The organism is Aliihoeflea aestuarii, assembly GCF_024105665.1.
Lineage (GTDB): Bacteria > Pseudomonadota > Alphaproteobacteria > Rhizobiales > Rhizobiaceae > Aliihoeflea > Aliihoeflea aestuarii.
In genome coordinates this window covers 500,445-556,879 of sequence record NZ_JAAAMK010000003.1, presented here as the reverse complement: position 1 = coordinate 556,879, position 56,435 = coordinate 500,445, and the positions used below count along the sequence as shown (strand labels likewise).

The following is a 56,435-nucleotide window of genomic DNA, read 5'->3' as shown; positions in this document are numbered from 1 at the left end:
CGAAATCGTCGAGCCGCAAAAGCGCCAGGATCGCCGGCACCACGCCGACCGTGAAGATGAAGGCGATGGCCAGGAACATCGCCCCCAGCGTGAAGCAGAACGAGATCAGGTTGAGCTTCACAAAGGAGCGTTTCTCGTTCTCCTGATTGGCGACGTTCATCGCGTCGAACATCGACTTGATGCCGTTGTTCGCGCTCCACAGCGCGATGAGGAAACCGGTGATGAAGCCGAAGCTCAGCGCTTCGGGCCGCTGCTCGGCGAGCGCCTCGAGCTGGGTATAGATGATGTCGAGCGAGGCCGAGGGCAGGAAGCCGCCCAGAAACGAGATATGGTCGGCGACGGTGACCGGATCGGCGACGAAACCGTAGATCGACACGAAGGCGGCGAGCGCGGGGAACAGTGCCAGCAGAAGATAGAAGGTCACGCCGGCCGCGATCAGCATGACGCGGTGATCGTTGATGTTTGCCCACACGCGCCAGAAGATATCCGTCCAGCCGGCGCGCGGGATCGATGAAGGCCAGTCCGCGTCGCGTCCGCGTGCCGGTGCCTTGATCGTGTCGTTCATGCATATGCCCCTTGCTCGTCCATTAGCGAAACCTTGAACGTGCAAATAGGTTGCATGTGCGGGCTGTCGGCCGGCCTATCTTCCCGCTTGCGCGACGGCCGTTTCGCGCTCGAATATCAGCTTGAGGAAGCCGTCGAGCCAGGCTTTCAGCTTCAGGTCCCAGAGCAGGCGTCCATGGAGATGGTCGCGCCCCTGCTGCGCGCCCGGCAGCACGAACCGGTGCGCGCCCTTCACCACCCATTTGTGCATCATCACGCGCGTCAGTTCCGCATGAAACTGGATGCCCCACGCATTCTCGCCATAGCGGAACGCCTGATTGGGATAGTCGCGCGCCGTCGCCAGAAGCTGCGCGCCGGACGGCAGCGAAAAGCCCTCGCGGTGGAACTGGTAGACCATGTCCGGCCAGTCGAGCGGCAGTGCGCGCGCTTCGTTCGTCGCCTCGATCGGATACCAGCCGATTTCGACCAGCCCGTCATCGCGCCCGCCGACCTTGCCGCCCAGATGGTTGACCAGCATCTGCGCGCCGAGGCAGATGCCGAGAAACGGCTTGTCCTCCCTCAGGGGAACCGCGAGCCAGTCGGTCTCGCGTTTCACATAGTCCTCGGGATCGTTGGCGCTCATCGGCCCGCCGAAAACCACGGCGCCGGCGTGATCGGCAAGCGTTTCGGGAAGCGGATCGCCGAGCGGCGGACGGCGGATGTCGAGATGGAAGCCGTTGGCGACGAGCAATTGCCCGACGCGGCCGGGGCTCGAATGCTCCTGATGCAGGACGACGAGGATCTGCCTGTTGCCGCATGTTGCGGCTCTCGGGATCGGTCGGTCGAGCATCGCGGTTCAGTCGCCCCCTTCGTTGTCCTCGTTTCTGAGACGTTCGGCGACACGCCGGCGCAGCGCCACGCGGTCTTGCGGGTCGATGCCGATCAGTTCGGAAACGCGCCACACGATATTGTCTTCCAACTCGTGGCGCTCGCCATCGGCATAGACCATCTCCCACAACAGCGAGATGAGCTCCTGCTTTGCGGGGTGGTCGAGGCGGCGGTTGATCACGCTGGTGAAGGCGTAGAAATCGACCGCGTCGCGCTCGGCCGTCTCGCCGGCGATCAGGACGTCGTCGAGTTCGCTGCCGGAAAGCGCGTAGGCTTCGGCGACCGTGCGGCGCAGCTTTTTGGCCTCGTCCGCGCCGCGAACGCCGTCCGCATCGATGATGTGATACATGAGCGCGGCGACCGCGACACGCGGGTCGTCGGAGCGATCCGCATTGCCCCCCGAGGCAGGCACGTCACGAAACAGCGATAGAAGTCGGTCGAGCATGGGCGAGCGGCGTTCCCTGAATGTGCGGCCTGAAGAATCACACGCCTGTGCACTTATTTAACGCAAGGCGATGGCGATGGCCAATATGAAGGCATGTTGCAGATCTAGAAAAGCTTGAACCGGCTTTCGGCCTGCGGCTTCTCGTTTTCGTCGACACCCGGATCGTCGGGGATCGGCGCCTTGACGGGCTCGTCCTCGATCTCGTCGACGGGTTCGGCATCCGGCACCAGTGGCTTCTGCTCGACAGGTTTCGGTCGCTTCTCGCCCGTCTCGGTGGGCGCTTTCACATCGTTGGCTGGCACGGGACGTGCGGGCTCGGCTTTCGGCGCCGGCTTGATCTCGAGCGCGGGCTTGTCCGTCAGGTCGGCAGCGGGCTCGATCTGCTTGGCTTCGACGGCTGGTTCGGGCACCACAGTATCTTTGAGCGGCTCCGCGGCCACGACCGGCTTCGCAGGCTCGGGCTTGCGTTCCGGCACCGGCTCGGACGCCTCGTCGATGTCGAGGATGTCGTCCTGCCTTTCGAATACCGGAGCCTTCGGCTTTTCCGCCTTCGGCTCGACCGGCACGGGCAGGCTCGGAACGATCGCGAGGGCCTCGTCGCCGGCCTCGATCACCTGGCCGAGACGTTCGACCGGCGCGCGCCACTCATAGGCGTCGAGGCGGCCCGTGACCGGCGACATCGGCGCCCAGTGCTCCGAGACCTGACCGTCGGCCACCCAGACCGGATCGCGCGAAGCACGCAGCGCCTTGCCCAGCCATTGCCGCACGCGGCCCTGATCGCCGGTATCGGCTTCCTCGATGTCGGCGAGAACCAGATAGGCCCCTTCGCGCGGCTCCTGCCGGATCGCGGCCTCGGCCTGTTCGCGGGCAAGCGTGTAATCCCCGGCCGCCAGCGCGGCCCGTGCGACGGTCAGCGCGGCTTCGGGATTGTTCTGCTTGAGCGCCTGCAGCTTCTTCGCCCGCGCCAGTCGGTCGATCGTGGAATCGCCCAGCCGCGCGTTCACATAGGCATCGGCGATTTCGGGATGCGCCTGACGTTTCCATGCCGCTTCGAGGATTTTCGCGCCCTTGCGCAGATCGTCGAGCCGGAACAGCGCCTTGGCCGCCGTCACGGCGGCCGGCACGAGGTCCGGCGCGAGGCGATTGGCTTCAAGCGCGGCGTTCTTGGCCTGCACGGGTTCGGCGTCCAGAAGCTCCATGGCGCGCGCCGTCAAAAGGACGGCCTTGCGGCGTTCGGCCGTCTCGCGGTCGATCTGCTGGGTCGATTTCTGCGTGTCGATCAGGCGCAGCGCGCCGTCCCAGTCGCCGGCTTCGGTCTTTTCTTCCAGCGCCGCGCCGGAGGCCCAGGCAAGCTGCGGTGCGGTCTCGGCGGCGCGCTCGGCATAGTGGCGGGCGACCTGCCGGTCGCCGACGCGCTCGGCTTCGAGATAGAGCCCGCGCAGGCCCAAAAGCTTCATGTCCGGTTTTTCCAGCATCGCCTCGAATTTGGAGCGTGCGGCGGGATGATCGCCTTCCAGAAGAGAGGCCTGCGCGTCGAGCAGCGCGACCAGCGGCTCGCGGTCGGACGACAGAAGCTTCATCGCTTCCTTCTTCTTGCGCCGCGCCAAAATGGGATCGCCCGCACCGGCTGCGATCATCCCGGCCGACAGCGCCTCATAGCCGCGTTCGCGGCGGCGCTTGCGAAAATGGCCGGAGACGGCGTGCGGGCTCGTCCAGATCGATTTCAGGAGCCACCATGCAAGCATGATCGCCGCGACGAGCGCCGTTACCAGCAGCGCGGCGACGAAGAGGCTCACCTGATACTGATAGCCGCCGAAGGTGACGGTCAGGTCGCCCGGACGCTCTGCGAGCCACGCAAAGGCGATGCCGAGCGCGAAAACGGGAACGAGGAAGAACAGGATGCGGATCATGGTGTCGTTGGTTCCTCAGCTATCCTGAAGCGCGGCGGCGAGCGCATCGTCGATCAGTTGGTCGGCCGCGTGGCGCGCGCGCACCTTTTCGATGAATTCGGCCCCGGCCGCCTGTGCATCTTCCGGCAGGCTTTCATATTCGGCAATCGCACGCGCGTAATCGTCCTGTCGCACCGAGGTCTCGAAGCGTGCGACGGTGGCCGCGACATCCTCGCCCTCTGCCATGCCGACAGGGCGCACCTGAATCAGTGAACGGGCGCTTGCCGACAGCCGGTCGAACAGCCCGGCATCGGCCGCGGCTCCCGACCCTGCGGCGATCATCGCGCGTGAGGTTGCTTCCGCCTCGGCGTTGATTTCCGCGCGCGTCGGAATGCCGCCCTCGGCATAGGCACGCAGATCGTCCACCTCGCTTCCCTCGCCGCCGAGGCCCGCATAGGCGTCTAGTTCGGCCGTGAAGGGCTGTCCCCGGTCGATTGCCGATTTCAGCGCCGAAGCTGCGATGATGCGCTCGCTCGGGTTCGTCTCCTCGACCGTCGCAAGCCGCGTTTCGATGTCCGCAAGGCTCTGTTCGACGGTTTCAAGACGAGAGGTGTTTTCGGCCGACGCATCGCCGGCGCTTGCAAGCCGCTGCTCGACCTCGGCCAAGGCGGCACTCGCATCAGGCGCATCACCGACGTCTGCAATTGCCGTTTCAAGGGCTGCAAGGCGCTCCTCGACCGCCGCGCTGTCGCCGGAAGTGGAACGAAGCTGGTTGATGTCGGAGCGAAGCGTTTCGATCTCGGTCTGCAGCGCGATGACGCGGGCTTCATTGCCATCGCTCTGCGCTGCCGGCCAGACCCCTGCCATCTGGAGTCCTGCTCCGAGCGCCAGCACGATCAGGCCGCCGACCACGCCACCCATGAGCGCTGAACTGCCGCCCTGCTGGCGTGCGGAGGACGGCGGAGCGGCGGTCCCGCCTGCCGGCTTGGTCGCGAAGGCGGACGGCGTCGCCGTCGCCGCCTTCGGCTTTTCATCGGCCTTCGCGGCGGCCGACTTTACTGGCGCGGATTTGTTGTCCGGCTTCACATCCGCCTTCGCCTTGCCGGCATCGACCGGCTTGGTCTCGGAAGATTTCTCGACCGGCGCTGACGCCTTGGCGACCTCAGGCTTCGCAGCTTCGATGCTCTCGTTCGAGGTTATGTCGCTGACGCCGTCTTCGGGCGCGGGCGTCGTGCCGTCGATGCGCTTCACATCCTTCGGATCGATGTCGATCGTCGATCCCGATTTGCTCGGCTCCGAATGTCGTGTTTTCGGCGTCCTCGCCATGCCCGAACTCCCGTTTTCAATCCTGCTGGCGGTGCCCCGCCTTCGTTCCGTCAGCCAATCCGCCCAAGCGCCGACAGCATACCAGCTTCGTCGGGCGTAGCCGCGAAGGCCAGATCGAGGCCGTGATTTTCAAGCCCGACGCCGGCTTCCATAGAAAGGCATACGAAGACCGTTGAATCAAACGAGGCTGGAGACTGCGCAACGATTCGGCTCAAGATTTCGCCCCCGCGCCGCGAGTAGACCAATGCGGACCAGAACGGCTCGCCAGCAAGTTTGGTTCCGATCTCGCCCGGTGCGAACGCGATCGGTACGGCGTCGTAGACCTCGATCTCCGTGACCTGATGACCGGCCTGTTCGAGCGCGTCCTTCAGCGCTGCCCCGCGCACGCGCCCGGCAAGGTAGAGAACGTGGGACGACGGGCCGAGATTTGCAATCATGCGCTGGGTCAGCGTCTTCGCATCCGGCGCGACGATCTCGGCCGCCCGGTTTGCCGCCTCGGCCGTCTTTTCCCCGACGACGTAAAGCGGCTTTGCGGCCAGCAGCCGCAAAAATTCCGGCGGCGGATGGCGAAACGCGTTGGCGCTGGTCGCGACGATCACGTCGACACGCTGCGGCAGGGGCGCCGGCTCGACCGGCACGATCCTCGTCAGCGGCAGGACGACCGGCGCAAATCCCTGCCCGGCGAGGCGCTGCGCCGTGGCGCTCGCGCCCGGCTCGGGCCGCGTCACGAGCACGCGCCGCTCCATTCAGGTCCAGCTTTCGAAAAATTGCGAGCCGGCCCGCGCGCGGATGTCCGCACCCGCTTGCAGACCTATGGCGCGGGCATCGTCCGCCTTGCCCTCGCGGCGGATCTCGTGAACCTGCCGCCCGTCCGGCGACAGGATCATGCCGAAGAAGGAAAGCGCGTCACCGTCGATCTGGGCATAGCCCGCAAGCGGCGTGCGGCAGGACCCGTCGAGCGTTGCAAGAAACGCCCGCTCGCAGGAAAGCGCCTGCGTCGTCCTTTCGTGCGAGATCGGCGCGATGAGGTCGAGCACGCGCCGATCGCCGATCCGGCTTTCGATGCAGATCGCGCCCTGCCCCGGTGCCGGCGGAAAGGCTTCGACCGGAAGCAGCTCGGTAATCACATGGTCGAGTGCCAGTCGCTTCAGCCCGGCATTGGCGAGCAGCGTGCCGTCCACCACGCCTTCGGCAAGCTTCCTCAACCGCGTCTGGACGTTGCCGCGATAAAGCACCATTTCGATATCGGGCCGCAGCCGGCGGACCAGCGCCTGCCGGCGCAGCGAGGACGAGCCGACGATGGCATTTTGCGGCAGGTCCGCAAGCTTCGGTGCGGCACGTCCGATATAGGCGTCGCGCACGTCCTCGCGCTCCAGAAAGGCCGAAAGCTCAAGCCCGTCCGGCGGCATCGTCGGCATGTCCTTGGATGAATGGACCGCGATGTCGATCCCGCCCGAAAGGAGTGCCTCCTCGATCTCCTTGGTGAACAGCCCCTTGCCGCCGGCCTCCGAGAGCGGCCGGTCCTGGATGCGGTCGCCGCTGGTCGAGATGACGACGATCTCGAACGCGTCGTTCGGCAGGCCGTGCGCCGCCATCAGGCGCGCGCGCGTTTCCTCAGCCTGGGCCAAAGCCAGCGCGCTGCCGCGCGTTCCGATCCGGATAAGGTCTGTTTGCATAAAGTAGCGTCCGTGATAGGTCGCCCCTACCTAGCGATGATGGCCGGCAACGGCAACAGAACCACCCGTTCTTGAGAAGGTGTAGCGACGATATGCGCGTGCTTGGCATCGAGACGAGCTGCGACGAGACGGCGGCGGCTGTGGTCGAGCGTGCGGCAGACGGAACGCCGGCCATCCTGTCGAATGTCGTTCTGAGCCAGATCGAGGATCACGCGGCCTTCGGCGGGGTCGTCCCGGAGATCGCCGCCCGCGCCCATGTCGAAGCGCTCGACGGCGTCATCGAAGCCGCATTCGCCGATGCCGGCGTCACACTCGCCGACCTCGACGCCATCGCGGTCACGGCGGGTCCGGGCCTGATCGGCGGGCTGATCGTCGGCCTGATGACGGCCAAGGCGATGTCGGCGGCATCGGGGGTGCCGCTCATCGCCGTCAATCACCTCGAAGGCCACGCGCTGACGGCGCGGCTGGTCGAAAATGTCGGTTTTCCCTATCTCCTGCTGCTGGTATCGGGCGGCCACACGCAGATCGTCGAGGTGCGGGGCGTCGGCGACTATCGCCGTCTCGGCTCGACCATCGATGACGCGCTCGGCGAAGCCTTCGACAAGACGGCGAAGCTTCTCGGCCTTCCCTATCCCGGCGGCCCCAGCGTCGAGGAATGGGCCGCGCGCGGAGACGGCAAGCGCTTTTCCTTTCCGCGCCCGCTGCGCGGCGAGGCGCGGCCTGACTTCTCCTTTTCCGGTCTGAAGACGGCCGTACGGCAGGCCGCCAATTCCATCGCACCGCTGTCCGATCGGGACGTCGCCGACATCTGCGCCTCGTTCCAGGCGGCGATCGTGGACACGCTGACGGAACGCCTCGGCAAGGCACTCGCGGCTTTTACGTCATCCTATCCCGAGCAATCGGATCGCGTGCTCGTCGTCGCAGGCGGCGTTGCGGCCAACAAGGCCATCCGCGCCGCGCTCGAAACCTCCTGCTCGGCGTCCGGCTTCCGGCTGATCGCACCGCCGTTGGCCTTGTGCACCGACAACGCCGCGATGATCGCCTGGGCCGGCGCGGAACGATTGGCGGCCGATATAGAGACGGGTGACGCGATGAGCGTCGTCCCGCGCTCGCGCTGGCCGCTGGACGAAGCGGCCGCGCCACTCATCGGGTCCGGCAAGCGGGGAGCGAAGGCATGAGCGCGCGGATCGCGGTTCTGGGCGGCGGCGCGTGGGGCACGGCGCTGGCGGTCACCATGCTGCGGGCCGGTCACGAGGTGCGCCTTTGGGCGCGCGACGGCGAAACGGTCGCCGCCATCAATGAGCGCCGCGAGAACCCGCGCTATCTGCCGGGCCTCGGGCTCGACGCCGGCATTTTCGCGACGCGTGATCTGAACGAAGCGCTGGCGAAGGCGGATACGGTTCTGAGCGTCGTCCCGACGCAAGTGACGCGCGCTGTGCTGGGCGAAGCCGCCTCGGCCATCCCGGCCGGTGCTCCGGTCGTCCTCGCCGCCAAAGGCATCGAAAGGACCACCGGCCGGCTGGTGTCCGAAATCGCCCGTGAGGTTCTGCCGCAAACGCCGATCGCGGCTTTGTCCGGCCCCAGCTTCGCCGCGGACGTGGTGCGCGGCCTGCCGACCGCCGTCACGGTCGCCGCGCGGGACGAGCGCCGCGCCTTCGCGCTGGCCGAGCTTTTGTCCGCGCCGGCCTTCCGCTGCTATTCCTCCGACGATCTGGTCGGCGTCGAGATCGGAGGCGCCTTGAAAAACGTGCTCGCCATCGCCGCCGGCGCGGTGTCGGGCGCGGGCCTAGGCGCATCGGCGCAGGCCGCCACCATCACGCGCGGTTTCGTCGAGCTGCGCCGCATCGGCGCCGCATATGGCGCGCGTCCCGAAACCTTGATGGGCCTGTCGGGGCTCGGCGACCTGATGCTTTCCTGCGCCTCCGTGCAATCGCGCAATTTCGCCTATGGCACAGCCATCGGCGAGGGCCGCGACCGCGCCGGCATGAAGCTCGCCGAAGGCGCGGCGACGGCAGGCATCGCGCTGTCCATCGCCCGCGACCGCGGCGTCGAAGTGCCGATCATCGAGGCGACGGCCGAACTGATCGAGGGCCGCATCACCATGAAGCAAGCCGCCGCCCGCCTCCTCTCACGCCCGCTGAAAAGCGAGACGGAATAGGATCAGCGCGCCATCGCGTGATACGCATCGTTCGGCCGCATATCGATCGCGGCGGCGACGCGGTTCGACATGTTGTAGAACCCGACGGTCGACGCGATGTCGAAGATGTCGCGATCCGAAAACCCGGCATCGCGCAACCCCTGCCGGTCGGCCTCCTCGATCTTGTCGGGGCTTTCGGTCAGCTTCACGGCGAAGTCCAGCATCGCCTTCTGCTTTCCCGAGAGTTCCGCCGCGCGATAGTTCATCGCCATCATCTCGCCGAATTTCGGGTCGCCCGAGAGTTGCCGCACCGCCGCGCCATGCGCCGTCAGGCAGTAATAGCAATGGTTCACCGCCGATACCGCGACCGCGATCATCTCGCGTTCGAGTTTCGACAATCCCGAATCGCCGAGCATCAGATCGTTGTACATGTCAGTGAAGGCGCGCAGCTTTTTCTCGTCGAAGGCATAGGCGCGCAGAACGTTCGGCACGAGGCCGAGCTTTTCCTCGCATTTTGCGAAATACGCTTTCGTACCGTCCGAAAGCTCGGGCTGTTCGATCTCCAGCGCCGTGATCCGTTCGCTCATCCCGTCATCTCCCTTTCAAACTTGTCTGCGACTTACGCAGCGTGACTTTCTGTCGTGAAACCGGTGCCACTTTCTCGTGCAATGTTCTAGTCTTTGCAAAAAACAGGACGGGAGACGCTTTTTCATGGCTGCGCGCAAGACTGCTTCGACGACGAAGGAGAATATGGATGCCGGAGCGTCGAAGCTCGCCGACTTCTTCAAGTCGCGGGCACCTGTCGAGGACCGCGAAGCCTATACGCCGCAAGCCTTCGCCAAGGCAGCCGAACTCGCCTACCGCGCGCTTGAAAAACACAAGCGCGGCGACAGCCTGGTCGTCTTCGACAACAAGGGCGAGATCGAACGGCAGGGCCGCACGCTGACCGCCATCACCATCGTCAACGACAACATGCCGTTCCTGTTCGATTCGGCCATGGGCGAGATTTCGGATGACGCGGGCGAGGCCCTTCTCGTGCTTCATCCCGTCGTGCTCGTGCGGCACGAGAAAAAGGGCGTGAGCGAACTTCTCGGCGAGGCCGGCAGCGCGCTCGGCGATGCGGAGACCGACCGCGTCTCGATCATCCACGTCCATGTCGCCAGGCTGACGGACGAGGAATGCGCGGCATTGAAGGGGCGGCTGGAACACGTCCTCCGCCAGGTCCGCTCGGCCGTTTCCAACTGGAAGCCGATGCTCGCGCGCCTCGATCAGGCGATCACCGAATATCGTTACAATCCGATCCCCATCGACAAGGCGCAGATGACTGAAGCCGTCGCCTTTCTCGAATGGCTGCGCGACGACAATTTCACGTTTCTGGGCATGCGCGAACTGCGCTATTCGGGCGGCGAGAGCGACGGCACGCTGGAGCGTTCGCCCAAGGGCGGGCTCGGCATCCTCGCCGACCCGGATGTGCGCGTCCTGCGCCGCGGCGGCGAGCCGGTCACGACGACGCCCGAAATCCGCGAATTCCTGCATGGCCCAGAGGCGCTCCTCGTCACCAAGGCAAACGCCAAGTCGGTCGTTCACCGGCGCATCTATCTCGATTACATCGGCGTCAAGACATTCGATCCGAAGGGACGGCTGCTCGGCGAATTGCGCATCGTCGGCCTCTTCACCTCGACGGCCTATACGCGCTCCGTCCTGAAAATTCCCTATCTGCGCTCCAAGGTTCAGGCCGTGGTCGAGAAATCCGGCTTCGATCCGGGCGATCATTCCGGCAAGGCGCTCATCAACGTTCTCGAATCTTATCCGCGCGACGAACTGTTCCAGATCTCGGTGCCGATCCTGCGCAGGCACGCCGAGGCGATCCTTGCGCTCGGCGAGCGGCCGCGCGTGCGCATCCTTCACCGGGTCGACCAGTTCGACCGCTTCGTCTCGGCCATCGTCTACGTCCCGCGCGACCGCTACGATTCGGATGTGCGCGAGCGCATCGGCCGCTACCTCGCCCGCATCTTCGACGGGCGTCTGTCGGCCTACTATCCCGCTTTCCCGGAAGGATCGCTCGCGCGCGTCCATTTCATCATCGGCCGTTCGGACGGCAAGACGCCACAGGTCGACACGGCCGATATGGAAGCAGCCCTGCGCGACATCGTACGCACCTTCGACGACGCGCTGCGCGAGGAAGTGACGGAGAACCGGGCCGATCCGAAGCTTGCCGCGCTTGCCGCCGGCTTCGGCGAGCCTTACCGAAACTCGTTCTCCGCGCGCGATGCGATGCGCGACGCGGCAATCGTCGCCGGGCTGGGCGACGACACATCCATCGCCATCGATTTTTATCGCCAGCCCGGCGCCAAGCCGTCGATGGCCGGCCTCAAAATCTATCATCAGGGCGAGGCGGTGGCGCTGTCGAAGCGCGTGCCGCTTCTGGAGAACATGGGCTTCCGCGTCATCTCGGAGCGCACCTTCGAACTCGCCCGGCCAGACGCCGCGTCCGTCTTCCTGCACGACATGGAACTGGCGAGCGCATCGGGCGCGCCGATCGATGTCGAGGCTGGCGGGGCGCTTCTGGAAGAGGTCTTCCTGTCCGTCTGGAACGGGCAAAGCGACAACGACGCCTATGCCGCGCTCGTCCAGACCGCCGGTCTGCCGGCCCGCGACATCGGCCTCCTGCGCGCCTATGGACGCTATCTCCAGCAGGCCGGCATTCCGCAAAGCCAGGATTTCGTCGCCTCGACGCTCAACCGCTATCCCGACATCGCCCGTCACCTGATCGCGCTTTTCGCCGCACGCTTCGGTCCCGCCCATGGCGACGATGACGGCAGATCGACGGACAAAGCCGCCGAAGCCATCGAGGCGGCGTTGGAAGAGGTGCCGCAGATTGACGACGACGCCGTCATCCGCCGCTATCTCAACCTCATCCAGTCCACCTTGCGCACCAATTTCTATGCCGAGGACAAGGACGGCGTCTCGCTTGCCTTCAAGCTGGATTCCCGCGCCCTTCGCGGCCTGCCGGACCCCAGGCCATGGCGCGAGATTTTCGTTTACGGGCCCCAGGTCGAGGGCGTGCATCTGCGCTTCGGGGCCGTCGCGCGCGGCGGCCTGCGCTGGTCGGACCGCGCGCAGGACTACCGCACGGAAGTGCTCGGCCTCGTCAAGGCGCAGCAGGTCAAGAACGCGGTCATCGTGCCGGTCGGCGCCAAGGGCGGTTTCTTCCCCAAGCAGTTGCCAGCGGGCAGCAGAAGCGAGATTTTCGAGGCCGGCAAATCGGCCTACGTCAATTTCATCTCCTCGCTTCTCTCCATCACCGACAATCTGGAAGACGGATCGGTCACGACGCCGCCGAACGTCCTGCGCCATGACGGCGACGATCCCTATTTCGTCGTCGCCGCCGACAAGGGCACTGCCACCTTTTCCGATACCGCGAACGCGATCAGCCAGACGCACGACTTCTGGCTCGACGATGCGTTCGCGAGCGGAGGATCGGCCGGCTACGACCACAAGAAGATGGGCATCACGGCGCGCGGCGCGTGGGAAGCGGTCAAGCGCCATTTCCGCGAGATGGACCGCGACATCCAGACCGAACCCTTCACCGTGGTCGGCGTCGGCGACATGTCGGGCGACGTGTTCGGCAACGGCATGCTCCTGTCGAAGGCGACGCGCCTGATCGCGGCCTTCGACCACCGCGACATCTTCATCGATCCGGCCCCCGACGCGGCGATTTCGTTCGACGAGCGCCAGCGCCTCTTCGACAAGGGCCAGTCGAGCTGGCAGGATTACGACCGTTCGAAACTGTCGGAGGGCGGCGCGATCGTCTCGCGCAGCCAGAAGTCGATCGAACTCAGCCAGGCGGCCGCCGACGCGATCGGCCTCGGCAATACGCGCGCCTCTCCCGTCGAGATCATGCGCGCGATCCTGATGGCGAAGGTCGATCTCCTTTGGTTCGGCGGCATTGGCACCTATGCGCGCGGATCGAACGAATCGAATAGCGACGTGGGCGACAAGACCAACGACGCGCTGCGCATCACCGCCGCCGAGATCGGCGCGAAGGTGATCGGCGAAGGCGCCAATCTGGGTGTCACCCAGCGCGCGCGCATCGAATACGGCATGCTGGGCGGGCGCTGCAATTCGGACGCGATCGACAATTCGGCCGGCGTCAATTCGTCCGACGTCGAGGTCAACATCAAGATCGCGCTGGCGTCCGCCATGCGGTCGAACACCCTCACGCGCCCCAACCGCGACAGGCTGCTCGCCGACATGACCGACGAGGTCGCGCATCTCGTCCTCGCCAACAATTATCGCCAGTCGCTCGCCATCTCGCTTGCCGCACGGCGCGGCGTTGCCGACCTCGGCTATCAGGAACGCTTCATGGAGGCGCTGGAGGCGCGTGCGCTGCTCGACCGCGCCGTCGAGGTGCTGCCGTCCAGCCAGATGATGGTGGAGCGCGAAAGTCGCGGCCAGCCGCTGACACGGGCGGAGATCGGCGTCCTGCTCGCCTATGCCAAGCTCGTTCTGTTCGACGATCTCGTCGCCAGCGCGTTTCCCGACGATCCGCATCTGGAAACCGATCTCGTCGCCTATTTCCCCGCGAAGATGGCGAAGAAATTCCCCGCCGACATCAAGACCCACCGATTGCGCCGCGAGATCATCGCCACGCAACTCGCCAACGAGGCGATCAATCGCGGCGGTCCGTCTTTCATCAGCCGCTTGCAGGACCTGACCGGCAGGTCGCCGGCCGATATCGTTTCGGCCTACACGGTCGTCCGCGACGGTTTCGACCTGCCCGCGCTTTACGCCGACATCGACGCGCTCGACACACAGATCGAGGGCGCGACCCAGCTCGACCTTTACCAGCAGGTCGGCCGCATCGTGCATTCGGCCAGCGCATGGTTCCTGAAAAATGACCTCACGGGAGATACGATCGGCTCCGAGATCGAGCGTCTGCGCGCCGCGCGCAAGGCGCTGGAGCCGAAGCTCGGCAAGATGCTGCCGCCCTTTACGGCCGAGCGTCAGGATGAGCGCATCGCCGCGATGCTGAAGGCGGGCGTCTCCCACAAGCTCGCCGAGCGCGTCGCCCAGCTCCACGTTTCGGAGATGATCCCCGACATCGCGCTGGTGGCCGAAACAGCTTCCTCGCAACTCGAAACCGCCGCGCGCGCCTTCTTCGCCGTGACCGACGCCTTCCGCATCGGCCGCATAGCGGACGCGGCGCGCTCGATCTCGACGGCCGACTATTATGACGGCCTGGCCGTCGCCCGCGCGACCGACCAGATCAACGCCGCCCGGCGGGGCATCGCCGCGACCGCTCTTGGAGCCTTCCCGCAGGAAGCGGCTCCCGTGGACGCGTGGATCGAGGCAGGCGGCGCCCGCATCTCTCGCACCCGCGAGCGCCTGCAAAGCCTGACGGAAGGCGGCGACATCACCGTATCGCGCCTGACGGTCGCGGCCGGACTGATGGCCGATCTGGCGGATGTGACGGTGAACTGACGTTTGGATGACTGCGCCCCTCCGTCCCTTCGGGCCACCTCCGCCGTAAACGGGGGAGGATCAAGATTGCGGCCGGCCGCAACGCCGGATCCTCCCTTGCGGAGCGGGGAGGGGGCCCGAAGGGACGGAGAGGGCGCAGTCATGGGGCAAAAGGGGGGACAACGACGATGGTGAGCACTGACACGAGCGACGGCGCTTTACAGCGCGACAACCAGGAACGCGCCTCGCGGCGCGGCATCTGGGGATGGATGCTGTTCGACTGGGCACAGCAGCCCTTCCACACGCTCATCATCACCTTCGTCTTCGCGCCCTATTTCGCCGCCGCCGTCGCGCCGGATGCGGCCCGCGGACAGGAATTATGGGGCTATGCCACCGGCATCGGCGGGCTGCTGATCGCCTTTTCCTCGCCGGTCCTCGGCGCCATCGCCGATGTCAGCGGTCCGCGTAAGCCGTGGATCACGGTTTTCTCCGTCGTCGGCATCTTCGCCTGCTGGATGCTCTGGTTCGCGACGCCCGGCATGAGCGACCTGACGTGGATACTCGTCATCGTCGCGCTCGCCGTCTTCGGCATGGAATACGCCGCCGTCTTCAACAACGCCATGATGCCGACGCTGGTGCCCCGCGCCGAACTCGGCCGCCTGTCGGGGTCGGCCTGGGGTCTCGGCTATGTCGGCGGTCTGATCTCGCTGATCCTCGTCCTCGGCTTCATGTCCGCCTCGCCGGAAACCGGCCGCACGCTGCTCGGCTTCGAGCCGATCTTCGGCCTCGATCCGGCCGCCCGCGAGGGCGACCGCGCCGCCGGGCCGCTGACGGCGCTCTGGTATCTGGTTTTCCTTCTGCCGATGATGCTCTTCACGCCCGACATCAAGCGCAAGCCAGCGATCAAGGGCGCGATCCGCGACGGCCTGACGAAGCTCGGCCAGACGCTGAAGCGCCTGCCGTCCGAGCGCAGCTATTTCTCGTTCCTGATCTCGTCCATGTTCTATCGCGACGGGCTCAACGCGCTTTACGCGTTCGGCGGCATCTACGCGGCCGGCGTGCTCGGCCTCTCGATCATCCAGATCGGCATTTTCGGCATATTGTCCAACATCACCGGCGCGATCGGCGCCTATGTCGGCGGACGCATGGACCAGCGCTACGGCCCCAAGCTCGTCGTCGGCTGGTCGGCGGTCACCCTCGCTCTGTCCTGCGCGCTTATCATTTCGACCACGCAGACGCAGATGCTCTTCATGCCCGTCGCCGATGGCAGCGGTCTGCCGGTGATCGTCTTCTACGTCGCCGGCTGCCTGATCGGGGCCGCGGGCGGGTCGATCCAGGCGTCCTCTCGCACGCTTCTCGTTGATCAGGTCGACAAGGACCGCGTCACGGAAGCCTTCGGCCTTTACGCATTGTCGGGCAAGGCGACCTCCTTTATCGGCCCGCTCTCCATCGCCGTCGTGACGGGCATCGTGGCGTCGGAAGGGTTCGGCCTGTCGCCGGTCGACGCGCAGCGCGTCGGGGTCACGCCGATCATCGTCCTGTTCATCATCGGGCTGGCTCTGTTGCCTTTCGTGAAGAGCCGCCACGGCGAGACACGCTGACGGGGGTTGCCAGCACCGTTCGAAGCGCCCACATTGGGGCCGTGTTCAACGAACTGAAAGGAGGTGATCCGATGTCGAGTGATTCCATGTTCCGTAGCGTGGTCCCGGCGGATCGTCCTTTCGGGAAGCAATCTTCCTGACAGGCGCGTGACGCGAACGACGGCAGTCTTCTGCCGCACGGGTCGCGCCACGGACGGAAACACGAAAGGGCCGCCTCGAAGGGCGGCCCTTTTTCTATTTGCTCATATAAAGCCCGCTGATCGTACCGGCGATGTCGCGAAACGCGACTTTCAATTCGTCACCCGTCGCAACATCGAAAAAATAGCGCCACGACTGCGTTCCGGCTGACGCGCACTCGCGCATTGTTCGGTGCGCATGCGAGTTTTCACCTGCCAAAGCGAATCCGATGGTGAATATCTCGATCCCCTGCGCCTTCATCTCGCGACACAGACGCACCGCCTCGTCGCGGGTCTGCCGCTTGCCGTTGTCATTATAGACCTGGCCGTAGTTCGATGCGTCGAAATAGGACAGGTTGAACTCGCCGTCCGTCATCAGGATCGCGTATTTTTTGACGTTGTCGGTAATCCGCGCCGGGCGCGACGCGCTCGGCAGAACTCCTGCCCACCGCTCAGAAAGCATGTACCACGTCCACTGGACGCCGATATGGCCTCCTGTGCCGCCGACCGCCTTGAAGCTGTCGATCGCCCGGTTCAAGCTTCCGCTGTCGCTGGTAAGCGGGACGATCGCGGTAGTCGGGCATGTTCGGCTTTTGTCGTTCCCGTCGCGATAGCGAATGAAATCGTCGATCAGATAGTCACGGTTGACCATCGAATACTCAGGACCGGCGTCGCTGTAGCGATAGCGCGCGTCCTTGCGCTCGGTCGCGCAATTGTCGGGCCGCGTGGCAACCGGCCTTGCGGCAGTATTGGCAGGGGCCGCCTTGCGGTCCGCCACACTGCGCTCGACGAACACACTGCTTTCGGCAAGCGATCCGGCATTGACGGAATTGGCATATGGCACGATCGAAACGCGCACTCGCTCGTATCCCGCACGCTGATTGCCCAAAAACGCCTCAACGGCGATACGGGCCGCCGCCCTGAGATCACGAATCTTCTGCCCGCTCATCGACCCCGTCACGTCGAGCATCATCGCGACCTCGACCTTCTGGTCCGAATAGACCGCCGCCGTGCGCGCGCTGACCGGCCGGACCGGGTCTGCGCCGAACAGCGGAAACGCAAGCGCGACATTGGCGGTCGCCGTGGCATCGACGGTCTTGGCGTTGCGGTCGACGATCACCTCGTCGAGCGTCACGACCCCTTCCCCTTCGCGCGCGAACGGACCGCTGCCATTCGCGGTTAGGAACGCTTCGATCGACCCGCGCGCGTCCCCTTCCGCGATCACGCCGGTCGTCAGATCGCGCGCCGTCGACGTCACCGCCGCGTCGAGCGCGGTCTGGAGTGCGGATTTGGCGTTGAAGAGCTGCGCCGTGTTGACGCTGAAACCGGCACCGGTCGCAAGGACCGACAGGGCGACACCCATCAGGATCGCGAAATTGCCGCGCCTGTCCGCCGCAAAGCCTCGTGCCGATTTCAAAACCCGTGCCATCTCGTCTCTCCTCGCCGGCCGCTGCGGCCGCATGTCGAGGCAAAAGCACGCACGACGCCAGATCGGGCATCGGACACGAGATAAGAGCCTATCCTATTGAATAATATAATTTTTACCGAGCATTAAGGTTACTATTGAGTTGATGCGGCGCGATAAATTCGATCCTTCCCGGTAACGCATTTCGAAGGTTTCGAATCGAAACACCCGCACTGTCTCAATTCGGATCATCGCACCAGGATGCGCGCCTGCCGCCGGCATAGGGACGCGCCAGATCGGCCGCCAGCAGCAAAGGTGCGACGTCCTCGCCCGCATCCGTCTCCAGGTCGGCGACGACACGGCCGAAGAATTTGTCCCGCGCGACGTTGCGAACTCTGACCGAGCCGGACTGAAGCAGAGCCGAAAGATGCGCGCGCGCCTTTTGCGCCAGCACCCGCTCCGCCTCGCATCTTGAGCGAAGTTCCGGCGCATCGATGCCGCGCAGCCGCACCGAGACGCGCACAGTATGTCCCGGCCACACATGCGCGTCGGCCTCGACCGTATCGCCGTCGATCACCCGCACGACACTTGCCGGAACGGGTCCCGGCATGTCCGCTGCAAATGACGGAGCACTCAACAGGATGAGCATAAGAATAGGAATAAATACCATTACGGCATTTATTCCTATTTCATCGAGTTTGGCAAGCGGTCAGGCCGAAAGGCTGTATGTGCTGTCGGCCGTGCGCGGCGCGCGCCGGAGGTCGGCGACCATCGGTTCGGCCATCTGCTCGTAGGTCCAGACCTCGAATTTTTCCAGTTTGTGCGGTCCGAACGTATGAAGGATCGGCACGTCGGTCGCATCGCGTCCGCGCGCAACCACGACGCGGCCGGTTCGCGGAATGTTGTGACGGGCGTCGAACGTATACCACCCGCCTTCCAGATAGACCTCGAACCAGGCCGAAAAATCCATCGGCGCGGGATCGGCGGGCACGTTGATATCGCCGAGATAGCCGGTCGCGTAGCGCGCTGGGATGTTGAGCGCGCGGCAAAGCGTGACCGCCAGATGCGCGAAATCGCGGCAGACGCCGACGCGCTCCTCGAAAGCCTGGCTGGCGGAGCGGCTTGACCGCGCATAGCCGTAGCCGAACGAGATGCGGTCATGGACGAAGTCGCAGATCGCCTGCACGCGCGACCAGCCCGGTTTCATCTCGCCGAACAGTTTCCATGCAACGGCGCTCAGATGATCCGTCTCGCAATAGCGGCTGCCGAGCAGGTAGATGAGCGTTTCGGGCGGCAACTGGTCGATCGGCACTTCGCCCGCGCCTTCGGCGACGATATCCGGCTCGCCGCCATCCTCCACCACCGCATCGTAGCGCACGATCAGTTCGCCCTCGGGCGCGACCAGTCTGCGGCAGCGATTGCCGAACTGATCCATATAGGTGCGCATCGGCAGCATCGGGCGGGAGGTGACGCCGCTTTGCCAGCGAATGTCGGCACGGCGATCGGGATGCAGATCGAGCGAGACGACCATCGGCGTGGACTGAGGGCAGGAAATCCCGATTTCGTAGCCAAGGCGTATGAGCATGGCGCAACCCTTCCCGGAAAGCGTTTCCGGTCTAACTCGGGCGCGGCTGATGCGTTCCTTTACATTGGTTCACATTTCGACAGAACCACTGACGCTGCGTCAGAAATCGCTCGCACGGCCCTTCACTTCCCAGTCGCCGTAACGGGCGGGGTCGCGTCCGCCGCGCCCGCCCTTTTCGGTCGGCCTCTCGGCCTCGACATCTTCGTAGGAACGGCGCCGCGCCTCGGCTTCGGCAAGCGCACGGCGGGCCGCCTCGGTCAATATGCGGGGCGGTTCTGCCGGAATCGGATCGTCGTGGTCGTCGGACATTGTCTGCGCGCAGTGGAATATTGAAAGGACAGTTCGATATTCCCATCATATAGACGGCGACGACGCGCTTTGCGACCGGCCAAGGACGAAAGGAAGACGGGACGATGAACATCATGCGCACCGGCATGCTTCTGGCATTCATGACGGCGCTTTTCATGGGCGTGGGCTACCTGATCGGTGGCTCCGGCGGCATGATGATCGCTTTCTTCGTCGCGGCCGCGATGAACCTGTTCAGCTACTGGAATTCCGACAAGATGGTGCTGCGCATGCACAACGCCGTCGAGGTCGACGAGCGCACCGCGCCCGAATATTACGGAATGGTGCGCGATCTGGCCGCGCGGGCCGAACTGCCCATGCCCAAGGTCTACCTGATCCGCGAAGACCAGCCGAACGCCTTCGCCACCGGCCGCAACCCGCAAAACGCGGCGGTCGCGGCCACCACCGGCCTGCTCGACCGCCTGACCTATGAAGAGGTCGCGGGCGTGATGGCGCATGAGCTTGCCCATGTGCAGAACCGCGACACGCTGACCATGACGATCACCGCGACCATCGCCGGCGCGATCTCGATGCTCGCCAATTTCGCGTTCTTCTTTCGCGGCAACAACAACAATCCGCTCGGCATCATCGGCGTCCTCGTTGCCATGATCGTCGCGCCGCTCGCCGCCATGATGGTGCAGATGGCGATCAGCCGCACGCGCGAATATTCGGCCGACCGGCGCGGCGCGGAGATCTGCGGCAACCCCGAATGGCTCGCCTCCGCGCTCCAGAAGATTTCGTCCGCCGCCCCGCGCATCCGCAACGACGAGGCCGAGCGCAACCCGGCGACCGCGCATATGTTCATCATCAACCCGCTCTCCGGCGAGAAGATGGACAATCTGTTCTCGACTCATCCGGCCACGCAGAACCGCGTCGCGGCGCTGATGAAGATGCAGGGCGAGTTCCCTGCGCAGGCAGCTACGCGCCGCCCGTCGTCTGGCCCCACGTCTGGCAGTGAAGGCCCCTGGTCGAACAATCCCACCGGCCCGCGGGGTCCGTGGTCGTGAGCGCCTCGAAAAGGCGGCCACACGCAAGGAACCCCGACCAATCCCCTGTAAATGACGACGCGCCGGGCCTTGCCGCCCGGCGCGCCGCCGTTCGCATCTTGAGCGCGGTGATCGATACGAAGACACCGCTCGACGGGCTGACGGACAACGAGCACGGCCACCCGCAATATCGCGCGCTCGATCCACGCGACCGTTCGCTGGTCCGCGCCATCCTGACGACGGCTTTGCGCCATCGCCAGTCCATTCAGGCGCTCATCGACGCACGACTCGACCGGCCGCTGCCCGCCAACGCCACGGCGCTGGTCCACATCCTTCATGTCGGCGCGGCGCAGATGCTGTTCCTGGATATTCCCGACAGCGCTGCAGTCGATCTCGCCGTCAGCCACGCCAAGGCGGACCCGCGCACGCGCCGCTTCGCCAATCTGGTCAATGCCATTTTGCGCGAGATCGGGCGGCGCAAGGAGCGCGCACTGCCTGCCGTGCTGGCGAATACCGTCGAAGCGCCGGACTGGTTCGCTGAGCGCCTCATTTCCGCCTATGGCGACGAGCACGCAAGCCGCATCCTCGACATGCACCGCCACGAGGCCGCCATTGACCTGACCGTCAAATCGGATGCGCAGGGCTGGGCGGACAAGCTCGGCGGAACCGTCCTGCCGACCGGTCAGGTGCGCCTCGCCTCCTTCGACGGCGCGGTATCTGCCCTTCCCGGTTACGCCGATGGCGAATGGTGGGTGCAGGACGCGGCCGCCGCACTGCCCGCCCGGCTGATGGGCGACATTTCGGGCCTGCGCGTCGCCGACATCTGCGCCGCGCCCGGCGGCAAGACGGCGCAGCTCGCATCGGCCGGCGCGCAGGTGACGGCGATCGAAAAGGTCCCGAACCGCGCCAAACGCCTCGCCGCCAATCTCGACCGCCTGAAGCTTTCGGCCAAAATCGTCATCGAGGATTTGTTCGAGCACAGCCCCGCCGAACCCTACGACGCCGTGCTTCTCGACGCGCCCTGTTCCTCGACCGGCACGATCCGGCGTCACCCCGATGTTTTATGGACCAAGACACCGCAAGACATCGAGCGCCTCGCTGCCCTTCAGCGCCGAATGCTCGACCATGCCGCGACGCTGGTGAAGCCGGGCGGCACGATCCTGTTTTGCAATTGCTCGCTCGATCCGGTGGAGGGCGAGGACATGATCGAAACCGCCCTTGCGCAGAACCCGCGTCTTGAGCGCAATCCGATCCGGCCCGGCGAATTTGCCTTCGCGGACCCGTTTCTGGATGACGATGGAGCCGTCCGCACGACACCGGCTGGCCTGCCGAATGACGAACCGATTTTGGCCGGTCTCGACGGTTTTTACGCGGTGCGCCTGAAAACGACGGCATGACCGTTTCAATTTGAAACGCATTTGATCTTCGCACAAACGATTGAATCAGCTATGATTCCGTCCGGTCGTCCTTGCGCCCGTTGCATCGCGCGGGGCACCATCTTGCAGTTGGAGGAAGCCTCGACATGGGTCTGACCGAAGCGTCGGTCGCGCGTCGATGGTTTCGGGGCGGCATCGCGAGGATGCGATGAGGAGGCCGGGGTCTTGGCAATGGCGTTGAACTACGATCCCCAATTGTGGGGCTTCGTGGCGAGCGAGGCGTGGCGCCGCGCCCGCCGACGCCTGCGTTCGGGGCCTCTCTATCGCTGGCGCTTTTCCGGCAAGACGCCCGAGCGCATCCTGATCGCGCCGCCCGATCTGCGGTTGGCCGACGGTGCGACGGCGCGGGAATTCTATCGCGGCCGTTTTCCGCTTGCCGGCAGCGTCGTGGAAACGGGCGGCACTTCGCCCTTCCGCGTCGAGCGCGCGCCCGCCGCATGGCAGGAGGCGCTTCACGGCTTCCGCTGGCTGCGCCACATGCGCGCCGCCGAAACGACGCTCGCCGCCGGCAATGCGCGCGCGCTGGTCTCGGAGTGGATTTCGATTCATGGCCGCAGGATCGCCGCGCCTGCATGGGCTCCGCATATCACCGCGCGACGGCTGATCGCCTGGCTCCAGCATTCGCCGATCGTGTTGACCGGCGCGGATATGGCGGCCTACCGCACCTTTCTCAAATCGCTCGCGGTGCAGATGCGCTATCTGCGCGCGGTCGCCGCGGAGATGCCCGACGGCGAGGAACGGGTGCGCGCGCGCATCGCGATCGTCTTCGCCACGCTCTCCCTGCCCTCCTCTCCCGCGCGGCTTCACGCGGTCTCGAAGGCGCTGGCGCTCGAACTCGACCGGCAGATATTGCCGGACGGCATCCATATCTCGCGCAATCCGGGCGCCGGCCTCGAGCTTCTGGCCGACCTCCTGCCGCTGCGCCAGACCTATTTCAACCAGGGCGAGGCGCCGCCCGACGCTCTGATCGGCGCGATCGAGCGCATGCTGCCCGCTTTGCGCTTCTTCCGCCATCAGGACGGCGTGCTCGCCCGCTTCAACGGCATGGGCGCGACCAGCCACGACCGCGTCGCGGCCATCCTCCACCACGACGACACAGGCGGCGCGCCGATCCTGCATGCCTCGCATGGCGGCTACGACCGGCTTGCGATGGGCGGCACGACGATCATCGCCGATACCGGAGCACCGCCCCCGCCCGATGTCAGCCACGAAGCGCAGGCCGGCTGTCTCTCCTTCGAGATGTCGTCCGGGCGGCACCATTTCATCGTCAATTGCGGCATCGATTCCTATGGCGCGGAAGATTTCCGGCTCCTGTCGCGCTCCACGGCCGCCCATTCCACGGCAACCGTCAACGACACGTCCTCCGCGCGCTTCACCTTGCCCGGCCGCCTGCGCGCCATGGTCGGCTCGCCGCTGATCGGGCCGATCCGCAAGGTGCGTGCCAAGCGTTTCGACAGCCCCGGAATCCATGGCGTCTCGGCCAGCCATGACGGTTATCTCTCCCGCTTCGGCGTCATCCACGAGCGCGAACTGATGCTCGCCGGCAATGGCGACATCTTCGAGGGCACCGACCGCTTCTATTCGGACCGCAACGGCATGGCGCGTCCGGGACCGGGCCTGACCGTGCAGATCCGTTTCCACCTCCACCCCGATATCGGCGTCTTCCGCAACGAGCGCGGACAACTCGTGCTCAAGGGCAACGACACCGACATCTGGACCGTCGAGGTCGAGGGCGTCGCCCCGGTGGTGGAGGAATCGATGTTCTTCGCCGCGATAAGCGGCCCCCGCCGCTCGCGCCAGCTTCTCGTCGAAATCGACCCCTCCGTGCTGCCGGAAGTCGCCTGGCGCTTCACCCGCATCGAAAAGGCGGGATGATTTTCTCTTAAGCCTCCGCTTCGTCGCGCCCCCTCTGGCCTGCCGGCCATCTCCCCCACAGGTGGGGAAACTACGCGGTGTCGATCACGAGACTGATCTCCCCCCTCGCGGGGGAGATGGCCGGCAGGCCAGAGGGGGCGCGACGGAGCGCGATGCTGCCCAGAGAGGACCGCGACAATGCGCAATGCTGCCCATCCAACGGTTGATTCACCGCCGATCTATGATAGGCGAAGCGCACCTCCCGCTTGCCTCACAAGGACATCCGCCATGGCCGTCGCGTCGAAGAACATCCCCGCCCCCGACCGCGTGCGCGCCACCCGCGCGCTTCTTTCTGTCTCCGACAAGACGGGCCTCGCAGATCTGGCGCGTGAACTGACGGCGCTCGGCATCGAACTCGTCTCGACCGGCGGCACGTCGAAGGCGATTACGGAGGCCGGCCTGAAGGTCAAGGACGTGTCCGACATCACCGGCTTCCCGGAGATCATGGACGGACGCGTCAAGACGCTGCATCCGTCCGTCCATGGCGGCCTGCTCGCCATCCGCGACGATGCGGAGCACCGCGAAGCGATGGAGGCCCACGGCATCGGCCCGATCGACATCGCGATCATCAATCTCTACCCCTTCGAGGAAGTGCGGCGCGCAGGCGGCGACTATGCCGCGACGGTCGAGAATATCGACATCGGCGGCCCGGCCATGGTCCGCGCCTCGGCCAAGAACCACGCCTACGTCTGTATCGTCACCGACCCGGCCGACTATCCGCGCCTCGTCGAGACCCTGAAAGCGAATGAAGGCGAGACGGATTATCGCTTCCGCCAGGAACTTGCCGCCAAGGCCTATGCCCGCACCGCCGCCTATGACGCGGCCATCTCCGGCTGGTTCGCCGAGACGCTTCAACTCGACGCCCCCGCCTCGCGCGCCTTCGGCGGACGCCTCGCCGCCGAGATGCGCTACGGCGAGAACCCGCACCAGAAGGCCGCCTTCTATATCGACGGCAACCCGCGACCGGGCGTCGCGACCGCGCGGCAATTGCAGGGCAAGCAACTCTCCTACAACAACATCAACGACACCGACGCCGCCTTCGAATTGGTCGGCGAATTCGACCCGCAGGCAGGCTCGGCGGTCGCCATCATCAAGCACGCCAACCCCTGCGGCGTCGGCACCGGCACCTCACTGCGGGACGCCTATCTCAAGGCGGTCGAATGCGATCCCGTCTCGGCCTTCGGCGGCATCGTGGCGCTGAACGGTCTTCTGGACGCCGAGGTCGCCGAAGAGATCGTGAAGACCTTCACCGAGGTCATCATCGCGCCGGAAGCGTCGGACGAGGCCATCGCGCTGGTCGCCGCGAAGAAGAATCTGCGCCTGCTCGTCACCGGCGGCCTGCCCGATCCGCGCGCGGGCGGCCTCGCCTTCAAGTCGGTTGCCGGCGGCATGCTCGTCCAGAGCCGCGACAACGGCATCGTCGACGATCTCGACCTGAAAGTGGTGACGAAGCGCGCGCCGACCGACGCCGAAATGGCCGATTTGCGCTTCGCCTTCCGCGTCGCCAAGCATGTGAAGTCGAACGCGATCGTCTATGCCCGCGACGGCGCGACGGTCGGCATCGGCGCGGGCCAGATGAGCCGCGTCGATTCCTCGCGCATCGCAGTCCGCAAGGCCGAGGACGCCGCGCAAGCAGCCGGCTGGCCCGAGCCGAAGACGAAAGGCTCCGTCGTCGCCTCGGACGCGTTCTTCCCCTTCGCCGACGGCCTCGTCGCGGCCATCGAGGCCGGCGCGACGGCGGTCATCCAGCCCGGCGGCTCCATGCGCGACGACGACGTCATCGCCGCCGCCGACGAGCACGGCATCGCCATGGTCTTCACCGGCATGCGCCATTTCCGGCACTGAGCAAGGCACCAACCTGACAATCGTCATCCTCGGGCTTGTCCCGAGAATCTGCTGCCTCACGAGCGCGCTACTGCCGCCTCAATCCAGATCGAACCGCGCGATCACCGGCACATGGTCGGACGGCCGTTCCCAACCGCGCGCATCCGTCAGCACGTCCATCGCGGTCAGATGCGGCGACAGGTTCTGCGACGACCAGACATGGTCCAGCCTGCGGCCACGGTTCGACGCCGCCCAGTCTTTCGAGCGGTAGCTCCACCATGTGAAGAGCTTCTCCGTAGGCGGGATCGCCTGGCGCATCAAATCCACCCAGTTGCCGGCTTTGCGCATCGCCTCGAAGCTTTCCGTCTCGATCGGCGTGTGGCTGACGACCTTGAGCAATTGCCGGTGCGACCACACATCCGTTTCGAGCGGCGCGATGTTCAAATCACCGACGAGGATCGAGGCATGATCGTCCCCGCTCGTCGCCGGTACGTGATGCATCTCGGCGACGAAGTCGAGCTTGTGGCGGAATTTCGGATTGATCTCCGGGTCCGGCTCGTCGCCGCCCGCCGGCACATAGAAATTGTGCACGAGGATGCGCTTACCGCCCGCCGACACATTGACCGCCAGATGCCGGCAATCGCCCTTGGTGCAGAAATCGCGCTTTTCCACGATTTCTAGCGGCCTTTTCGAGATCGTCGCGACCCCGTGATACCCCTTCTGGCCGCTGATCTCGATATGCTCGTAGCCGAGCTTTCTGAGCGGTTTCAGCGGAAACATGTCGTCCGGACACTTGGTTTCCTGCAGGCACAGCACGTCCGGCTGGTGAGCGGTCAGAAAATGCTCCACCAGCGGCATGCGCAGGCGAACGGAATTGATGTTCCAGGTGGCGACGGAAAAAGGCATGGGGGGTGGAAACCGGAAAGACAAAGGGATGCGGCCGGACCCTGCCAGCCGCATCCCGTCAACTCAAGTCTTTCACGACGGCTTGGGCGAAAACCGCTGCTCGTCCACAGGTCAGCGGGTGTCGCGCCGCGTACCGATCTCGTTGACCCGCTGATAATTGATCGAAAAGACCGAAGGATCGAAGGTCACGCCCGACTGGACATTGTAGATCATGACCGTCGTGTCGCGGCCCTGCGCATCCGTGATGGTCCACTGCTTCAGATCGTAGTTCTGCGGATCGAACATCATGGTGATGGTCGAATTGCCGAAGACCGAGCGATCCTGAAGCGTGATGGTCGTCGCATCCGCTTCCTGCTCGACGCTCTGCACCTTGTTGCCGGACAGGTCGATACGCTCGTCCAGAAGCAGCTTCAGCGGCGTGGACGACAGCGAGTAAAGATCAGCCGTGTTCATGCGGGTATTTTCCAGAACGACCGACTGCCCGTCCGAGGTGACGCGGAAGGTCGACGGCTGTTCGTAGTTGAAGCGCACCTTGCCGGGACGTTCGATATAGAATTTCCCGCCGGTCTGCTCGCCGCTCGGCCCGAACTGGACGAAATCGCCCATCATCGTCTTCACGCTGGCGAAATGATCGGCGATCTGCTGCGCTTCGCCGGCCTGTGCATGGGCAGGCGCCACGAACGCAGGCGACAGCGCCGTTGCGGCCGCAATCGCCGCCGCGCTCAAGGCGAAAAAGCCACGCCGCATCCTGGTCAGGCCCGAAAGGGTGGGTGTTTCCATCGTCATCGGTCTCGCAAATTCATGTGTTGCCCTCAACTGGTAAGTAACGCGTCAGTGGGGCATTAGTTTGGCTGCAGGCGCGGCAAATTTGTCGCAAGCATGCCGGGCGGCATGGCTCAATAGGTCTCTTCCTCGGTCGGCACGAGAATTTCGCGCTTGCCGGCGTGGTTGGCCGGGCCGACGATGCCCTCCTGCTCCATCTTCTCGATGATGGAGGCGGCGCGGTTGTAGCCGATGCCGAGCCGGCGCTGGATATAGGAGGTGGACGCCTTGCCGTCGCGCAGCACCACCGAAACCGCCTGATCGTAGGGATCGTCGGAATCGTCCAGATTGCTGTTGCCCGACGAACCGCCCTTGGCCGACGCGCCGCCATCTTCGTCCTCGCCGTCGTCCTCGGTGATCGAATCGAGATATTCCGGCACGCCCTGAAGCTTCAGATGCGCGACGACCTTCTCGACCTCGTCGTCGGAGACGAACGGCCCGTGAACACGCTGGATGCGCCCGCCGCCGGCCATGTAGAGCATGTCACCCATGCCGAGGAGCTGCTCCGCGCCCTGCTCGCCGAGGATCGTGCGGCTGTCGATCTTGGAAGTGACCTGGAAGGACATGCGGGTCGGGAAGTTCGCCTTGATCGTGCCGGTGATGACATCGACCGAGGGGCGCTGCGTCGCCATGATGACGTGGATGCCCGCCGCGCGCGCCATCTGCGCCAGACGCTGCACCGCACCTTCGATGTCCTTGCCGGCGACCATCATCAGGTCGGCCATCTCGTCGATGATGACGACGATATAGGGCATCCGCTCGAGTTCGAGATGCTCGGTCTCGTAGATCGCCTCGCCCGTCTCGCGATCGAAGCCGGTCTGAACCGTGCGGCTGATCTGCTCGCCCTTCTTCTCGGCGGTCGCGACGCGCTGGTTGAAACCATCGATATTGCGCACGCCTACTTTCGACATCTTGCGGTAGCGGTCCTCCATCTCGCGCACGGTCCATTTGAGCGCGACGACCGCCTTTTTCGGATCGGTGACCACGGGCGTCAGAAGGTGGGGGATGCCGTCATAGACGGACAGTTCCAGCATCTTCGGGTCGATCATAATCAGGCGGCATTCGTCCGGCGTCATCCGGTAGAGCAGCGACAGGATCATCGTGTTGATGGCGACGGACTTGCCCGAGCCGGTCGTGCCGGCGACCAGAACGTGCGGCATCTTGGCGATATCGACGATAACGGCGTCGCCATTGATCGATTTGCCGAGCGCCAGCGCCAGCTTCGCTTTCGTCGTGGCGAAGTCCTGGCTGGCTAGCATCTCGCGCAGATAAACGGTCTCGCGCCGGGCGTTCGGCAGTTCGATGCCGATCGCATTGCGGCCCGGCACGACGGCCACGCGCGCGGCAATCGCGCTCATCGAGCGGGCGATGTCGTCGGCAAGGCCGATCACGCGCGACGACTTGATGCCGGGCGCCGGCTCCAGTTCGTAAAGCGTGACGACCGGACCGGGACGCACCTGGATGATCTCGCCCTTGACGCCGAAATCCTCCAGCACGCCTTCGAGGATGCGGGCGTTCTGGTTCAACGCGTCCTGCGACAGCGAGGCGTCGCGCGCCAGCGCCCTCGGTTCGGACAGGAATTCGATATGCGGCATCTCGAAGCCGCTGTTCCCGTGACGCGCCATCGGCTGCGCGGCGCGCTGAACGGCGCGTGGCGCGGCCGCGCGAGCCGGGGCCGCCTGTGCCCGCCGTGCCGCGATTTCCTGCGGGCTCGGCACCGGCGTATCCAGGTCGAGATCGTCTTCGCTCAATCCGATATCGTCGGCATCGAAGGGCGGCTCGACGGACGGCGCGCCGCGCATTGCCTCGAAACCCGGCTCCACACGGCCTGCGGGGCGCGTCGCCAGTTCGTCGAACGCATCGAATTCGTCGTCGCGCCGGCGGCGCGACATGTTCGGCAACGCGCCGTGACGCTTCAGGAAAGCGTGGGCCGACAGCCACATATGCGCGACGGCGCCCAACGCCAGGAAGCGGCGGCCCTCGCCATCCTCTTCGTAATCGTCGTCGTAATCGTCCTCATCGGCCTCTTCCTGGACCGCGACCTTGCGCGCCGTCTTCCTGCGCTCCGCAGGCAGCGTGCCAAGGGCGTTGCAGGCGACATAGAGCAGCCCGCCGGCCGGCAGGAACAAAAGCGCGGCGGTGACGAAGCCCGCCATTCCGCTCGGATAGGCGCCGATGAACCTGCCCGGAAGCGCCAGCACGATATCGCCGAAGACGCCGCCCAGCCCTGATGGCAGCGGCCATGTCGGCGGCGCCCCGACGCAGCCGATGATACCCGCGCCGATCGCCGCTGCGCCGAACCACGCCAAAGCACGCTTGCCCGGCTGGAGGATACGCCGGCCGAGCACCAGACCGATCGCCCATACGATCGCCGGTACCAGGACGACGACCGAGCCGAGCCCGAAGAACTGCATCAAGATGTCGGAAACGACCGCGCCCGGATAGCCGGCGGCGTTGGTGACGGGATTGTCGGTCGCATGGCTGAAGGAGGGGTCCGCCACGTTCCACGTCGCCAGCGCCGCTACGATCGCGGCGACGACGATCAGGATCGCCGTGCCCGCCAGCTTGCGCACCTGCCGCCGCAGGAAGCCGGTGAACCCGTAATCGCCCTCATTCAAGCTGAGCGCATGAGACTGCGAACGCATGCCTTACCCCGTATGCCGTCGCGCCGATGATCCGGCCAGATTCGCATCACGCTAACGGGTGCGGGTTAAGACGCCATTAACTACATTTTTTTCGACGCGCCTTGTTTTCCATGACGTTGCGAATGGATAGTCTGACGGAATGGCTCTCGTTCTGATTGCGCTGATCGGCGCGCTCGCTATCGCCTCGGCACCGATATGGCCACATTCGAGACGGTGGCCATGGTGGCCATCGATCGTCATTCTCGTTCTATTGTCGATCCTGCTCGGGCTGCTGGCGATCGAGCGGATAGAGGCGATGTAGTCAACGCCCCTTCAGGCGAAGGAACACACCGAGAAACAGGAGCGCGCCTCCAATCGCTCCGATCGCGCCGCCGAATACGGTCAGTACGCGCCGGACGAATTCTTCGGAACTGCCGACCGAAACCAGATAGGCCGCGCCACCTGCCAGCGTGACGATCAGGAAGGCGGCGAGCAGGAATATGCGTGTCGAAGGTCTCATCTAATCATCCTGACCACGTTGCGGTTGTAGCGCGTGAAGTAGCAAGTAAGTCGGTCACCCTTTGCAGAGCATCATTTTTTTCGGCGTGAGCGTTTCAGTCTAAAATACCAGCGTACCAGAAACCCCGTTGCAATGATCGCCTGGACCACATTGGCGAGCATCAGACCGATAGTGGTCGCAAACATGAAATCGCCCCAACCGACAAACGGGTCTGAACATCCGAACCCGCCAAAGCCGAACGCACCACAATAGGTTCGCGAGATATGCCCGGAGACCTGTAGCGCCACGAATAATGCAACCAGTATGGCAAGGCTTATCGTCGGAAAACGGGTCATCCAGCGTTTACAGTCCGCAATCGGCCAGGCTCTTTCCGGTGGCATCGACACTCAAATCGTAGAGGATCCCGTCATGAATGCCGGCGATCATCAGCCCGATCGTTCTCATCCCGCTCCCCTTTTTGCCGTGTCGAATGGGGATGCAGACTAACTTTCGACGCAGACCGTGCCTACCCGAATTCATACCGATGGCAATTGGGATGTCCTGACCCTATCGTGGCGCCACAAAGGCGAGCCGCGAAACGATGCTGACATCCATCCAGACCTGGGAACTCCTGAGCTACGTCGTCACGGTCATCGGCCTGCCGGTCGCCATTTTCATCTTCACGATGGAGCAGCGCAAGGAACGGCAGAACGAGGAAGCGGAAATCCAGCAGACTTTGGCCGACGGCTACACCGACTTTCTCAAGCTCGCCCTCGAACATCCCGATCTGAGGCTTCTGAGTTCCAGGCGCACGCCGGACCTTTCCCCCGAGCAGGCCGAGCGCGTGCGGGCGATCTATTCGGTGCTCGTCTCGTTCTTCGAGCGTACCTATGTGCTGACGTTCAGCGGACGCATGAATGCGCGCCAGCGCCGCTACTGGAAAAGCTGGGAAGATTTGATGCGCGAATGGTGCGGACGCGACGATTTCCGTGATCTCCTGCCCGATCTGCTGATCGGCGAGGACCCCGAATTCGCCGCCCATCTGACGCGCATCGCGGCAGATGGGCGGCAAGCGGATGCTATCGCGGCAGCGCGGCGATGAATGCCTGGACGACTGCGGCCGAATTGTCGGACGCGATCTGCATGAAGGTGCCCATCTCGTTCTCGCCTTCACCGCCACCGGCAAGGTCGGAAAGCGAGCGGAAGGCGATGAAGGGCACGTCGTTGGCATAGGCCACATGCGCGACCGCCGCGCTTTCCATGTCCAGCACCTTGGCGTCGAAGGTTTCGAACACATATTCGCGGAAATCGGCATTGTCGACGAAGGCCTGCCCCGACACGCCGTTGCCGCCGACGACGATCGACGGCGCCCGTGTCAGGCAGGTTTCGCCGGCGCAATCTTCCAGCGTCAACTCGGCGGCGACGGCGCGGGCAACGTCCAGCATCTCCCCGTCGACCGGAAACCAGAGCCGCTTTTCGATGCCGTCCGCACCGCGCGCAATGCCCACTTCGCGCGGGAAGATCATGCCGTAGCCCGGTACGTCGGTCTGCATGAAGGACGGGATGACGAAACCGTCTTCCGTCTCGCGGGCGAAGATCGCTTCCAGATATTGCGACCACTGTTCGGAGACGACGACATCGCCGATGGCAAGGTCGGGATCGACACCGCCGGCGATACCGGAAAACACGATGCGGTCGACGTTGAAGCGGTCGAGCGCGATCTGCGTTGTCATGGCTGCATTGACCATGGAGACACCTGACAGGAACAGGAGGATCGGCTTGCCCTCCATCGTGCCGGTCACGAACGTCGTGCCGCTGATGAGGTGGTCCTCGCGGCCCTCGATCATCTCCTGAAGCGCGATCCACTCCGGCTCGAATGCCGAAATCACGGCGATACGGGCGGCCTCGTCGACCGGCTGGGCCGTCTGCGCGAGAGCGGGCGAATGGGCTGCGAGCGCTGCGGCGAGCGTCAGGGCGGCGAGGGTCGGCTTCATGGAATACTCCTGCAGATGGGCGAAAGGAAAAAAGAGGCCCGGCAGAACCGGGCCTCAAGGTGCAGCGCCCGACTGCCGGGCACTGCGACGGGATGTGTATATCAGCGGATCGTGGCGCCCGGGAATTCCGGATATGCCTCGACGCCGACCTCGGCCTTGTCGAGGCCGAGATATTCCGCTTCCTCGGTCGGACGCAGGCCGAACACGGCCTTGGCGATCAGCCAGGTGACGGCGCTGGCGACGATCACGAACACGCCGACGACGAAGATCGCGACGAGCTGCGGCCACAAGGCAGCATCCGGGTTGGTGAACACCACGGCGAGCGTTCCCCAGATGCCCGCGAACAGGTGAACCGGGATCGCGCCCACGACGTCGTCGATCTTGAACTTGTCGAGGAGCGGCACCGAGAACACGACGATGACGCCGCCGACGGCACCGATCAGCGAAGCTGTGCCGAGGCCCGGCGTCAGCGGCTCGGCCGTGACGGAAACGAGACCGGCCAGCGCGCCGTTGATGACGAAGGTGAGGTCGACCTTCTTGTAGAGCACCTGTGCGAGGATCGCCGCTGCAAGTGCGCCGCCGATGGCGCCGGCATTCGTGTTCGCCATCACGCGGCCGACATCGGCGATATCGGCAACGGTTCCGATCGCAAGCTGCGAGGCGCCGTTGAAGCCGTACCAGCCCATCCACAGGATGAACATGCCCAGCACCTCGAGCGGCATGTTGGAGCCCGGCAGCACGTTGACCGTGCCGTCGGCATTGTACTTGCCCTTGCGCGCGCCGAGGATGAGAGCGCCGGTGAGCGCGGCCCAGCCGCCGACCGAGTGAACGACCGTCGAGCCCGCGAAGTCGAGGAAGCCCATCTGGTCGAGGAAACCGCCACCCCATTTCCAGGAAGCCTGGATCGGGTAGATCAGCGCGGTCAGGACGAACACGAACAGCAGGAAGGGCCAAAGCTTGATGCGCTCCGCGACCGTGCCCGAGACGATCGAGGCGGCGGTGGCGCAGAACATGATCTGGAAGAAGAAGTCGGACGAGACGGTCGCATAGGTCAGGTCGACAGCGTCGGGGCCGACCGCGACGGGTTCGAGAACGGCGATGCCGATCGCGCCCAGGACGCCGTCGATCATCCAGCCGTCACCCGGATACATGATCTGGTAGCCGATGATGTAATAGGCGAAGCACGCCACCGAATACATAGTGATGTTCTTCAGGAGTTGCATCGACACGTTCTTGGTGCGCACGAAGCCGGCTTCGAGCATCGCGAAGCCCGCCGCCATCCAGAACACGAGGATGCCGCCGATCAGCATGATCAGCGAATTGAGGATGAACTGCGTGTGCTGGCTGGCTTCGCCGGCGACGGCTTCAGTGGCACCTTCGGCGGCTTCCTGCGCGCCGGCCGGCAGCGCGGCGAACGCGGTCAGCGCCAGCGCCCCCAGCGCCGGGCGGACGAATGCGGAAAAATTCATGGTCTTCATTTCCTGTCTCCTGAGAAGGGCGGCCTAGAGCGCGTCCGTGTCGGTTTCGCCGGTGCGGATGCGCAGTGCCTGATCGATGCCGTAGACGAAGATCTTTCCGTCGCCGATCTGGCCGGTCTTGGCAGCCGATGCGATCGCTTCGACCGCCTTGTCGACGAGCTCCGCACCGACCGCGATCTCGACCTTGATCTTCGGCAGGAAGGACACGGCGTATTCGGCGCCGCGATAGATTTCGGTATGCCCCTTCTGGCGTCCGTAGCCCTTCACCTCGGTGACGGTCAGTCCCTGGATGCCGACGGCGGTGAGCGCTTCGCGCACCTCGTCCAGCTTGAACGGCTTGATGATAGCCATCACGATTTTCATAGGTTTTCGCCCTTTCCCCTGCGCGGAATCCCGCTGCTGCGTGACAACCGCCGCGGCCGTTGCTCGCAGGCGATCGTCTGGGGTGAATCAAGTGGCGTGCCAGTTCGCGTTCAGGCAGCAAACGCGGCATAAAAAAGGCAATGGCGGTCAAGAGTTCGACCGTCATTGCCTAAATGTTTTGCTCTATTTTCCAAGCGAACAGTAATTGCCTATTTTTTGGGCTTCGACTTCAAGCGGATCAGACCTTCCTGAGCGACCGATGCGATCAACTGGCCATCACGGCCGTAAAGAAATCCGCGCGACAATCCGCGTGCGCCGATCGAATTGGGACTGTCCATCGTGTATAGAAGCCAGTCATCGAGCTTATGGGGTCTGTGGAACCACATCGCGTGGTCCAGGCTCGCCATCTGGATTTCCGGGTCAAACCCGTTGCGGCCATGCGCGAAGGTCGCCGTGTCGAGCAGCGTCATGTCCGACAGATAGGCGAGGATCGCCGCTTGTAGCGGGCGCTCGTCCGGCACCTCGCCGGTCGTGCGCACCCACACATGCTGCTGCGGCGCGAGCTTCTTGCGGGTCGTGTAATGCTCAAGCATCACCGGCTTGATTTCCAGCGGCCGCTCGCGCGCCCAGAACTTGCGGATCGCTTCGGGCACGTTGTCGCCCATCATCTCCAGAAGCTCGGTCTGCGACTTCAGCGTCTCCGGCTTCGGCACTTCGAGCGTATTGTCGATCTGGTGCTCGAGCCCCGCTTCCTCGACCTGAAACGACGCCTCCAGCGAGAAGATCGCATGGCCATGCTGGATCGCAACCACGCGCCGCGTGGTGAACGAGCCGCCGTCGCGGATGCGGTCGACCTCGTAGATGATCGGCACGGACGGATCGCCCGGCCGCATGAAATAGCAATGCAGTGAATGCACGAAGCGGTCGGCGACGACCGTGCGCTGCGCGGCGACCAGCGCCTGCCCGATCACCTGCCCGCCGAAAACGCGCTGCCAGCCAGCCTGCGGGCTGCGACCTCGATAAAGGTTGTGTTCGAGCTGTTCGAGGTCGAGTATGGACAAAAGCTCGTGCATTGCCGTCGTCATGTTGAAATCCCCCGGCAAATGCCGACATTCGATCAAGGTCCGGGTTCATCAGGAACGGGCCGCCAAGTCAAGAATGCGTGAAAGGCCGCCAGATGGCACAAACCACGAATGACGCCTTCGATATCGTGATCGCCGGCGCAGGCTATGTCGGGCTCGCCACCGCCGTTTCGATCAAGGCGGCGCGGACGAACCTGTCGGTGCTCGTCGTCGATGCCGCGCCCGAGGGCATCTGGCAGCGCGACACGCGCGCATCGGCCATCGCGGCGGCGGCAACGCGCATGCTCGACCAGCTCGGCTGCTGGGCCGAGATTGCGCCCGGCGCACAGGCGATGACGGAGATGGTCGTAACGGATTCGCGCACCTCCGATCCGGTGCGACCCGTCTTTCTGACCTTCGATGGCGAAGTCGGTCCCGGCGAAGCCTTCGCCCACATGGTCGCGAACAAGGATCTGAACGGCGCGCTGCGCCGCAAGGCGGATGAACTCGGCGTCGAAATCCGCGAAGGGCTGGGCGTCACCGGCTTCGAGCAATTGTCGGCCGCAACGCGCGTCACCTTCGCCGATGGCTCATCCGTCGAAGCGAAGCTTCTGGTCGCCGCCGACGGCGTTAAATCGCGCCTGCGCGACATGGCCGGCATCAAGACGGTTCACTGGGATTACGGCCAGTCCGGCATCGTCTGCACGGTCCATCACGAACGCCCGCATAATGGCCGCGCCGAGGAGCATTTCCTGCCCGCCGGCCCCTTCGCCACACTGCCGCTCGCACCCGACGCCGACGGCAACAACCGCTCCTCGATCGTCTGGACGGAGCGCACGCGCGACGCCGACCGCCTCGTCGCCTCCGACATCATCGTCTTCGAGCACGAGCTGGAGCAGCGTTTCGGACTCCAGCTCGGCGAAATCCGCGTCGAGGGCAAACCCCGCGCATGGCCGCTCGGCCTGACGCTGGCGCGCGATTTCGTCAAGCCACGCTTCGCCCTCGTCGGCGATGCGGCCCACGGCATCCATCCGATCGCCGGCCAGGGCCTCAATCTCGGCTTCAAGGACGCCGCCGCGCTGGCCGAGACCATCGTCGATGCCGACCGCCTCGGCCAGGACATCGGCACGCTCGACATCCTCGAGCGCTACGAGCGCTGGCGCCGTTTCGACACGGTGCAGATGGGCGTGACGACCGATGTGCTCAACCGGCTCTTTTCCAACGACGTGGCCCCGGTCCGTGCGGTCCGCGACATCGGCCTCGGCCTCGTCGAGCGCATGCCGCGCCTGAAGGAGTTCTTCATCCGTCAGGCATCCGGCCTTTCCCCGACTTCGCCCCGCCTTTTGCGCGGCGAAGCCATCTGATCCTCATCTCGGATGTCCCATGAGCCTTGAATCCGTGCGCGCGTTCCTTGCCGAGAACGCACCTGACATTTCCATCATCGAAACCGAACAAAGCTCCGCCACCGTCGCGCTGGCGGCCGAGGCGCATGGCGTGGAACCCGACCAGATCGCAAAGACGATCTGCCTGCGCGTCGGCGACGAGACGATGTTGATCGTGGCGTCCGGCCTCGCCCGTCTCGACAACCGCAAGTTCAAGGATCGCTTCGGCGGCAAGGCGCGCATGCTGCCGGCCGAGGACGTGGTCGAAGTCACCTCGCATCCGGTCGGCGGCGTCTGCCCGTTCGGCCTGCCGGCCTCCCTGCCGATCTATTGCGACGTATCGCTGAAGAAATTCGATGAAGTCGTTCCGGCGGCGGGCGCGACCAATGCCGCCGTGCGCCTTCCCACCGCAAGGCTCGTCGCGCTGACCGACGCCGAATGGATCGACGTTTGCCAATAGGGGTGGAAGGTCGGCCACCGCACACTACCTTCATGCTCGGACTTCAACCCAAGGAGAACGACATGAACAGACATGCAACGGCGATCTGGCAGGGCGCGCTCAAGGACGGCAACGGAACGCTGGACACGCAAAGCGGCGCTTTTGCCAAGCAGCCCTATTCCTTCAAGGGGCGTTTTGAGGATGAAAGCGGCAAGTCCGGCACCAATCCGGAAGAATTGATCGCCGCCGCGCATGCCGGCTGCTTCGCCATGCAGCTTTCGCATTTCCTTGCCGAGAACGGCACCCCGGCCGAAAAGCTGGAAGCAAAGGCGTTCGTCACCTACGGTCCGGCGGCCGGCGGCGGCTTCGAGATCACCGAGAGCGCCCTTCAATTGACCGGCAACGTGCCCGGAATCGATGAGGCGAAATTCAAGGAACTGGCCACCAAGGCGAAGGAAGGCTGTCCGGTCTCCAAGGCGCTCGGAGCGATCAAGGTCTCGCTCGACGCCAAACTGGCCTGATCCGTCCGCCGGGAAATTTCCTGACGCCGACGTGAATTTTGACGCAAGGGAATGACCCGTTTCCTTGCGTCTTCGCAACCAAAGATCGGCCCGACCATCCTATATTGTTGCAAACGCAACGGACGGGAGGAAACGCCATGTTGCACGCATTGAAGCCTGCCGCGCAGGCTCTACGCACCACGCTTGAAATCACCGACATCACCGAGGACGCCAGCCATCTTGCCGGCTTCGAAGGCCATGAGCGGGTCGTGCTCGGCCGCGACGAGACCCGTGGTCTGATCGCGATCGTCGCCATCCACGACACCCGCCTCGGCCCCGCGCTCGGCGGCACGCGCGTGTGGAAGCACGAAAGCCTCGAAGCCGCGATCACCGACGCCCTTCGCCTGTCTCGCGGCATGACCTACAAATCCGCCATCGCAGGCATGCCCTTCGGCGGCGGCAAGGCCGTCATCATGGCCAACGCGAAGACGGAGAAGACGCCGGAACTGCTCGAAGCCTATGCCGAGATGCTGAGCGTCCTCGACGGTGACTATTACACCGGCGAGGATGTGGGCCTGACGCTCGCCGATGCCGACTTCCTGCGTGCCCGCACGCCGAACGTCACCGGCACGACGCTGGGCGGCAGCGAGAACCCCTCGCCCGTCACCGCCCATGGCGTGTTCCTCGGCTTGAAGGCGTCCGTCGCCCACCGCTTCGGCCGCGCCGACCTTGCCGGCCTGCGCGTCGCCGTCCAGGGCCTCGGGTCGGTCGGCCGCCGCTTGTGCGAGGAACTGCACGAGGCCGGCGCGAAACTCGTCGTCGCCGACATCGATGCCGCGCGCGTCGAAACAGCACGCGCGGATTTCAGTGCCGAAATGATGGGCTCCGACGCCATCGCGCTGGCCGATGCCGACGTGTTCGCACCGTGCGCGCTCGGCGGCATCATCCATCAAGGCATGATCGGCACGATCAAGGCCAAAGTGATCGCGGGCGCGGCCAACAACCAGCTCGCCGAGGAAGCCGACGCCGAACGCCTGCGCGAACGCGGCATCCTTTACGCGCCGGACTACGTCATCAACTCCGGCGGCCTGATCAACGTTGCTAGCGAACTTCTACCCGGCGGCTACGACCACGCGCGGGCGATGCGGCTGGTCGAAACGATCCCCGCCACGCTCGCGGACATCTTCGCGCGCGCCGAAGCAGCAGGCTTGCCGACCGACACGGTCGCGCAGGCGCTCGCCGAAGAACGCCTCTCCGCCGCCTGACGATCGTTCCGAGGGGAGCCGGCCGGGAGATCGCAAAAACGCGGCGCCGGCCGGACTTGCCCGTCAACTGTCGTGGTCGATGCCGTAATGGGCGGCAGCGCCCCAGACCTGTAACACCCTGTCGTCACGCCCACACGCGTAACGATAGTAGCGGTAGCGCAGCGGGTTCTTCTTGTAGAAATCCTGATGATACTCCTCGGCCGGCCAGAAGCGCGGCGCGGCGACGATTTCGGTCGCCAGTCGCGCGCCGCCGAGCGTCTTCGAAGCATCCGCCTTCGCCGCCTCGGCGGCCGCCAGTTGCGCATCGTCGAGCGCATAGACGGCGGTCGTATAGGCATGGCCCCGGTCGCAGAACTGGCCCTCGCCGTCGGTCGGATCGACCGACCGGAAGAAGATCGCCAGCAACTGCTCATACGAAACCCGCGCCGGATCGAATGCGATCTCGACCGCCTCGCGATGGCCCGGATGGTTTTCGTAGGTGGGATTTTCATTCTGCCCGCCAATATAGCCGGAAATGGTCGATATCACGCCGCCGACCTTGTCGAAATCCGATTCCACGCACCAGAAGCACCCGCCGGCGAAGATCGCCGTCTGGGTCTGCTGCGCCGACGCCGGAAGGGCGGCGAAAGCGAGAAAGAGGGTCACAAGCAGCGCGCGGATCATCGATCGACCTCCGGGAAGACATGGCAGCAACGTAGCGCCGGCAGCGGGAGTTTCAAATCAAGGCTTCGGGATGACGCCGCGAGCTACGCGAGCCAATCGATCCAACGGCCATGATAATCGCAATGGGCAAGATGCCTGGTCTCACCGCCGGGCCACAGCGTGAGAGACAGCGTCGCGAAGGGATCGGCCATGTCGCGCGGTTCCATGCGCAGCCACGCCAGCGGCGCGCCCTTGTGCGTCCGTGCTCCTGCTTCAGCCAACGCGGCGACGATCGCGTCCCGCGTTCCCTGCGGCATATATTGCCACATGATCGAATGAAACAGCACCAGACAGGCACCGTGCGACCGCGCGTCGAGTTTCCGGCCGACGAACGCGGCGGCATCCGCGCGCACCAGCGAGAAATGCGTTTCGGCAGCGAGCGCGAGCGCACCGTCGAGGCGTTCCAGTCGCGCCGGCTGATCGGGCCAGACATAGGAGCGCAACACTTGACGGTCGTCAGGCGAGGCGACATCGATCGGTGCGATATCGCACCCCTCGCGGCCCGTCACCGCAAGTTCGCCGGCAAGCGGCGGCCGGTTTCCGCGAACCTCCGGTACAAGTCGCACCGGCGCGTTCGGTTCGCCCCATGCCGCATCGCCGTAACGATAGGAAAAACGGTCGAGCAGAAGGTTCAGGCCGGCGCTGGAGCCGATCTCGGCAAGCTGAAGCGCAAGTCCCGTCTCGCGCGCGACGGCAAGAAAGCCCGGCAGGAGCATCGCGGAACGCGCGATCTCGTTGGTTTGCGGCGGACGATCGAGCGCCGCACGAAGAACGCCATCATGCCGAAGGAGCGCAGCACGCAGCGCGCGCTCCAGATCGTCGTCACCGGCTGGTTCAGGCGGATAGACTGCCGCAAGCGGTTCAGCCCCCGACAAGGCGAGCCGGTGCAGCCCGCCGCACAGGCGCAGCGCGAGTGCATCGCCGCGCGGATCGTCCGGCCAGCCGATAATCCGGCGGCCGGTTTCGCTCGTGTCGTCGAGGATTGCCGCGAGCAGCCGGCAAAGGCGGGCGGTGAAGGGCGAACCGAGCCGGTCGCAGGCGTCGGCCTGCCGTTCGAAATGTTCGGCTGCCGCGCCCGTCAACGCCATGGCGATTCCGGCAGGATCAGACCCGCCGCTCCACCATCATCTTCTTGATCTCGGCGATCGCCTTGGCCGGGTTCAGGCCCTTCGGACACGCCTGCGTGCAGTTCATGATCGTATGGCAGCGATAGAGCCGGAACGGGTCTTCCAGATTGTCGAGCCGCTCGCCCGTCGCCTCGTCACGGCTGTCGATCAGCCAGCGATAAGCCTGCAAGAGAACGGCCGGGCCGAGATAGCGCTCGCCGTTCCACCAGTAGCTCGGGCACGAGGTCTGGCAGCAAAAGCACAGGATGCACTCGTAAAGCCCGTCGAGCTTGGCCCGGTCCTCGTGGCTCTGCGTCCACTCCTTCGCCGGTTCCGGCGACACGGTCTGCAGCCAGGGCTGGATCGACGACAATTGCGCATAGGGCACGGTCAAATCGGGCACGAGGTCCTTCACCACCGGCATATGCGGCAGCGGATAGACCTTCACGGCTCCCGAAATCTCGTCCGCGCCCTTGGTGCAGGCGAGCGTATTGGTGCCGTCGATGTTCATGGCGCACGAGCCGCAGATGCCCTCGCGGCAGGAGCGGCGCAGCGTCAGCGTCGGATCGACATTGTCCTTGATCCACAACAGGCCGTCGAGGATCATCGGCCCGCAATCGTCCATGTCGACATAATAGGTGTCGGTGCGTGGGTTCTCGTCGTCGTCCGGCGACCAGCGATAGATCTTGTATTCGCGCAGATTGGTCGCGCCTTCCGGCTTCGGCCAGGTCTTGCCCTCATTGATCCGCGAATTCTTGGGAAGCGTGATTTCGACCATGTCTTATCCGTTTACTGCCTGTTCGATCGCAGGACCGAGATCGTTGTTTTCCTCGATCCGCAGCATGCGCATGTCGCGCACCGAAGGTCGGAACCAGCCGAAGCGACGCGTCAAATCCTGAACAGCGAGAACGCAACTCACGGCGTTGACAGCGTCATTGCCGAAATAGACGCTTCCCTGCTGCCAATCGAATCCGTGCCCCCGCAACGCATTGCGAATGTCGGCGTACGCATTGCGCCAAGATGCGTTGCCATAGCTCTGTTCCAGTATTTGCGTGTCGAGATCAAACGTGATCGCGTACATGGATCCCCTTGAACGTCTGTTGTGCCCAATCATGTTCATGGCGATATCCTTTCGCCCCGGACATTATCATATACTCAGTAAACGCGCTTCTTCGGCGCGATCTTGGCCGGGTCGATGCCGCCCTGATCGAGCGGCAGCATCGTCTCGGTGTGAACGCCGCGATAGTCGAGCCGAACCTTGCCCGCCTCGTCCACCCACGACAGCGTGTGCTTGCGCCAGTTGGCGTCATCGCGATCGGCGAAATCCTCGCGGGCGTGCGCGCCGCGGCTTTCCTTGCGCGCCTCGGCCGAATACACCGTGGTGATGGCGTTCGCCATCAGGTTCTCCAGTTCCAGCGTCTCGACCAGATCGGAGTTCCAGATCATCGAGCGGTCGTGGACCTTGAGATCGGCCATCTCGTCCCAGATTTTCGAAATGCGCCGGCAGCCCTGTTCGAGCGATTCCTGCGTGCGGAAGACGGCGGCGTCTTCCTGCATGGCCCGCTGCATGCGGCCGCGGATCTTCGCGGTCGGCGTCGAACCGTCGGCATGACGGATACGGTCAAAGCGCTCCATGATCTTGTCGCAGGCTTCGACATTGATTGCCGGAACCTTGGAATCCCTGTCGATCACCTGACCGGCGCGGATGGCGGCCGCGCGGCCGAACACAACGAGATCGATCAGCGAGTTGGAGCCGAGACGGTTCGCCCCGTGGACCGAGGCGCAACCGGCCTCGCCGACAGCCATCAGGCCCGGCGCGACGGCGTCCGGCTTTTCGGCGGTCGGGTTCAGCACTTCGCCCCAGTAATTCGTCGGGATGCCGCCCATATTGTAGTGAACGGTCGGCAGGACCGGGATCGGCTCGCGCGTCACGTCGACGCCGGCGAAGATCTTGGCGCTTTCGGAAATCCCCGGAAGGCGCTCGTGCAGCACGGCCGGATCGAGATGGTCGAGGTGAAGGAAGATATGGTCCTTCTCCTTGCCGACGCCGCGCCCCTCGCGGATTTCCATGGTCATGCAGCGCGAGACGACGTCGCGCGAGGCCAGATCCTTCGCCGAAGGCGCATAGCGCTCCATGAAGCGCTCGCCCTCGGAATTGACCAGATACCCGCCCTCGCCGCGCGCGCCCTCGGTGATGAGGCAGCCCGCGCCATAAATGCCGGTCGGGTGGAACTGGACGAACTCCATGTCCTGCAAGGGCAGGCCGGCGCGGGCGACCATGCCGCCGCCGTCGCCGGTGCAGGTGTGGGCCGAAGTGGCCGATTGGTAGGCGCGGCCATAGCCGCCCGTCGCCAGCACCACCATCTTGGCGGCGAAGCGATGGATCGTGCCGTCGTCGAGGTTCCAGGCGACGACGCCGGTACACACACCGTCCGTCATGATCAGGTCGAGCGCGAAATATTCGATGAAGAACTGCGCGTTGTTGCGAACCGACTGGCCGTAGAGCGTGTGCAGGATCGCGTGGCCGGTGCGGTCGGCGGCCGCGCAGGTGCGCTGCACGGGCGGGCCGTCGCCGAAATTCTGCATGTGACCGCCGAAGGGACGCTGGTAGATCTTGCCCTCTTCGGTACGCGAGAACGGCACGCCGTAATGCTCGAGTTCGTAGACGGCGGCAGGTGCCTCACGCGCCAGATACTCCATCGCGTCGACGTCGCCGAGCCAGTCGGAGCCCTTGACGGTGTCGTAAAGGTGCCACTGCCACGAATCCGGACCCATGTTCTTCAGCGAGGCGGCGATGCCGCCCTGCGCCGCGACCGTGTGCGAGCGCGTCGGGAAGACCTTGGTGATGCAGGCCGTCTTCAGCCCCTGTTCGGCCATGCCGAGCGTTGCGCGAAGGCCCGCGCCGCCGGCCCCCACGACGACGACGTCATAGGAGTGATCGACATAGGTGTAGCCGTCGCGCGCGGGTCGCGAAGCATTGTTTCTGGTTTCGCTCTCAGCCACGCCTCAGCCCCCGAATGCGATTTTCAACAGCGCGAACACCGATGCGGCGCCCACGGCGAAGGTGAAGAAGATGTTGAGCGCGATGAGCAGAATTTTCGCGCCCTCGCCATGCACGTAATCCTCGATGACGACCTGCATGCCGAGCTTCATATGGGTCAGGACCGACACGAGGAAGAGGATCAGCACCAGCGCCACGAAGGGATTGGCCAGCGTCGAGCGGACGACCTCATGGGGCTGTCCGGCGAGCGAAACGATCAGGCCGAGCGCGAACAGCACCAGCGGCACATTGGCGAGCGCCGTCAGGCGCTGCTTCCAGAAATGGTCCGTGCCTTCCTTGGCCGAACCGAGGCCGCGAACGCGGCGAAGAGGTGTACGCATGCTCGCCATCGCTCAGGCTCCCCGCGAAAGAAGGGCGACGATCCAGATCAGGATCGTGATGCCGGCCGAAATGAACGGCATGGCGATTGCGGCCTTCGTTGATTGCTCTTTGCCGAGCGCGAGGTCGCTACCGGAATCCATGACGAAATGGCGCACGCCGCCGATGAGATGATGGATCAGCACCCAAGTATAGCCGAAGAGCACGAACAGCCCGAACCACGACCCGTAGATGGCCTGAACGCGCGCGAAGCTTTCCGGCGAACCGGAAGCCGCCAGAAGCCAGATCGCGACGAGGACCGTACCGAAATAGAGCCCGACGCCGGTGATGCGATGGATGATCGACATCATCATGGTCGGGATAAACGTGTAGACTTGAAGATGCGGAGACAGAGGTCTCGCACGGGTGGCTGTGGTCTTGCTCATGGCTCCCCCGTTCGACGGCGGCACTCGACTGGATGCGTCATGCCGTCGCCGGACTGCGACGTGAAGTGTTGGCGCTTTCTAATGCGGTTTTTGCATTGCGTCAAAGCCGGAAAGCGCTGATTTGGCCTGCTTTTCGCCCCTTATTTCGATCCGTCGCGCTTCAATCGATTAAGCGTTCAGGCGATTTCCAGCGTCTGGCATGACAGTGTCCGGCTGCTGCGCGTTAACCATGTTTGTTAAAACCTCGGCCGCCAAACACGGCGTTTCGGGTGACAAGCGTTAAGAAAGCGTTAACTTGCCTTAACACTACCCGGCGATCCGCGCCGGTCTTGATTCTGGGAGCCCGCGTGATGAAGCCAGCCGCCATTGCCCTATCGCTCGCCCTCGCCGCTTCGGCCATTCCATCCGCTTTCGCCGGCGGCCTCCACCGGGACCGCGTCCATGCCGACAGTTTCGGCAATCTCGTGATCTATTCGCCCGCCGGCTACAAGCGCATCGTCGTCGGCGCGGGCGAGGCGGCGTCGGGATATTATGAGAAGGACGCGCCGCGCGTCGCGTATCATGGCGGGCAGCGCCTGCACCTTACCCGCGGCCGCGACTGCGAATTCGGCGCGGTTCTGGTCCATGGGCGCAGCTACATGTACGGACTGCCGGAAGGCGTCGTCCCCACCCCGGCCGATGTGCTTTGCAGGTAAAGGCCACACATATTCGTGACCGCGCGAACGCGTGCTTCAAGAGAGCGCGTCCACTTTTCGACACCTTTGTTTTGCCTTTGCGAAGCAAGAGGTTAAGAAATGGCTAACCACACCACTGCCCGCAACATCCGCAATCACGTCGCGTCCTTGCAGACGATGACGCGTTTCGTCCTCGCCACGCTGGCGCTGGCAAGCGGCGTCTATACCTATCTCGGCGTGCGCAACCTGCTCGACGGAGACGCGACGCTCGTCTTCTTCGCAGCCATCATCTATTCGGTCGCCGTCTCGGTCGGCATCTACGGGTTCTGGACCTATCTCGCCCGTATCCTGCCGGAGATGCGCGATGCCGGCTCGCGCCTCGCATTGTTCGGCGTCATGGCCGCTGGCTCACTGATGATCATCGCCATGTCGTCCTGGCTGAACGCGGCGGCGCTCGCCGGTTCTGCGGCCGTCGAGCAGCATCTGGCGGTCACCCAGGAAGGCTACACGGCCGATCTCGATCAGGCGAATTCCAACGCCATCGCGGCACTGTCGCTCCTGCCGGACATCCAGCGCGCGGGTGAACGCTTTGCCCGCCTTGCCGATGACGAGCGCCAGTCCGGCGCGCTCACCGGCACCTCCGGCTCGGGCACCGTCGTCCAGCTTCTGACCCAGATGTCGGCGCAGATGCGCGAGCTGGAAGCCACCATCACCGCTTCGCGCGGCACGGTGCAGCAGCTTTTCGAGGAAGGCCAGCAGCATCTGGCGACTATGCGCGGCCTCGTCTCGGGCGCCGGTCCCATCCAGCCACGCTCCGATTCCTTCGCCGAAGAAAGCGTGGCGCTCGCCGGCGTGATCGCGGCTCTGCAGCAAACCTCGATCGCCCCCTCCGTCGCCCGCGCCGCGCAGGATTTGTCGGCCGGCTTCATCGCGCCGGTCGCGGCCGGCGGCACCGCCGATCTCGCCGGCCGCCAGAATGAGGTGATGGGCACCATCCGCGCATCCGTCGATGCGCAGTCGCAGGCACTGTCGAACGCCGCCGCCGAGATCATGGCGCAGCCCCGCGTCGAAGAGCGGCGCTTCGTCCCGCTCTCATCGGCCGAGGCGGTCATTCTCTATGCGTCGAGCTTCCTGCCGAGCTGGGCCGGCGCGATCTCGATCGATCTGCTTCCAGGCGTGCTCGTCGCCATGCTGGCCGTGGCCCACGCCGCCGTGCGCCGCGACGAGGAAAACATCGGCGATGCCGACCGCGTCACGGCCGCCGACATGATGCGCGCGATCGAGCTGCAGGACGCACTCGTCAAAGCCCGCGCCCAGCGTCTGCGCGAAGCCGAACCTGCCGCGCCCGAAGAGCCGGCCCCGGCGCAGGACGCACCCGAAACGTCCCCGCCGCCCGCTCACCAGCCGGCCGCCGAAAACGTCACGCCCCTGTCCGTCAACGAACGCAAGCGGTTCGAGCCATGACCACAAACGCCAGCATCCCCGAGAAGAAGTCCGGCTTCGCCGCGTTCGTCGATCGTGTCGACGACGGCAACATCATGCGCTTCGCCTTCGGCGCGATGCTGGCCGGCACCGTCTGCGTTCTGGCGCTCGACCTCAACAACCTGCGCAACGAGACGGGTGGACTGTGGCCTTCCAGCGACCCGGCGGTTCAAATCTCGCAGCCGATCCTGCCGCCGGCGGTGGAGACGGACGGCTCGGCCTCCGGCTCTCAGGACCCGCGCGAAAACGTCGAGACCAACGAAGCGGCGCTGAAGGATGCGATCCGCTTCGAATTGCGTCCCGGCGGTGTCCTCGCCGCCACCGGGTCCATCGATGTCGGTTCGTCCACACGCCTTGCGGCCGAACTCGATGCGCGCGGCGAATACGTGCGCACGGTAGCGCTCGATTCGCCCGGCGGCTCGCTGGAAGATGCTATGGCGATGGCGCGCATGATCCGTGAGCGCGATCTGGGCACGCTGGTCCCGGACGGCGCGCTGTGCGCCTCGTCCTGCCCGCTCGTGCTGGCAGGCGGCACGACACGCACGGTAGGTGAGAAGGCAGCCGTCGGGCTTCACCAGTTCTATTCGGGAACCGCGAATCTTCCCGCGCCCGAACAGGCGATGTCGGATGCGCAAGTCACGGCGGCGCGGATTTCGCGCTATCTGGCCGAGATGGGCGTCGAGCCGGCCATGTGGCTGCACGCGCTCGATACGCCGCCGCGCGCGCTCTACTATCTATCGCCGCAGGAGATGGCCGAATACAAGCTCGTTACGACGACCGGCCCGCTCGCGATGCGCTGACGGGCGTCGCACCGCCGGCCACCGTCAGCGGAAGCGCGGCGCGCACGCAGTCGCGGCCCGCATTCTTGGCCGCATAAAGCGCTGCATCCGCCCGCTTGTGGAGGCTGATCGCCGGCTCCGCATGCGCCCTTTCGGCAACGCCGAAGCTCGCCGTCACGCGCGCGCCGTCCTCCAGCCCCTCGATCTGCAGCTTTTGCATGCGCAGCCGCACATCCTCGGCAAAGATGCGCGCGGCAGAAACCGTATAGCCGGGCAAGAGCACGGCAAATTCCTCGCCGCCGATCCGCCCGACGAAATGGGCGTCCTTCGTGGCGTCTCGCAGCGTTCTCGCGAAGGCCGTGATCACCACGTCCCCAACGGCGTGGCCATAAGTGTCGTTGACGGATTTGAAATGATCGAGATCGGCAAGCACGAGCGAGAGCGGCTGGCCCTTGCCCTTGCCGGCAAGATCGAGTTGCCGTTCGAAACCGCGACGGTTGAGCGCGGCGGAAAGCATGTCGGTTTCCGATTTCTCGGTCAGTTCGGATAAAAGGTTGCGCACCAGAATGACCAGCAGGATGAGCGCGACCGCAACGGCAAGGATCGCGGCCGCCGTCTGGCCGATCACGGCATAAAGGGTCGAGGTGTAGTCGGCTGGCGTCGCGCCGGGGCCGCCCGTCGCAAGCGCAATGAAGGGCTTTGCCAGATAATGCAACGCCGTGAGGCCGAGAAGACCGGCCAGCACCGTATCGAGACGGTGCCGATAGGCCGAGCGCAGGATCAGCATCATGCCCATCGCCTGCAAGACGAAATAGGGTGCCTGATAGATCATCATGCGCAGGAAGGATTCGCGTGGCATCGTATCGCTCATGAGCTTGGCGACGATCCCGGCGACGAGCACGATAGCTATGAACCTGACGGGCTGGCGCACGTCGTAGAACCGAGAAACGCCCGTATTGAACGCTACGAGCGCTGCCAGGAACGCCACATAGCCCAGACTTTCGGACATCAGGCCGCCATGTGCCAGCGGCGTGAACAGCTCAATGCCGAAAAAGATCGCGCCGAGACAATAACCAAGCGCGAACCAGCGCGCGGACAGGCGCTGGTCATCATATAGGGCGATGGTCAGGAATGCCGCCGCCAGCAGCGAAGCAATGGCAAAGTTCACGCCAAGCAGAAATTCCGCACCCAAACTTCACCTCGCACGACTGGAGCCCGTTCGCCAGGAAGCCCCAAGGACACATTGGCGAAATCGCCACCTGATTCCAAATGGATTATTGGGACGGAAATCCATCGGCACCATTAAACGGACCGATGTCTGCCGCGCAAATACCGGGCGTTCGGATTTCATGGTTAGCGAAAAGTAAATGTGAGCCGCGATAACGGATGATCGCGGCTCGCATCACACAGTCAGTTCCAGTCGCGAATATCGACGAAATGCCCGGCGATCGCCGCCGCCGCCGCCATTGCGGGCGACACGAGATGCGTGCGGCCCTTGAAGCCCTGCCGGCCCTCGAAATTGCGGTTCGAGGTCGACGCGCAACGCTCCTGCGGCTTCAGTCGGTCGTCGTTCATGGCAAGGCACATCGAGCAGCCCGGTTCGCGCCAGTCGAAGCCGGCCGCCTTGAAGATGGCGTCGAGACCTTCTTCCTCGGCCTGCTGCTTGACGAGGCCCGACCCCGGCACAACCATCGCATCGACGCGCGGGTCGACCGTCTTGCCCTCGATCACTTTGGCGGCGGCGCGAAGGTCCTCGATGCGGCCATTGGTGCACGATCCGATGAAGACGCGGTCGATGGCGATGTCGGTGATCTTCGTTCCCGGCGTCAGGCCCATATAGTCGAGGGCGCGCTGCTTGGAGACGCGCTTGGTCTCTTCCTTGATCTCGGCCGGATCGGGCACCACGCCGCCCACCGAAATAACGTCTTCGGGCGACGATCCCCACGAGACGATCGGTGGCAGATTGGCCGCGTCGAGCACCACCACCTTGTCGTAATGCGCGCCCTCGTCGGAATTGAGCGTCTTCCAGTAGTCGAGCGCCATGTCCCACGCCTTGCCCTTGGGCGCGCGCGGCTTGTCCTTCACATAGGCGAAGGTCGTCTCGTCCGGCGCGATCAGGCCGGCGCGCGCGCCACCTTCGATCGACATGTTGCAGATCGTCATGCGCCCTTCCATCGACAGCGCGCGGATCGCCTCGCCGGCATACTCGATGACGTAGCCGGTGCCGCCCGCCGTGCCTATCTCGCCGATGATGGCAAGGATGATGTCCTTGGCGGTGACGCCCTCGGGCAATTGCCCGTCGACGCGCACCAGCATGTTCTTCGCCTTGGACTGGATCAGCGTCTGCGTCGCCAGAACATGCTCGACCTCCGACGTGCCGATGCCGTGCGCCAGCGCACCGAACGCACCATGCGTCGAGGTGTGGCTGTCGCCGCACACGATCGTCATGCCCGGCAGCGTGAAGCCCTGCTCCGGCCCGATGATGTGGACGATGCCCTGCCGAATGTCGGCAGCGTCGTAATATTCGACGCCGAAATCCGCCGCGTTCTTTGCCAACGCCTCGATCTGGATGCGGCTTTCCTCGTTCCGGTTGATGCCGAGCTTGCGGTCGGGCGAGGTCGGCACGTTGTGATCGACGACGGCGAGCGTGCGCTCGGGGTGGCGCACCGTGCGTCCGGCCATCCGCAGCCCCTCGAAGGCCTGCGGGCTGGTCACTTCGTGAACGAGATGGCGGTCGATATAGAGAAGGCAGGTACCGTCGTCCTGCCGGTCGACCACATGGTCGTCGAAAATCTTGTCGTAGAGGGTGCGCGGTGCGCTCATGGCTGAAGTCCGTCGATTGGAAAATGGAGAACAGGCCGCTATCGGCCGTCGATACAAGGATCAGGCGGCAGCCGCGCGCGTCGAGATCGCGCCGGAGACGCGGGCATAGAACCGCGCCGGCAGGCGCTTCCTGTCCTGCAGCGTGAACCGCCTGTAGCCGGGTTTTCCGAAAAGCTTTTCCATCGCCGCTTCATTACCAGCCTTTTGGAGCCGCTTCAATCGTCGGGCGGGCCGTCCTGACCGTCGATCCGGCCGAGCTTCTTTTCCAGAACGTGCATCAGGCCGAGGATCACGATCGCCAGCAGCGTCGCGAACGCGCCCACCTGCCAGAAGCCGAGCCCGGAAGCGAGCCCGATCGCGCCGGCCAGCCACAGCCCCGCCCCGGTGGTCAGTCCCTTGACCGTCCCTTGCGCGAAGATGATGGAGCCGGCGGCGAGGAAGGCAACGCCCGCCGTTACGGCTTCGATGAGGCGAAGGGGATCGAGCCGCGATGCGTCACCGTCGAACTGGCTGGAATGGACGATCTCGATGCCGAGGATCGCAAAGGCGGCGGCTGCGAGCGAAACCAGCATATGCGTTCGAAGACCCGCCGGATGCGAGCGCCATTCGCGCTCGAAGCCGATCGCGGCGCCGAAGAGCGCGGCCGCCAAAAGTCTTGAGACGATGACGCCGAAAGGCAGGTGCGTCGGATGGCCGAAGTCGAGAAGGATATCTTCCATGAATGGGAAACCGGCGGAACGTTGCGTGTTTGCAGCAACGCCGAACCTCACGACTTGTTCACCACCTGCTAAAACTTTTGCCGGATCAACGTCCGCGCGACAGTTCTTTTGTCGCCCGTTCAAGCCCGTTCAGCGTCAGCGGATACATGCGTTCGCCGACGATCTCGCGGATCATCCGGATCGAATGCGTATAGCCCCAGTGTTTTTCGCGCACCGGATTGAGCCACACCGCCTTCGGCCAGTGCGCGAGCACCCGTTGCAGCCACACGATGCCGGCCTCCGCGTTCCAGTGCTCCACCGCACCGCCCGGATGCGCGATCTCGTAGGGGCTCATCGAGGCATCGCCGACGAAGATCGCCTTGTAGTCCGCCCCGTATTTATGCAGCACGTCATAGGTCGGGATCACCTCCGAATGCCGGCGTTTATTGTCCTTCCACACGCCCTCATAGATGCAATTGTGGAAATAGAAATATTCGAGCTGCCGGAACTCGGCCCGCGCGGCGGAAAACAGCTCCTCGACGATGCGGATGTGGTCGTCCATCGAGCCGCCGACGTCGAAGAACATCAACAGCTTCACCGCATTGCGCCGCTCCGGCCGCGTCTGCACGTCGAGATAGCCGTGCTCGGCGGTCGAGCGGATCGTGCCGGGCAGGTCGAATTCCTCGTCCGCGCCCTCGCGCACCCAGCGCCGCAGCCGCTTCAGCGCCACCTTGATGTTGCGGGTGCCGAGTTCGACCGAATCGTCGAAATTCCTGAACTCGCGCTTGTCCCAGACCTTGACCGCGCGCCGGTGCCGGCTTTCGTTCTGGCCGATCCGCACACCTTCGGGATTGTAGCCATAAGCGCCGAAGGGCGACGTGCCGCCCGTGCCGATCCATTTCGACCCGCCCTGATGACGCCCCTTCTGCTCTTCGAGACGCTTTTTCAGCGTCTCCATCAGCTTGTCGAACCCGCCAAGCGCTTCGACCAGCTTTTTCTCCTCGTCGCTCAGGTGCTTTTCGGCGAGCCGGCGCAGCCACTCATCGGGCAGGTTGCGCGCGTCGATAGCCCCTTGGCCCGACACCGCCTCGACTCCCTTGAAGACGTGGCCGAAGACCTGATCGAAGCGGTCGATATGCCGCTCGTCCTTCACCAGCGCCGTGCGGGAAAGATAGTAGAACCCCTCGACGTCGTAATTGACGAGATGGGCGTCCATGCCTTCGAGCAGCGTCAGATATTCCCGAAGCGAAACGGGAACGCGCGCGGCTTTCAGTTCGAGGAAGAATGGAATGAACATGATGTGAAGCTAGAGCATCGGACCGAAAAGTGGAAACCGGTTTTCGGACAAATCCGATGCTCCATCAAGGAGCGCTTGCGCCCGCCTGCAACGCATTCTATGTCTTTGCCATCTAACGGGGTGCCGCGTTCGTCGCGGCTGAGAGGCGTCGTGCCAACCCGCAGAACCTGATCCGGCTCATACCGGCGGAGGGATTAGACGCAAACATCCGGCGCCTGTCCTTCAACACGAAAACGAAGGAGGCAACAAGATGATCTCTGGCCGCATTCTTGCTACCGCGCTCCTGGTCTCGGCAACGGCTCTGCCCGCCGCCGCGCAGGAAACGCTGACCGTCTACACCTATGACAGCTTCACCGCCGAATGGGGCCCCGGCCCGCTCGTGAAGGAAGCCTTCGAGGCCGACTGCGGCTGCACGCTGAACTTCGTCGCCGCCGCAGACGGCGTCGCGCTTTTGAACCGCCTGAAGCTCGAAGGCGAGAACACCGACGCCGACATCGTGCTCGGTCTCGATACGAACCTGACTTTCGAGGCGCGGGAAAGCGGGCTTTTCGCTCCGCACGGCATTTCTCTGGACAACATCACGGTGCCCAATGGCTGGGACGACGACATGTTCGTCCCCTTCGACTACGGCTATTTCGCCTTCGTTTATGACACCGAGGCAATCGAAACCCCGCCCGCAAGCTTCGCCGAGCTTCTGGACGGCGACCCTGAAATCAAGATCGTCATTCAGGACCCGCGCACCTCGACGCCGGGCCTCGGCCTTCTCCTTTGGGTCAAGGCCATCTATGGCGACGGGGCGAGCGAAGCGTGGGAAAAACTGTCGCAGCGCGTCCTCACCGTCACGCCCGGCTGGAGCGAGGCTTACGGTCTGTTCACCTCCGGCGAGGCGCCGATGGTGCTGTCCTACACGACCTCGCCCGCCTATCATCAGATCGCGGAGCGCACGAACCGCTATCAGGCGGCGATCTTCGAGGAAGGCCACTATCTTCAGGTCGAGGTCGCGGCGGCGACGCTCGGTGGCGCGGAAAATCCGCTCACCGCGCAGTTCCTCGAATTCATGACGGGCTCCGGCTTTCAGGACGCGATCCCCGAGCACAACTGGATGTTCCCGGCAGGCCCCACATCCGAACCGCTCAACCCAGTCTTCGAAGATGCCGTAGCGCCGGAAGACGCGCTGCAACTGCCGCCCGAGGAAATCGCCGAAAACCGCAGCGCCTGGATCGACGAATGGCTCGCGATCATGAGCCGGTGAGCGGAAACCTCTCCCTCTTGTCGGCTTCGAAGGCATCGCCCCGTCACGCCCCCCTCTGGCCTGCCGGCCATCTCCCCCGCAAGGGGGAAGATCGGATTTCGCCTTCGTTTTCGCCAATCGCCCATGTTGCCGGACATGATGCGGCGATGGCGCGCATGATCTCCCCCCTCGCGGGGGAGATGGCCGGCAGGCCAGAGGGGCGCGCATGTCGCAAGCGGTCCCGAAATAAGGCCACCCCCCGCCCTGCATTCGCAACGATCCCAAACATCCCCGCACCGCCGCCATGACCGCGCCCTCCCGCGCCACTCTCCCCGGCACCGCGGCGCTCGCCATCCTCGCCATCATCGTCGGCGGCGCTTTCGCCGGCCTCATCGCGGAAGGCGCGCGAGACCTCCCCAGCGCATTCGCCGCCTTCGATCCCTATCTCCTGCGCATCGCCCGCTTCACGCTCTGGCAGGCGTTGCTGTCGACCGTCGTGTCGGTCCTCCCCGCCATTTTCGTCGCGCGCGCTTTGTCCCGCAGGCCGGATTTCCCCGGCCGCCGGCTGCTGCTCGCTCTTTTTGCGGTCCCGCTCGCCTTGCCCGCCATCGTCGCCGCGCTCGGCGTCCTGGCGCTTCTGGGCCGCGCCGGACTGGTCGCCGAGCCGCTGACGGCGCTCACCGGAGCACGCTGGCAGGGCATCTACGGCCTGTCCGGCATTTTGATCGCGCACGCCTTCTTCAACCTGCCGCTCGCCACCCGCCTCCTGCTCGCCGCGCTCGACACGGTGCCGAACGACCGCTGGCGTCTGGCGAGCCAGCTCGGCTTCAGCCCGTGGGCGACGTTCCGCATCGTCGAATGGCCGGTTCTGCGCGCTGCCCTGCCGAGCGTCGCCGGGCTCGTCTTCATGCTGTGCGTGACGTCCTTCACCATCGTCCTGATCCTCGGCGGCGGCCCCCGCGCAACGACGCTCGAAGTCGCGATCTATCAGGCGCTGCGCTTCGACTTCGCACCGGCCCGCGCCGTCGCACTCGTCGCGGTCCAGATCGCGCTCACCCTCGCCATCGTCCTTGTGCTGAAGCGCGCCGGCGCCGATCTCGCACCCGATGCCAACATCGGCATGACTGCACGCAGGCCGTCCCTGCGCGGCTGGCGAGCCAAGATCGCTGACGCCCTGCCAATCCTCGCCGCGATGCTCTTCGTCGTCGCGCCGATGGCGGCCATCGTCATCGCGGGCCTGCGCGCCGATCTCGCCCGCCTTGCCGCCGATCCTGCCGTCCACGCCGCAACCGTGACCAGCCTGAAGCTCGCCGCCCTCGCCGCCTGCTTCACGCTGGCCCTCGCTTTTTGCCTCGTGCGTGCTCGCCAGCGGCTGGAAGCGCGCCGTTCCGGCCGGTCTCCCGGTCTCCTCGAACGCGCGATGGACACCGGCGCGGGCTTCGTGCTCGTCATACCGCCGATCGTTGTCGGCGCGGGCTGGTTCATCCTCCTGCGCCACACCGGCAACGTCCTGAACTACGCCGCGCCGATGGTCGTCGCCGTCAACGCGGTCATGGCGCTGCCCTTCGCGCTGCGCATCCTGCGCCCCGCGCACGATGCCGCCGCCGCGCGCTACGACCGGCTTTCCGTCTCGCTCGGCATGAGCACGCTCGACCGTCTGCGCTTCATCGACTGGCCGCTTCTGCGCCGTCCGCTCGCCACCGCCTTCGCCTTCGCCATGGCGCTGTCGCTGGGCGATCTCGGCGTCATCGCCCTGTTCGGGTCCGATGCGGTGCAGACGCTTCCCTATCTCCTGCTCTCGCGCATGGGCGCGTACCGCACCGAGGACGCCGCCGGCATCGCCCTTTTCCTCGCCCTCCTGACGCTGATACTGATGCTCGCCTCCGAATGGGCGGGACGGAAGCAGGCATGATTTTCGCACTCGAACTGAACGATATCCGCTTCGCCTATCCGGGCGGCAGCGAGATGATTTTCGACCTCTCGGTCCCGGCCGGCGAGATCGTCGGCCTTCTGGGCGCGAGCGGTTCGGGAAAGTCGACGCTTTTGCATCTCGTCGCCGGCTTCGAGGAGCCGCAGTCGGGCATGATCCGCATCGCCGGAGACGACGTGACCCGGCTCGACCCGGCGAGGCGTGCGGTCTCGATGGTCTTTCAGGAAAACAACCTCTTCCACCACCTGAGCGTCGCCGACAATGTCGGGCTCGGCCGGTCGCCGTCGCTGCGTCTCACCGAGGCCGACCGTGCCGACATTTCGAAGGCGCTCGCCGATGTCGGCCTCGCCGGCAAGGAAGACCGCCGCCCCGACGCGTTGTCCGGCGGCGAGCGGCAGCGCGCTGCGCTCGCCCGCGCGCTCGTGCGCCGACACCCGCTGCTCCTTCTGGACGAACCCTTCGCCTCGCTCGGTCCCGCGCTGCGCACCGAGATGGTGGAACTCGTCCGCAGCCTGCAAACGCGCACCGGCATGACGATCGTCTTCGTCACCCACGCGCCGGAGGATGCGCGCGCGCTGGCGGACCGAATCATCTTCCTCGAAGACGGCCGCATCGCCGCCGACGGACCCGTCGAAACCTTCTACGGACCCGATGCCCCTGCCGAATTCACGGCCTATGTCGGACGTTCGCCTTTTGTTTGACGGGAACGGACCGCGAAATCGCCCGTTTAAGACCACATTCGCGATGCAGACAGCATCTTGAGCGAAGAGGGGCACTTGTCTTTCGATTAGGATTCTGGTGTGTGCGGGACATCCCGCAAACCTTGAACGCGACGCATGTCGTAACGTGGGGAGGCCGAACTGGCCGCAAGACAGATCGAGACGGACAGGCAGTATCGCGCCGGGGCCCAAAGCCGCGGACGGCTCGCCGTTGCGCT

Annotated in this window: 54 protein-coding genes and 1 riboswitch (2 of these 55 cut by a window edge); of the genes, 21 read left to right on the top strand and 33 right to left on the bottom strand. The window is 64.8% G+C overall.

Going from position 1 to position 56,435, the window contains the following annotated elements; all coding sequences use genetic code 11:
* The 7 genes from GTW25_RS10420 to hemC form a co-directional block, all read right to left on the bottom strand.
* Nucleotides 1-565: the 5' portion of a YihY/virulence factor BrkB family protein gene (locus GTW25_RS10420; RefSeq protein WP_252912027.1), read on the bottom strand. Its footprint begins 518 nt before the window's first position; the window shows 565 of its 1,083 coding nt (coding positions 1-565); it begins with the start codon at nt 563-565; the stop codon falls past the left edge of the window.
* 75 nt (nt 566-640) lie between these two features.
* Entirely contained in the window at nt 641-1,393 is a 753-nt protein-coding gene (locus GTW25_RS10415) for a glutamine amidotransferase (RefSeq protein WP_252912026.1), read from the bottom strand.
* A 6-nt stretch (nt 1,394-1,399) separates the two neighbouring features.
* Nucleotides 1,400-1,876, bottom strand: a complete 477-nt coding sequence (locus GTW25_RS10410) for a tellurite resistance TerB family protein (protein WP_252912025.1) — start codon at nt 1,874-1,876, stop codon at nt 1,400-1,402.
* Between the two features lie 104 nt (nt 1,877-1,980).
* Entirely contained in the window at nt 1,981-3,786 is a 1,806-nt protein-coding gene (locus GTW25_RS10405; protein ID WP_252912024.1) for a heme biosynthesis HemY N-terminal domain-containing protein, read from the bottom strand.
* Between the two features lie 15 nt (nt 3,787-3,801).
* Complete coding sequence (locus tag GTW25_RS10400; protein WP_252912023.1) at nt 3,802-5,091, bottom strand: hypothetical protein; 1,290 nt, start codon at nt 5,089-5,091, stop codon at nt 3,802-3,804.
* 50 nt (nt 5,092-5,141) lie between these two features.
* Complete coding sequence (locus GTW25_RS10395; protein ID WP_252912022.1) at nt 5,142-5,825, bottom strand: uroporphyrinogen-III synthase; 684 nt, start codon at nt 5,823-5,825, stop codon at nt 5,142-5,144.
* A 12-nt stretch (nt 5,826-5,837) separates the two neighbouring features.
* Nucleotides 5,838-6,767, bottom strand: coding sequence for a hydroxymethylbilane synthase (gene hemC / locus GTW25_RS10390; protein WP_252912021.1), 930 nt, complete (start codon nt 6,765-6,767; stop codon nt 5,838-5,840).
* Between the two features lie 92 nt (nt 6,768-6,859).
* On the opposite strand from hemC, the gene tsaD reads away from it, so the two are divergent.
* Nucleotides 6,860-7,945, top strand: coding sequence for a tRNA (adenosine(37)-N6)-threonylcarbamoyltransferase complex transferase subunit TsaD (gene tsaD, locus GTW25_RS10385; protein ID WP_252912020.1), 1,086 nt, complete (start codon nt 6,860-6,862; stop codon nt 7,943-7,945).
* On the top strand, nt 7,942-8,925 hold the full coding sequence (locus GTW25_RS10380; RefSeq protein ID WP_252912019.1) for an NAD(P)H-dependent glycerol-3-phosphate dehydrogenase: 984 nt from the start codon (nt 7,942-7,944) through the stop codon (nt 8,923-8,925). Before tsaD ends, GTW25_RS10380 begins: the two co-directional genes overlap by 4 nt.
* A gap of 2 nt (nt 8,926-8,927) precedes the next feature.
* Here the strand turns inward: GTW25_RS10380 and GTW25_RS10375 are convergent, their stop codons facing one another.
* Nucleotides 8,928-9,491, bottom strand: a complete 564-nt coding sequence (locus GTW25_RS10375) for a peroxidase-related enzyme (protein WP_252912018.1) — start codon at nt 9,489-9,491, stop codon at nt 8,928-8,930.
* 124 nt (nt 9,492-9,615) lie between these two features.
* On the opposite strand from GTW25_RS10375, the gene GTW25_RS10370 reads away from it, so the two are divergent.
* The gene (locus GTW25_RS10370; RefSeq protein WP_252912017.1) at nt 9,616-14,388 is read left to right on the top strand and encodes an NAD-glutamate dehydrogenase; all 4,773 of its coding nucleotides are present in this window, start codon (nt 9,616-9,618) and stop codon (nt 14,386-14,388) included.
* Nucleotides 14,389-14,555: 167 nt separating this feature from the next.
* Nucleotides 14,556-15,968: an MFS transporter gene (locus tag GTW25_RS10365; protein WP_252912016.1), complete on the top strand. Its 1,413-nt coding sequence runs from the start codon at nt 14,556-14,558 to the stop codon at nt 15,966-15,968.
* 234 nt (nt 15,969-16,202) lie between these two features.
* Here the strand turns inward: GTW25_RS10365 and GTW25_RS10360 are convergent, their stop codons facing one another.
* The 4 genes from GTW25_RS10360 to GTW25_RS10345 form a co-directional block, all read right to left on the bottom strand.
* Entirely contained in the window at nt 16,203-17,573 is a 1,371-nt protein-coding gene (locus GTW25_RS10360; protein ID WP_252912015.1) for a pilus assembly protein, read from the bottom strand.
* Between the two features lie 214 nt (nt 17,574-17,787).
* Nucleotides 17,788-18,159 carry a thermonuclease family protein gene (locus GTW25_RS10355; RefSeq protein ID WP_252912014.1) on the bottom strand — a complete coding sequence of 124 codons (372 nt, stop codon included), beginning with the start codon at nt 18,157-18,159 and terminating at the stop codon, nt 17,788-17,790.
* A gap of 99 nt (nt 18,160-18,258) precedes the next feature.
* Nucleotides 18,259-19,134, bottom strand: a complete 876-nt coding sequence (locus GTW25_RS10350; RefSeq protein WP_252912013.1) for a transglutaminase-like domain-containing protein — start codon at nt 19,132-19,134, stop codon at nt 18,259-18,261.
* A 99-nt stretch (nt 19,135-19,233) separates the two neighbouring features.
* Nucleotides 19,234-19,443, bottom strand: a complete 210-nt coding sequence (locus GTW25_RS10345) for a DUF1674 domain-containing protein (RefSeq protein WP_252912012.1) — start codon at nt 19,441-19,443, stop codon at nt 19,234-19,236.
* Nucleotides 19,444-19,547: 104 nt separating this feature from the next.
* On the opposite strand from GTW25_RS10345, the gene htpX reads away from it, so the two are divergent.
* From htpX to purH, 4 genes are all read left to right on the top strand, one after another.
* The gene (htpX, locus tag GTW25_RS10340) at nt 19,548-20,486 is read left to right on the top strand and encodes a zinc metalloprotease HtpX (RefSeq protein WP_252912011.1); all 939 of its coding nucleotides are present in this window, start codon (nt 19,548-19,550) and stop codon (nt 20,484-20,486) included.
* Nucleotides 20,477-21,862 (top strand): RsmB/NOP family class I SAM-dependent RNA methyltransferase, encoded by a 1,386-nt coding sequence (locus tag GTW25_RS10335; RefSeq protein WP_252912010.1) that lies wholly within the window; start codon nt 20,477-20,479, stop codon nt 21,860-21,862. Before htpX ends, GTW25_RS10335 begins: the two co-directional genes overlap by 10 nt.
* A 210-nt stretch (nt 21,863-22,072) precedes the next feature.
* Entirely contained in the window at nt 22,073-23,776 is a 1,704-nt protein-coding gene (locus GTW25_RS10330) for a heparinase II/III family protein (protein ID WP_252912064.1), read from the top strand.
* Nucleotides 23,777-24,043: 267 nt separating this feature from the next.
* Nucleotides 24,044-25,660 carry a bifunctional phosphoribosylaminoimidazolecarboxamide formyltransferase/IMP cyclohydrolase gene (gene purH, locus GTW25_RS10325; RefSeq protein WP_252912009.1) on the top strand — a complete coding sequence of 539 codons (1,617 nt, stop codon included), beginning with the start codon at nt 24,044-24,046 and terminating at the stop codon, nt 25,658-25,660.
* Nucleotides 25,661-25,738: 78 nt separating this feature from the next.
* Here purH and GTW25_RS10320 read toward each other — a convergent pair whose 3' ends face one another.
* The 3 genes from GTW25_RS10320 to GTW25_RS10310 all read right to left on the bottom strand — a co-directional run bounded on the left by GTW25_RS10320 (nt 25,739) and on the right by GTW25_RS10310 (nt 30,012).
* Complete coding sequence (locus GTW25_RS10320) at nt 25,739-26,545, bottom strand: exodeoxyribonuclease III (protein WP_252912008.1); 807 nt, start codon at nt 26,543-26,545, stop codon at nt 25,739-25,741.
* A 111-nt stretch (nt 26,546-26,656) separates the two neighbouring features.
* Entirely contained in the window at nt 26,657-27,331 is a 675-nt protein-coding gene (locus GTW25_RS10315; protein WP_252912007.1) for an outer membrane lipoprotein carrier protein LolA, read from the bottom strand.
* 110 nt (nt 27,332-27,441) lie between these two features.
* Nucleotides 27,442-30,012 carry an FtsK/SpoIIIE family DNA translocase gene (locus GTW25_RS10310; RefSeq protein WP_252912006.1) on the bottom strand — a complete coding sequence of 857 codons (2,571 nt, stop codon included), beginning with the start codon at nt 30,010-30,012 and terminating at the stop codon, nt 27,442-27,444.
* Between the two features lie 139 nt (nt 30,013-30,151).
* On the opposite strand from GTW25_RS10310, the gene GTW25_RS10305 reads away from it, so the two are divergent.
* Nucleotides 30,152-30,313, top strand: coding sequence for a DUF3309 family protein (locus GTW25_RS10305; RefSeq protein ID WP_252912005.1), 162 nt, complete (start codon nt 30,152-30,154; stop codon nt 30,311-30,313).
* On the opposite strand, the gene GTW25_RS10300 is transcribed toward GTW25_RS10305, so the two are convergent.
* A complete protein-coding gene (locus tag GTW25_RS10300; protein ID WP_252912004.1) occupies nt 30,314-30,511 on the bottom strand; it encodes a hypothetical protein in 198 nt (65 codons plus the stop codon).
* Between the two features lie 71 nt (nt 30,512-30,582).
* Nucleotides 30,583-30,846: a hypothetical protein gene (locus tag GTW25_RS10295; RefSeq protein WP_252912003.1), complete on the bottom strand. Its 264-nt coding sequence runs from the start codon at nt 30,844-30,846 to the stop codon at nt 30,583-30,585.
* 245 nt (nt 30,847-31,091) lie between these two features.
* On the opposite strand from GTW25_RS10295, the gene GTW25_RS10290 reads away from it, so the two are divergent.
* Nucleotides 31,092-31,592 carry a hypothetical protein gene (locus GTW25_RS10290; protein ID WP_252912002.1) on the top strand — a complete coding sequence of 167 codons (501 nt, stop codon included), beginning with the start codon at nt 31,092-31,094 and terminating at the stop codon, nt 31,590-31,592.
* Here GTW25_RS10290 and GTW25_RS10285 read toward each other — a convergent pair.
* The 4 genes from GTW25_RS10285 to tesB form a co-directional block, all read right to left on the bottom strand.
* A complete protein-coding gene (locus tag GTW25_RS10285) occupies nt 31,570-32,484 on the bottom strand; it encodes a 5'-methylthioadenosine/S-adenosylhomocysteine nucleosidase (RefSeq protein WP_252912001.1) in 915 nt (304 codons plus the stop codon). The genes GTW25_RS10290 and GTW25_RS10285 overlap by 23 nt on opposite strands.
* 101 nt (nt 32,485-32,585) lie before the next feature.
* Nucleotides 32,586-33,953 carry an ammonium transporter AmtB gene (gene amtB, locus GTW25_RS10280; protein WP_252912063.1) on the bottom strand — a complete coding sequence of 456 codons (1,368 nt, stop codon included), beginning with the start codon at nt 33,951-33,953 and terminating at the stop codon, nt 32,586-32,588.
* A 33-nt stretch (nt 33,954-33,986) separates the two neighbouring features.
* Complete coding sequence (locus GTW25_RS10275) at nt 33,987-34,325, bottom strand: P-II family nitrogen regulator (protein ID WP_252912000.1); 339 nt, start codon at nt 34,323-34,325, stop codon at nt 33,987-33,989.
* A gap of 209 nt (nt 34,326-34,534) precedes the next feature.
* Nucleotides 34,535-35,410 (bottom strand): acyl-CoA thioesterase II, encoded by an 876-nt coding sequence (tesB, locus tag GTW25_RS10270; protein WP_252911999.1) that lies wholly within the window; start codon nt 35,408-35,410, stop codon nt 34,535-34,537.
* A gap of 92 nt (nt 35,411-35,502) precedes the next feature.
* Between tesB and GTW25_RS10265 the strand changes: the two genes are divergently transcribed.
* The 4 genes from GTW25_RS10265 (at nt 35,503) to GTW25_RS10250 (ending at nt 38,972) form a co-directional block, all read left to right on the top strand.
* A complete protein-coding gene (locus tag GTW25_RS10265) occupies nt 35,503-36,750 on the top strand; it encodes a ubiquinone biosynthesis hydroxylase (RefSeq protein ID WP_252911998.1) in 1,248 nt (415 codons plus the stop codon).
* Nucleotides 36,751-36,769: 19 nt separating this feature from the next.
* Entirely contained in the window at nt 36,770-37,228 is a 459-nt protein-coding gene (locus GTW25_RS10260) for a YbaK/EbsC family protein (protein ID WP_252911997.1), read from the top strand.
* Nucleotides 37,229-37,290: 62 nt separating this feature from the next.
* Nucleotides 37,291-37,728 (top strand): OsmC family protein, encoded by a 438-nt coding sequence (locus tag GTW25_RS10255; RefSeq protein WP_252911996.1) that lies wholly within the window; start codon nt 37,291-37,293, stop codon nt 37,726-37,728.
* 137 nt (nt 37,729-37,865) lie between these two features.
* On the top strand, nt 37,866-38,972 hold the full coding sequence (locus tag GTW25_RS10250) for a Leu/Phe/Val dehydrogenase (RefSeq protein ID WP_252911995.1): 1,107 nt from the start codon (nt 37,866-37,868) through the stop codon (nt 38,970-38,972).
* 63 nt (nt 38,973-39,035) lie between these two features.
* On the opposite strand, the gene msrA is transcribed toward GTW25_RS10250, so the two are convergent.
* The 7 genes from msrA to sdhC all read right to left on the bottom strand — a co-directional run bounded on the left by msrA (nt 39,036) and on the right by sdhC (nt 44,584).
* Complete coding sequence (msrA, locus tag GTW25_RS10245; RefSeq protein WP_252911994.1) at nt 39,036-39,635, bottom strand: peptide-methionine (S)-S-oxide reductase MsrA; 600 nt, start codon at nt 39,633-39,635, stop codon at nt 39,036-39,038.
* 83 nt (nt 39,636-39,718) lie between these two features.
* Nucleotides 39,719-40,762 (bottom strand): DUF2332 domain-containing protein, encoded by a 1,044-nt coding sequence (locus GTW25_RS10240; protein ID WP_252911993.1) that lies wholly within the window; start codon nt 40,760-40,762, stop codon nt 39,719-39,721.
* A 16-nt stretch (nt 40,763-40,778) separates the two neighbouring features.
* Nucleotides 40,779-41,558, bottom strand: coding sequence for a succinate dehydrogenase iron-sulfur subunit (locus GTW25_RS10235; protein ID WP_252911992.1), 780 nt, complete (start codon nt 41,556-41,558; stop codon nt 40,779-40,781).
* 3 nt (nt 41,559-41,561) lie between these two features.
* A complete protein-coding gene (locus GTW25_RS10230; protein ID WP_252911991.1) occupies nt 41,562-41,900 on the bottom strand; it encodes a virulence factor in 339 nt (112 codons plus the stop codon).
* 35 nt (nt 41,901-41,935) lie between these two features.
* On the bottom strand, nt 41,936-43,783 hold the full coding sequence (sdhA, locus tag GTW25_RS10225; RefSeq protein WP_252911990.1) for a succinate dehydrogenase flavoprotein subunit: 1,848 nt from the start codon (nt 43,781-43,783) through the stop codon (nt 41,936-41,938).
* Between the two features lie 3 nt (nt 43,784-43,786).
* On the bottom strand, nt 43,787-44,170 hold the full coding sequence (gene sdhD / locus GTW25_RS10220; RefSeq protein ID WP_252911989.1) for a succinate dehydrogenase, hydrophobic membrane anchor protein: 384 nt from the start codon (nt 44,168-44,170) through the stop codon (nt 43,787-43,789).
* 3 nt (nt 44,171-44,173) lie between these two features.
* Entirely contained in the window at nt 44,174-44,584 is a 411-nt protein-coding gene (sdhC, locus tag GTW25_RS10215) for a succinate dehydrogenase, cytochrome b556 subunit (protein ID WP_252911988.1), read from the bottom strand.
* A 350-nt stretch (nt 44,585-44,934) separates the two neighbouring features.
* On the opposite strand from sdhC, the gene GTW25_RS10210 reads away from it, so the two are divergent.
* The 3 genes from GTW25_RS10210 (at nt 44,935) to GTW25_RS10200 (ending at nt 47,540) form a co-directional block, all read left to right on the top strand.
* Nucleotides 44,935-45,279, top strand: coding sequence for a hypothetical protein (locus GTW25_RS10210; RefSeq protein WP_252911987.1), 345 nt, complete (start codon nt 44,935-44,937; stop codon nt 45,277-45,279).
* A 99-nt stretch (nt 45,280-45,378) separates the two neighbouring features.
* The gene (locus GTW25_RS10205; RefSeq protein WP_252911986.1) at nt 45,379-46,722 is read left to right on the top strand and encodes a hypothetical protein; all 1,344 of its coding nucleotides are present in this window, start codon (nt 45,379-45,381) and stop codon (nt 46,720-46,722) included.
* Entirely contained in the window at nt 46,719-47,540 is an 822-nt protein-coding gene (locus tag GTW25_RS10200) for a COG3904 family protein (RefSeq protein WP_252911985.1), read from the top strand. Before GTW25_RS10205 ends, GTW25_RS10200 begins: the two co-directional genes overlap by 4 nt.
* Here the strand turns inward: GTW25_RS10200 and GTW25_RS10195 are convergent.
* The 5 genes from GTW25_RS10195 to GTW25_RS10180 form a co-directional block, all read right to left on the bottom strand.
* Nucleotides 47,509-48,687 (bottom strand): GGDEF domain-containing protein, encoded by a 1,179-nt coding sequence (locus GTW25_RS10195; protein WP_252911984.1) that lies wholly within the window; start codon nt 48,685-48,687, stop codon nt 47,509-47,511. The two genes, GTW25_RS10200 and GTW25_RS10195, sit on opposite strands and share 32 nt — an antisense overlap.
* A 242-nt stretch (nt 48,688-48,929) precedes the next feature.
* Nucleotides 48,930-50,342 (bottom strand): 3-isopropylmalate dehydratase large subunit, encoded by a 1,413-nt coding sequence (gene leuC / locus GTW25_RS10190; protein ID WP_252911983.1) that lies wholly within the window; start codon nt 50,340-50,342, stop codon nt 48,930-48,932.
* A 60-nt stretch (nt 50,343-50,402) separates the two neighbouring features.
* Nucleotides 50,403-50,525 carry a hypothetical protein gene (locus GTW25_RS20485; protein WP_290127961.1) on the bottom strand — a complete coding sequence of 41 codons (123 nt, stop codon included), beginning with the start codon at nt 50,523-50,525 and terminating at the stop codon, nt 50,403-50,405.
* Between the two features lie 32 nt (nt 50,526-50,557).
* Nucleotides 50,558-51,061: an MgtC/SapB family protein gene (locus tag GTW25_RS10185; protein WP_252911982.1), complete on the bottom strand. Its 504-nt coding sequence runs from the start codon at nt 51,059-51,061 to the stop codon at nt 50,558-50,560.
* 85 nt (nt 51,062-51,146) lie between these two features.
* Nucleotides 51,147-52,337, bottom strand: a complete 1,191-nt coding sequence (locus tag GTW25_RS10180) for a vWA domain-containing protein (protein ID WP_252911981.1) — start codon at nt 52,335-52,337, stop codon at nt 51,147-51,149.
* Between the two features lie 106 nt (nt 52,338-52,443).
* A riboswitch (TPP riboswitch) is annotated at nt 52,444-52,548 on the top strand.
* Between the two features lie 39 nt (nt 52,549-52,587).
* Here GTW25_RS10180 and thiB point away from each other — a divergent pair.
* The 4 genes from thiB to GTW25_RS10160 form a co-directional block, all read left to right on the top strand.
* Complete coding sequence (thiB, locus tag GTW25_RS10175) at nt 52,588-53,589, top strand: thiamine ABC transporter substrate binding subunit (RefSeq protein ID WP_252911980.1); 1,002 nt, start codon at nt 52,588-52,590, stop codon at nt 53,587-53,589.
* A gap of 283 nt (nt 53,590-53,872) precedes the next feature.
* Nucleotides 53,873-55,480 carry a thiamine/thiamine pyrophosphate ABC transporter permease gene (thiP, locus tag GTW25_RS10170; RefSeq protein WP_252911979.1) on the top strand — a complete coding sequence of 536 codons (1,608 nt, stop codon included), beginning with the start codon at nt 53,873-53,875 and terminating at the stop codon, nt 55,478-55,480.
* Nucleotides 55,477-56,199 (top strand): thiamine ABC transporter ATP-binding protein, encoded by a 723-nt coding sequence (gene thiQ, locus GTW25_RS10165; protein ID WP_252911978.1) that lies wholly within the window; start codon nt 55,477-55,479, stop codon nt 56,197-56,199. The genes thiP and thiQ overlap by 4 nt, the downstream gene beginning before the upstream one ends.
* A gap of 174 nt (nt 56,200-56,373) precedes the next feature.
* Nucleotides 56,374-56,435, top strand: the 5' end (the start) of a protein-coding gene (locus GTW25_RS10160) for a M48 family metalloprotease (RefSeq protein WP_372493127.1). It continues 1,441 nt past the right edge of the window; only the first 62 of its 1,503 coding nucleotides appear in the window; its start codon is at nt 56,374-56,376; the stop codon falls past the right edge of the window.

Bases quoted from the DNA above. Each gene is read 5' to 3' on its own strand.
- GTW25_RS10345 (WP_252912012.1), bottom strand. From the start codon at position 19,443: ATGTCCGACGACCACGACGATCCGATTCCGGCAGAACCGCCCCGCATA.
- thiQ (WP_252911978.1), top strand. From the start codon at position 55,477: ATGATTTTCGCACTCGAACTGAACGATATCCGCTTCGCCTATCCGGGC.
- GTW25_RS10205 (WP_252911986.1), top strand. From the start codon at position 45,379: ATGGCTAACCACACCACTGCCCGCAACATCCGCAATCACGTCGCGTCC.
- GTW25_RS10380 (WP_252912019.1), top strand. From the start codon at position 7,942: ATGAGCGCGCGGATCGCGGTTCTGGGCGGCGGCGCGTGGGGCACGGCG.
- GTW25_RS10360 (WP_252912015.1), bottom strand. From the start codon at position 17,573: ATGGCACGGGTTTTGAAATCGGCACGAGGCTTTGCGGCGGACAGGCGC.
- thiB (WP_252911980.1), top strand. From the start codon at position 52,588: ATGATCTCTGGCCGCATTCTTGCTACCGCGCTCCTGGTCTCGGCAACG.
- GTW25_RS10185 (WP_252911982.1), bottom strand. From the start codon at position 51,061: ATGGAAGATATCCTTCTCGACTTCGGCCATCCGACGCACCTGCCTTTC.
- GTW25_RS10290 (WP_252912002.1), top strand. From the start codon at position 31,092: ATGCTGACATCCATCCAGACCTGGGAACTCCTGAGCTACGTCGTCACG.
- htpX (WP_252912011.1), top strand. From the start codon at position 19,548: ATGAACATCATGCGCACCGGCATGCTTCTGGCATTCATGACGGCGCTT.
- GTW25_RS20485 (WP_290127961.1), bottom strand. From the start codon at position 50,525: ATGGAAAAGCTTTTCGGAAAACCCGGCTACAGGCGGTTCACGCTGCAG.
- GTW25_RS10230 (WP_252911991.1), bottom strand. From the start codon at position 41,900: ATGAACATGATTGGGCACAACAGACGTTCAAGGGGATCCATGTACGCG.
- GTW25_RS10365 (WP_252912016.1), top strand. From the start codon at position 14,556: ATGGTGAGCACTGACACGAGCGACGGCGCTTTACAGCGCGACAACCAG.
- GTW25_RS10400 (WP_252912023.1), bottom strand. From the start codon at position 5,091: ATGGCGAGGACGCCGAAAACACGACATTCGGAGCCGAGCAAATCGGGA.
- GTW25_RS10405 (WP_252912024.1), bottom strand. From the start codon at position 3,786: ATGATCCGCATCCTGTTCTTCCTCGTTCCCGTTTTCGCGCTCGGCATC.
- GTW25_RS10275 (WP_252912000.1), bottom strand. From the start codon at position 34,325: ATGAAAATCGTGATGGCTATCATCAAGCCGTTCAAGCTGGACGAGGTG.
- thiP (WP_252911979.1), top strand. From the start codon at position 53,873: ATGACCGCGCCCTCCCGCGCCACTCTCCCCGGCACCGCGGCGCTCGCC.
- GTW25_RS10235 (WP_252911992.1), bottom strand. From the start codon at position 41,558: ATGGTCGAAATCACGCTTCCCAAGAATTCGCGGATCAATGAGGGCAAG.
- GTW25_RS10320 (WP_252912008.1), bottom strand. From the start codon at position 26,545: ATGCCTTTTTCCGTCGCCACCTGGAACATCAATTCCGTTCGCCTGCGC.
- tsaD (WP_252912020.1), top strand. From the start codon at position 6,860: ATGCGCGTGCTTGGCATCGAGACGAGCTGCGACGAGACGGCGGCGGCT.
- tesB (WP_252911999.1), bottom strand. From the start codon at position 35,410: ATGACGACGGCAATGCACGAGCTTTTGTCCATACTCGACCTCGAACAG.
- GTW25_RS10370 (WP_252912017.1), top strand. From the start codon at position 9,616: ATGGCTGCGCGCAAGACTGCTTCGACGACGAAGGAGAATATGGATGCC.
- GTW25_RS10265 (WP_252911998.1), top strand. From the start codon at position 35,503: ATGGCACAAACCACGAATGACGCCTTCGATATCGTGATCGCCGGCGCA.
- GTW25_RS10295 (WP_252912003.1), bottom strand. From the start codon at position 30,846: ATGACCCGTTTTCCGACGATAAGCCTTGCCATACTGGTTGCATTATTC.
- GTW25_RS10260 (WP_252911997.1), top strand. From the start codon at position 36,770: ATGAGCCTTGAATCCGTGCGCGCGTTCCTTGCCGAGAACGCACCTGAC.
- GTW25_RS10285 (WP_252912001.1), bottom strand. From the start codon at position 32,484: ATGAAGCCGACCCTCGCCGCCCTGACGCTCGCCGCAGCGCTCGCAGCC.
- GTW25_RS10240 (WP_252911993.1), bottom strand. From the start codon at position 40,762: ATGGCGTTGACGGGCGCGGCAGCCGAACATTTCGAACGGCAGGCCGAC.
- purH (WP_252912009.1), top strand. From the start codon at position 24,044: ATGGCCGTCGCGTCGAAGAACATCCCCGCCCCCGACCGCGTGCGCGCC.
- GTW25_RS10310 (WP_252912006.1), bottom strand. From the start codon at position 30,012: ATGCGTTCGCAGTCTCATGCGCTCAGCTTGAATGAGGGCGATTACGGG.
- GTW25_RS10410 (WP_252912025.1), bottom strand. From the start codon at position 1,876: ATGCTCGACCGACTTCTATCGCTGTTTCGTGACGTGCCTGCCTCGGGG.
- GTW25_RS10180 (WP_252911981.1), bottom strand. From the start codon at position 52,337: ATGTTCATTCCATTCTTCCTCGAACTGAAAGCCGCGCGCGTTCCCGTT.
- GTW25_RS10355 (WP_252912014.1), bottom strand. From the start codon at position 18,159: ATGCCGGGACCCGTTCCGGCAAGTGTCGTGCGGGTGATCGACGGCGAT.
- msrA (WP_252911994.1), bottom strand. From the start codon at position 39,635: ATGATCCGCGCGCTGCTTGTGACCCTCTTTCTCGCTTTCGCCGCCCTT.
- GTW25_RS10375 (WP_252912018.1), bottom strand. From the start codon at position 9,491: ATGAGCGAACGGATCACGGCGCTGGAGATCGAACAGCCCGAGCTTTCG.
- GTW25_RS10330 (WP_252912064.1), top strand. From the start codon at position 22,073: ATGGCGTTGAACTACGATCCCCAATTGTGGGGCTTCGTGGCGAGCGAG.
- GTW25_RS10305 (WP_252912005.1), top strand. From the start codon at position 30,152: ATGGCTCTCGTTCTGATTGCGCTGATCGGCGCGCTCGCTATCGCCTCG.
- GTW25_RS10415 (WP_252912026.1), bottom strand. From the start codon at position 1,393: ATGCTCGACCGACCGATCCCGAGAGCCGCAACATGCGGCAACAGGCAG.
- GTW25_RS10200 (WP_252911985.1), top strand. From the start codon at position 46,719: ATGACCACAAACGCCAGCATCCCCGAGAAGAAGTCCGGCTTCGCCGCG.
- sdhC (WP_252911988.1), bottom strand. From the start codon at position 44,584: ATGAGCAAGACCACAGCCACCCGTGCGAGACCTCTGTCTCCGCATCTT.
- GTW25_RS10250 (WP_252911995.1), top strand. From the start codon at position 37,866: ATGTTGCACGCATTGAAGCCTGCCGCGCAGGCTCTACGCACCACGCTT.
- GTW25_RS10255 (WP_252911996.1), top strand. From the start codon at position 37,291: ATGAACAGACATGCAACGGCGATCTGGCAGGGCGCGCTCAAGGACGGC.
- GTW25_RS10210 (WP_252911987.1), top strand. From the start codon at position 44,935: ATGAAGCCAGCCGCCATTGCCCTATCGCTCGCCCTCGCCGCTTCGGCC.
- hemC (WP_252912021.1), bottom strand. From the start codon at position 6,767: ATGCAAACAGACCTTATCCGGATCGGAACGCGCGGCAGCGCGCTGGCT.
- GTW25_RS10300 (WP_252912004.1), bottom strand. From the start codon at position 30,511: ATGAGACCTTCGACACGCATATTCCTGCTCGCCGCCTTCCTGATCGTC.
- GTW25_RS10315 (WP_252912007.1), bottom strand. From the start codon at position 27,331: ATGACGATGGAAACACCCACCCTTTCGGGCCTGACCAGGATGCGGCGT.
- leuC (WP_252911983.1), bottom strand. From the start codon at position 50,342: ATGAGCGCACCGCGCACCCTCTACGACAAGATTTTCGACGACCATGTG.
- GTW25_RS10350 (WP_252912013.1), bottom strand. From the start codon at position 19,134: ATGCTCATACGCCTTGGCTACGAAATCGGGATTTCCTGCCCTCAGTCC.
- amtB (WP_252912063.1), bottom strand. From the start codon at position 33,953: ATGAATTTTTCCGCATTCGTCCGCCCGGCGCTGGGGGCGCTGGCGCTG.
- sdhD (WP_252911989.1), bottom strand. From the start codon at position 44,170: ATGGCGAGCATGCGTACACCTCTTCGCCGCGTTCGCGGCCTCGGTTCG.